Source organism: Escherichia sp. TC-EC600-tetX4 (genome assembly GCF_019356055.1).
In the GTDB taxonomy this organism is placed as follows: domain Bacteria; phylum Pseudomonadota; class Gammaproteobacteria; order Enterobacterales; family Enterobacteriaceae.
Map to the genome: position 1 here is coordinate 288358 of NZ_CP079924.1, position 57671 is coordinate 346028.

Annotated in this window: 47 protein-coding genes and 1 pseudogene (2 of these 48 only partly in view); 29 read left to right on the top strand and 19 right to left on the bottom strand. The window is 52.2% G+C overall.

Annotated features, from left to right (window positions below; all coding sequences use genetic code 11):
* From livM to ugpQ, 8 genes are all read left to right on the top strand, one after another.
* Positions 1-1171 carry the 3' portion of a branched chain amino acid ABC transporter permease LivM gene (gene livM / locus KXD89_RS01315; RefSeq protein ID WP_000803813.1) on the top strand. 107 nt of this gene lie to the left of the window's left edge, so the window shows 1171 of its 1278 coding nt (coding positions 108-1278); the start codon falls outside the window, past its left edge; it ends in the stop codon at positions 1169-1171.
* Positions 1168-1935: a high-affinity branched-chain amino acid ABC transporter ATP-binding protein LivG gene (gene livG, locus KXD89_RS01320; protein WP_000082101.1), complete on the top strand. Its 768-nt coding sequence runs from the start codon at positions 1168-1170 to the stop codon at positions 1933-1935. Before livM ends, livG begins: the two co-directional genes overlap by 4 nt.
* A gap of 1 nt (position 1936) precedes the next feature.
* Positions 1937-2650 carry a high-affinity branched-chain amino acid ABC transporter ATP-binding protein LivF gene (gene livF, locus KXD89_RS01325; protein ID WP_000416891.1) on the top strand — a complete coding sequence of 238 codons (714 nt, stop codon included), beginning with the start codon at positions 1937-1939 and terminating at the stop codon, positions 2648-2650.
* A 398-nt stretch (positions 2651-3048) separates the two neighbouring features.
* Entirely contained in the window at positions 3049-4365 is a 1317-nt protein-coding gene (gene ugpB / locus KXD89_RS01330) for a sn-glycerol-3-phosphate ABC transporter substrate-binding protein UgpB (protein ID WP_000803190.1), read from the top strand.
* 97 nt (positions 4366-4462) lie between these two features.
* The gene (ugpA, locus tag KXD89_RS01335) at positions 4463-5350 is read left to right on the top strand and encodes a sn-glycerol-3-phosphate ABC transporter permease UgpA (RefSeq protein ID WP_000099289.1); all 888 of its coding nucleotides are present in this window, start codon (positions 4463-4465) and stop codon (positions 5348-5350) included.
* Positions 5347-6192: a sn-glycerol-3-phosphate ABC transporter permease UgpE gene (ugpE, locus tag KXD89_RS01340; protein WP_000572177.1), complete on the top strand. Its 846-nt coding sequence runs from the start codon at positions 5347-5349 to the stop codon at positions 6190-6192. Before ugpA ends, ugpE begins: the two co-directional genes overlap by 4 nt.
* 1 nt (position 6193) lies before the next feature.
* Positions 6194-7264 carry a sn-glycerol 3-phosphate ABC transporter ATP binding protein UgpC gene (gene ugpC, locus KXD89_RS01345; RefSeq protein ID WP_000907792.1) on the top strand — a complete coding sequence of 357 codons (1071 nt, stop codon included), beginning with the start codon at positions 6194-6196 and terminating at the stop codon, positions 7262-7264.
* Complete coding sequence (ugpQ, locus tag KXD89_RS01350) at positions 7261-8004, top strand: glycerophosphodiester phosphodiesterase (protein ID WP_000073623.1); 744 nt, start codon at positions 7261-7263, stop codon at positions 8002-8004. The genes ugpC and ugpQ overlap by 4 nt, the downstream gene beginning before the upstream one ends.
* Here ugpQ and KXD89_RS01355 read toward each other — a convergent pair.
* A complete protein-coding gene (locus KXD89_RS01355) occupies positions 7991-8431 on the bottom strand; it encodes a DUF2756 family protein (protein ID WP_000825996.1) in 441 nt (146 codons plus the stop codon). The genes ugpQ and KXD89_RS01355 overlap by 14 nt on opposite strands.
* Before the next feature lie 119 nt (positions 8432-8550).
* On the opposite strand from KXD89_RS01355, the gene ggt reads away from it, so the two are divergent.
* Positions 8551-10293, top strand: coding sequence for a gamma-glutamyltransferase (ggt, locus tag KXD89_RS01360; protein ID WP_000595082.1), 1743 nt, complete (start codon positions 8551-8553; stop codon positions 10291-10293).
* 37 nt (positions 10294-10330) lie between these two features.
* Here the strand turns inward: ggt and KXD89_RS01365 are convergent, their stop codons facing one another.
* The 6 genes from KXD89_RS01365 to yhhY all read right to left on the bottom strand — a co-directional run bounded on the left by KXD89_RS01365 (position 10331) and on the right by yhhY (position 14236).
* Positions 10331-10615, bottom strand: coding sequence for a YrhB family protein (locus tag KXD89_RS01365; protein ID WP_000634159.1), 285 nt, complete (start codon positions 10613-10615; stop codon positions 10331-10333).
* Positions 10616-10814: 199 nt separating this feature from the next.
* Positions 10815-10970 carry a protein YrhD gene (gene yrhD / locus KXD89_RS01370; RefSeq protein ID WP_001307436.1) on the bottom strand — a complete coding sequence of 52 codons (156 nt, stop codon included), beginning with the start codon at positions 10968-10970 and terminating at the stop codon, positions 10815-10817.
* A 223-nt stretch (positions 10971-11193) separates the two neighbouring features.
* Positions 11194-11891, bottom strand: a protein-coding gene (locus tag KXD89_RS01375) for an IS1-like element IS1A family transposase (protein WP_094096600.1) whose coding sequence is annotated in 2 segments (ribosomal slippage) — positions 11194-11642 and positions 11642-11891 — 699 coding nt in all. Because the reading frame shifts where the segments join, the coding sequence is not laid out codon by codon here.
* Positions 11892-11919: 28 nt separating this feature from the next.
* Positions 11920-12336, bottom strand: coding sequence for a YrhA family protein (locus KXD89_RS01380; protein ID WP_000988497.1), 417 nt, complete (start codon positions 12334-12336; stop codon positions 11920-11922).
* Entirely contained in the window at positions 12333-13511 is a 1179-nt protein-coding gene (gene tssD / locus KXD89_RS01385; protein WP_000065894.1) for an Hcp1 family type VI secretion system effector, read from the bottom strand. Before tssD ends, KXD89_RS01380 begins: the two co-directional genes overlap by 4 nt.
* A 236-nt stretch (positions 13512-13747) precedes the next feature.
* Positions 13748-14236 (bottom strand): N-acetyltransferase, encoded by a 489-nt coding sequence (gene yhhY / locus KXD89_RS01390; RefSeq protein ID WP_001295206.1) that lies wholly within the window; start codon positions 14234-14236, stop codon positions 13748-13750.
* 332 nt (positions 14237-14568) lie between these two features.
* Between yhhY and KXD89_RS01395 the strand changes: the two genes are divergently transcribed.
* From KXD89_RS01395 to gntU, 5 genes are all read left to right on the top strand, one after another.
* Positions 14569-15606 carry an oxidoreductase gene (locus KXD89_RS01395; protein WP_000236293.1) on the top strand — a complete coding sequence of 346 codons (1038 nt, stop codon included), beginning with the start codon at positions 14569-14571 and terminating at the stop codon, positions 15604-15606.
* Positions 15607-15728: 122 nt separating this feature from the next.
* Positions 15729-16424, top strand: coding sequence for a quercetin 2,3-dioxygenase (gene yhhW, locus KXD89_RS01400; protein ID WP_000639811.1), 696 nt, complete (start codon positions 15729-15731; stop codon positions 16422-16424).
* Between the two features lie 223 nt (positions 16425-16647).
* Complete coding sequence (gene gntR / locus KXD89_RS01405; RefSeq protein WP_000730252.1) at positions 16648-17643, top strand: gluconate operon transcriptional repressor GntR; 996 nt, start codon at positions 16648-16650, stop codon at positions 17641-17643.
* Positions 17644-17781: 138 nt separating this feature from the next.
* Entirely contained in the window at positions 17782-18309 is a 528-nt protein-coding gene (gntK, locus tag KXD89_RS01410; protein ID WP_000108330.1) for a gluconokinase, read from the top strand.
* A gap of 3 nt (positions 18310-18312) precedes the next feature.
* A complete protein-coding gene (gntU, locus tag KXD89_RS01415; protein ID WP_000210111.1) occupies positions 18313-19653 on the top strand; it encodes a gluconate transporter in 1341 nt (446 codons plus the stop codon).
* 56 nt (positions 19654-19709) lie between these two features.
* Here the strand turns inward: gntU and yhgN are convergent, their stop codons facing one another.
* Complete coding sequence (gene yhgN, locus KXD89_RS01420; protein WP_001002544.1) at positions 19710-20303, bottom strand: NAAT family transporter YhgN; 594 nt, start codon at positions 20301-20303, stop codon at positions 19710-19712.
* Positions 20304-20495: 192 nt separating this feature from the next.
* Between yhgN and asd the strand changes: the two genes are divergently transcribed.
* The 7 genes and pseudogenes from asd to yzgL all read left to right on the top strand — a co-directional run.
* Entirely contained in the window at positions 20496-21599 is a 1104-nt protein-coding gene (asd, locus tag KXD89_RS01425) for an aspartate-semialdehyde dehydrogenase (RefSeq protein ID WP_000799956.1), read from the top strand.
* A gap of 272 nt (positions 21600-21871) precedes the next feature.
* A complete protein-coding gene (gene glgB, locus KXD89_RS01435) occupies positions 21872-24058 on the top strand; it encodes a 1,4-alpha-glucan branching enzyme (protein ID WP_001283723.1) in 2187 nt (728 codons plus the stop codon).
* The gene (gene glgX / locus KXD89_RS01440) at positions 24055-26028 is read left to right on the top strand and encodes a glycogen debranching protein GlgX (RefSeq protein WP_000192523.1); all 1974 of its coding nucleotides are present in this window, start codon (positions 24055-24057) and stop codon (positions 26026-26028) included. Before glgB ends, glgX begins: the two co-directional genes overlap by 4 nt.
* A gap of 17 nt (positions 26029-26045) precedes the next feature.
* A complete protein-coding gene (gene glgC, locus KXD89_RS01445) occupies positions 26046-27341 on the top strand; it encodes a glucose-1-phosphate adenylyltransferase (RefSeq protein WP_000253975.1) in 1296 nt (431 codons plus the stop codon).
* Positions 27341-28774 carry a glycogen synthase GlgA gene (gene glgA / locus KXD89_RS01450; RefSeq protein WP_001197646.1) on the top strand — a complete coding sequence of 478 codons (1434 nt, stop codon included), beginning with the start codon at positions 27341-27343 and terminating at the stop codon, positions 28772-28774. The genes glgC and glgA overlap by 1 nt, the downstream gene beginning before the upstream one ends.
* A gap of 18 nt (positions 28775-28792) precedes the next feature.
* The gene (glgP, locus tag KXD89_RS01455) at positions 28793-31240 is read left to right on the top strand and encodes a glycogen phosphorylase (RefSeq protein ID WP_000993449.1); all 2448 of its coding nucleotides are present in this window, start codon (positions 28793-28795) and stop codon (positions 31238-31240) included.
* 125 nt (positions 31241-31365) lie between these two features.
* A pseudogene (gene yzgL, locus KXD89_RS01460) lies at positions 31366-31587 on the top strand (protein YzgL); the annotation flags it as partial.
* Between the two features lie 268 nt (positions 31588-31855).
* On the opposite strand, the gene glpD reads toward yzgL, so the two are convergent.
* Positions 31856-33361 (bottom strand): glycerol-3-phosphate dehydrogenase, encoded by a 1506-nt coding sequence (gene glpD, locus KXD89_RS01465; RefSeq protein WP_000448136.1) that lies wholly within the window; start codon positions 33359-33361, stop codon positions 31856-31858.
* 189 nt (positions 33362-33550) lie between these two features.
* Between glpD and glpE the strand changes: the two genes are divergently transcribed.
* The 3 genes from glpE to KXD89_RS01480 are packed head-to-tail and all read left to right on the top strand — an operon-like array spanning position 33551 to position 35527.
* Positions 33551-33877 carry a thiosulfate sulfurtransferase GlpE gene (glpE, locus tag KXD89_RS01470; RefSeq protein WP_000371928.1) on the top strand — a complete coding sequence of 109 codons (327 nt, stop codon included), beginning with the start codon at positions 33551-33553 and terminating at the stop codon, positions 33875-33877.
* Between the two features lie 44 nt (positions 33878-33921).
* Positions 33922-34752 (top strand): rhomboid family intramembrane serine protease GlpG, encoded by an 831-nt coding sequence (gene glpG / locus KXD89_RS01475; protein ID WP_000928723.1) that lies wholly within the window; start codon positions 33922-33924, stop codon positions 34750-34752.
* Between the two features lie 16 nt (positions 34753-34768).
* Entirely contained in the window at positions 34769-35527 is a 759-nt protein-coding gene (locus tag KXD89_RS01480; RefSeq protein ID WP_045152757.1) for a DeoR/GlpR family transcriptional regulator, read from the top strand.
* On the opposite strand, the gene rtcR is transcribed toward KXD89_RS01480, so the two are convergent.
* Positions 35509-37107: a DNA-binding transcriptional regulator RtcR gene (rtcR, locus tag KXD89_RS01485; protein ID WP_001232948.1), complete on the bottom strand. Its 1599-nt coding sequence runs from the start codon at positions 37105-37107 to the stop codon at positions 35509-35511. The genes KXD89_RS01480 and rtcR overlap by 19 nt on opposite strands.
* A 188-nt stretch (positions 37108-37295) precedes the next feature.
* Here rtcR and rtcB point away from each other — a divergent pair, with 188 nt between their 5' ends.
* Both rtcB and rtcA read left to right on the top strand, forming a co-directional pair.
* The gene (gene rtcB / locus KXD89_RS01490) at positions 37296-38522 is read left to right on the top strand and encodes an RNA-splicing ligase RtcB (protein WP_001105504.1); all 1227 of its coding nucleotides are present in this window, start codon (positions 37296-37298) and stop codon (positions 38520-38522) included.
* A gap of 3 nt (positions 38523-38525) precedes the next feature.
* Entirely contained in the window at positions 38526-39542 is a 1017-nt protein-coding gene (rtcA, locus tag KXD89_RS01495) for an RNA 3'-terminal phosphate cyclase (protein ID WP_001335950.1), read from the top strand.
* A gap of 42 nt (positions 39543-39584) precedes the next feature.
* Here the strand turns inward: rtcA and malT are convergent, their stop codons facing one another.
* Positions 39585-42290, bottom strand: a complete 2706-nt coding sequence (gene malT, locus KXD89_RS01500) for an HTH-type transcriptional regulator MalT (protein ID WP_000906961.1) — start codon at positions 42288-42290, stop codon at positions 39585-39587.
* A gap of 611 nt (positions 42291-42901) precedes the next feature.
* Here malT and malP point away from each other — a divergent pair.
* Both malP and malQ read left to right on the top strand, forming a co-directional pair.
* Positions 42902-45295 (top strand): maltodextrin phosphorylase, encoded by a 2394-nt coding sequence (gene malP / locus KXD89_RS01505; protein WP_000081909.1) that lies wholly within the window; start codon positions 42902-42904, stop codon positions 45293-45295.
* A gap of 9 nt (positions 45296-45304) precedes the next feature.
* Positions 45305-47389, top strand: a complete 2085-nt coding sequence (gene malQ, locus KXD89_RS01510; protein ID WP_000444342.1) for a 4-alpha-glucanotransferase — start codon at positions 45305-45307, stop codon at positions 47387-47389.
* 110 nt (positions 47390-47499) lie between these two features.
* On the opposite strand, the gene gntT is transcribed toward malQ, so the two are convergent.
* The 3 genes from gntT to gntX form a co-directional block, all read right to left on the bottom strand.
* The gene (gene gntT, locus KXD89_RS01515) at positions 47500-48816 is read right to left on the bottom strand and encodes a gluconate transporter (protein WP_001131758.1); all 1317 of its coding nucleotides are present in this window, start codon (positions 48814-48816) and stop codon (positions 47500-47502) included.
* Positions 48817-49175: 359 nt separating this feature from the next.
* On the bottom strand, positions 49176-49751 hold the full coding sequence (nfuA, locus tag KXD89_RS01520) for a Fe-S biogenesis protein NfuA (protein WP_000619389.1): 576 nt from the start codon (positions 49749-49751) through the stop codon (positions 49176-49178).
* A gap of 58 nt (positions 49752-49809) precedes the next feature.
* A complete protein-coding gene (gene gntX, locus KXD89_RS01525) occupies positions 49810-50493 on the bottom strand; it encodes a DNA utilization protein GntX (RefSeq protein WP_001333371.1) in 684 nt (227 codons plus the stop codon).
* A 37-nt stretch (positions 50494-50530) separates the two neighbouring features.
* On the opposite strand from gntX, the gene bioH reads away from it, so the two are divergent.
* Positions 50531-51301, top strand: a complete 771-nt coding sequence (gene bioH / locus KXD89_RS01530) for a pimeloyl-ACP methyl ester esterase BioH (protein ID WP_001060070.1) — start codon at positions 50531-50533, stop codon at positions 51299-51301.
* A gap of 28 nt (positions 51302-51329) precedes the next feature.
* On the opposite strand, the gene rpnA is transcribed toward bioH, so the two are convergent.
* The 5 genes from rpnA to KXD89_RS01555 all read right to left on the bottom strand — a co-directional run.
* Positions 51330-52208, bottom strand: coding sequence for a recombination-promoting nuclease RpnA (gene rpnA, locus KXD89_RS01535; protein ID WP_000039062.1), 879 nt, complete (start codon positions 52206-52208; stop codon positions 51330-51332).
* 202 nt (positions 52209-52410) lie between these two features.
* On the bottom strand, positions 52411-52647 hold the full coding sequence (feoC, locus tag KXD89_RS01540) for a [Fe-S]-dependent transcriptional repressor FeoC (RefSeq protein WP_000157586.1): 237 nt from the start codon (positions 52645-52647) through the stop codon (positions 52411-52413).
* Complete coding sequence (gene feoB / locus KXD89_RS01545) at positions 52647-54968, bottom strand: Fe(2+) transporter permease subunit FeoB (protein ID WP_000737039.1); 2322 nt, start codon at positions 54966-54968, stop codon at positions 52647-52649. The genes feoC and feoB overlap by 1 nt, the downstream gene beginning before the upstream one ends.
* A 16-nt stretch (positions 54969-54984) precedes the next feature.
* A complete protein-coding gene (feoA, locus tag KXD89_RS01550; RefSeq protein WP_001200455.1) occupies positions 54985-55212 on the bottom strand; it encodes a ferrous iron transporter A in 228 nt (75 codons plus the stop codon).
* 456 nt (positions 55213-55668) lie between these two features.
* Positions 55669-57671, bottom strand: partial view of a Tex family protein gene (locus tag KXD89_RS01555; protein ID WP_000980727.1) — the 3' portion only. Its footprint extends 319 nt past the window's final position; the window shows 2003 of its 2322 coding nt (coding positions 320-2322); its start codon lies beyond the right edge, outside the window; the stop codon is at positions 55669-55671.

The window sequence follows — 57671 nt, forward strand, 5'->3', positions numbered from 1 at the left end:
GGTCGACACGGCTTCGGATGTCCGTTGGCAGTGGGTGTTTATCGGCACGGCGGTGGTCTTTTTCTTCCAGCTTTTGCGACCGGCTTTCCAGAAAGGGTTGAAAAGCGTTTCCGGACCGAAGTTTATTCTGCCCGCCATTGATGGCTCCACGGTGAAGCAGAAACTGTTCCTCGTGGCGCTGTTGGTGCTTGCGGTGGCGTGGCCGTTTATGGTTTCACGCGGGACGGTGGATATTGCCACCCTGACCATGATCTACATTATCCTCGGTCTCGGGCTGAACGTGGTTGTTGGTCTTTCTGGTCTGCTGGTGCTGGGGTACGGCGGTTTTTACGCCATCGGCGCTTACACTTTTGCGCTGCTCAATCACTATTACGGCTTGGGCTTCTGGACCTGCCTGCCGATTGCTGGATTAATGGCAGCGGCGGCGGGCTTCCTGCTCGGTTTTCCGGTGCTGCGTTTGCGCGGTGACTATCTGGCGATCGTTACCCTCGGTTTCGGCGAAATTGTGCGCATATTGCTGCTCAATAACACCGAAATTACCGGCGGCCCGAACGGAATCAGTCAGATCCCGAAACCGACACTCTTCGGACTCGAGTTCAGCCGTACCGCTCGTGAAGGCGGCTGGGACACGTTCAGTAATTTCTTTGGCCTGAAATACGATCCCTCCGATCGTGTCATCTTCCTCTACCTGGTGGCGTTGCTGCTGGTGGTGCTAAGCCTGTTTGTCATTAACCGCCTGCTGCGGATGCCGCTGGGGCGTGCGTGGGAAGCGTTGCGTGAAGATGAAATCGCCTGCCGTTCGCTGGGCTTAAGCCCGCGTCGTATCAAGCTGACTGCCTTTACCATAAGTGCCGCGTTTGCCGGTTTTGCCGGAACGCTGTTTGCGGCGCGTCAGGGCTTTGTCAGCCCGGAATCCTTCACCTTTGCCGAATCGGCGTTTGTGCTGGCGATAGTGGTGCTCGGCGGTATGGGCTCGCAATTTGCGGTGATTCTGGCGGCAATTTTGCTGGTGGTGTCGCGCGAGTTGATGCGTGATTTCAACGAATACAGCATGTTAATGCTCGGTGGTTTGATGGTGCTGATGATGATCTGGCGTCCGCAGGGCTTGCTGCCCATGACGCGCCCGCAACTGAAGCTGAAAAACGGCGCAGCGAAAGGAGAGCAGGCATGAGTCAGCCATTATTATCTGTTAACGGCCTGATGATGCGCTTCGGCGGCCTGCTGGCGGTGAACAACGTCAATCTTGAACTGTACCCGCAGGAGATCGTCTCGTTAATCGGCCCTAACGGTGCCGGAAAAACCACGGTTTTTAACTGTCTGACCGGATTCTACAAACCCACCGGCGGCACCATTTTACTGCGCGATCAGCACCTGGAAGGTTTACCGGGGCAGCAAATTGCCCGCATGGGCGTGGTGCGCACCTTCCAGCATGTGCGTCTGTTCCGTGAAATGACGGTAATTGAAAACCTGCTGGTGGCGCAGCATCAGCAACTGAAAACCGGGCTGTTCTCTGGCCTGTTGAAAACGCCATCCTTCCGTCGCGCCCAGAGCGAAGCGCTCGACCGCGCCGCGACCTGGCTTGAGCGCATTGGTTTGCTGGAACACGCCAACCGTCAGGCGAGTAACCTGGCCTATGGTGACCAGCGCCGTCTTGAGATTGCCCGCTGCATGGTGACGCAGCCGGAGATTTTAATGCTCGACGAACCTGCGGCAGGTCTTAACCCGAAAGAGACGAAAGAGCTGGATGAGCTGATTGCCGAACTGCGCAATCATCACAACACCACTATCTTGTTGATTGAACACGATATGAAGCTGGTGATGGGAATTTCGGACCGAATTTACGTGGTCAATCAGGGGACGCCGCTGGCAAACGGTACGCCGGAGCAGATCCGTAATAACCCGGACGTGATCCGTGCCTATTTAGGTGAGGCATAAGATGGAAAAAGTCATGTTGTCCTTTGACAAAGTCAGCGCCCACTACGGCAAAATCCAGGCGCTGCATGAGGTGAGCCTGCATATCAATCAGGGCGAGATTGTCACGCTGATTGGCGCGAACGGGGCGGGGAAAACCACCTTGCTCGGCACGTTATGCGGCGATCCGCGTGCCACCAGCGGGCGAATTGTGTTTGATGATAAAGACATTACCGACTGGCAGACAGCGAAAATCATGCGCGAAGCGGTGGCGATTGTCCCGGAAGGGCGTCGCGTCTTCTCGCGGATGACGGTGGAAGAGAACCTGGCGATGGGCGGTTTTTTTGCTGAACGCGACCAGTTCCAGGAGCGCATAAAGTGGGTGTATGAGCTGTTTCCACGTCTGCATGAGCGCCGTATTCAGCGGGCGGGCACCATGTCCGGCGGTGAACAGCAGATGCTGGCGATTGGTCGTGCGCTGATGAGCAACCCGCGTTTGCTACTGCTTGATGAGCCATCGCTCGGTCTTGCGCCGATTATCATCCAGCAAATTTTCGACACCATCGAGCAGCTGCGCGAGCAGGGGATGACTATCTTTCTCGTCGAGCAGAACGCCAACCAGGCGCTAAAGCTGGCGGATCGCGGCTACGTGCTGGAAAACGGCCATGTAGTGCTTTCCGATACTGGTGATGCGCTGCTGGCGAATGAAGCGGTGAGAAGTGCGTATTTAGGCGGGTAATAACACGTTGATTGATAGGGAGTCAAAAGACTCCTTTGAGACAGGTGACAAATGTAAAATTGCCTGATGCGCTGCGCTTATCAGGCCTACTGGGTGAGTGGCAATATGTTGAATTTGCACGATCTTGTAGGCCTGATAAGGCGTTTACGCCGCATCCGGCATGAAACGATGAGCAATCTGTAGAGTTTGATTCAGACCTTCTATATTTTCCCGCTTATCCGTGCCCCATCTCCCATTTTCCCTCACCCACGCCGTCACCGCCTTGTCATCTTTCTGACACCTTACTATCTTACAAATGTAACAAAAAAGTTATTTTTCTGTAATTCGAGCATGTCATGTTACCCCGCGAGCATAAAACGCGTGAATTCGCGCATTCGGTACAACAAGAGAGATAAACGATGAAACCGTTACATTATACAGCTTCAGCACTGGCGCTCGGACTGGCGTTAATGGGGAATGCACAGGCAGTGACGACCATTCCGTTCTGGCATTCTATGGAAGGGGAACTGGGTAAAGAGGTGGATTCTCTGGCCCAACGTTTTAACGCCGAAAACCCGGATTACAAAATTGTACCGACCTATAAAGGCAACTACGAACAGAATTTAAGCGCGGGGATTGCCGCATTTCGTACCGGCAACGCGCCGGCTATTTTGCAGGTTTATGAAGTTGGCACCGCCACCATGATGGCGTCGAAAGCCATTAAACCGGTGTATGACGTGTTTAAAGAGGCAGGGATTCAGTTCGATGAGTCGCAGTTTGTGCCGACGGTTTCAGGTTACTACTCCGACAGCAAAACGGGCCACTTACTCTCCCAGCCATTCAACAGCTCGACCCCCGTTCTCTATTACAACAAAGACGCCTTCAAGAAAGCAGGATTAGACCCGGAACAGCCGCCGAAAACCTGGCAGGATCTGGCGGACTATGCCGCGAAACTGAAAGCCTCCGGCATGAAGTGCGGCTACGCCAGCGGCTGGCAGGGCTGGATCCAACTGGAAAACTTTAGCGCCTGGAACGGTCTGCCGTTTGCCAGCAAAAACAACGGCTTTGACGGCACGGACGCGGTGCTGGAGTTCAATAAGCCGGAGCAGGTGAAACACATCGCCATGCTCGAGGAGATGAACAAGAAGGGCGACTTCAGCTACGTCGGTCGTAAGGATGAATCCACCGAGAAGTTCTATAACGGTGATTGCGCGATGACCACCGCCTCTTCCGGTTCTCTTGCCAACATTCGCGAGTACGCCAAATTTAACTACGGCGTAGGCATGATGCCTTACGACGCCGATGCGAAAGATGCGCCACAAAACGCCATTATCGGCGGAGCCAGCCTGTGGGTGATGCAGGGTAAAGATAAAGAAACGTATACCGGTGTGGCGAAGTTCCTCGATTTCCTCGCGAAGCCAGAAAACGCTGCCGAGTGGCATCAGAAAACCGGTTATCTGCCAATCACCAAAGCAGCGTATGACCTGACCCGTGAGCAGGGCTTTTATGAGAAAAACCCAGGGGCGGATACCGCGACGCGTCAGATGCTGAATAAGCCGCCGTTGCCGTTCACCAAAGGGCTGCGTCTGGGCAACATGCCGCAGATCCGCGTGATTGTGGATGAAGAGCTGGAGAGCGTGTGGACCGGTAAGAAGACACCACAGCAGGCACTGGATACCGCCGTTGAGCGTGGAAATCAGTTGCTGCGCCGCTTTGAGAAATCGACGAAGTCTTAATCAGTGTAATGTCGGATGCGTTTCGCTTATCTGACCTGGCATCGCGTGTAGGCCGGATAAGCGAAGCGCATCCGGCACAGTTCAGGAATTAACCGTAATGTCATCATCCCGTCCGGTGTTCCGCTCGCGCTGGCTGCCTTATCTGCTGGTCGCGCCGCAGCTCATCATCACCGTTATCTTTTTTATCTGGCCTGCGGGCGAAGCGTTGTGGTACTCGCTACAAAGCGTCGATCCGTTTGGTTTCTCCAGCCAGTTTGTCGGCCTGGATAACTTCGTCACGCTGTTCCATGACAGCTACTATCTCGACTCCTTCTGGACGACGATAAAATTCAGCACCTTTGTCACCGTCAGCGGTTTGCTGGTATCGCTGTTCTTTGCGGCGCTGGTGGAGTACATCGTGCGCGGCAGCCGTTTCTATCAAACCTTAATGTTGCTGCCTTACGCCGTGGCTCCCGCCGTTGCCGCCGTATTGTGGATCTTCCTGTTTAACCCCGGTCGCGGGCTGATCACCCATTTTCTCGCGGAGTTCGGCTACGACTGGAACCACGCGCAAAACAGCGGTCAGGCAATGTTTCTGGTGGTGTTTGCCTCAGTATGGAAGCAAATCAGCTACAACTTCCTGTTCTTCTATGCCGCGCTGCAATCCATTCCCCGTTCGTTGATCGAAGCCGCAGCCATCGACGGTGCAGGGCCGATTCGCCGCTTCTTTAAGATTGCGCTGCCGCTTATCGCCCCGGTGAGTTTCTTCCTGCTGGTAGTGAACCTGGTGTATGCCTTCTTCGACACCTTCCCGGTGATCGACGCCGCCACGTCCGGCGGGCCGGTTCAGGCCACCACGACGCTGATTTATAAGATCTACCGCGAAGGTTTTACCGGACTGGATCTGGCTTCGTCTGCCGCACAGTCGGTGGTGTTGATGTTCCTCGTCATCGTGCTGACGGTGGTGCAGTTCCGCTATGTTGAAAGCAAGGTGCGTTACCAATGATTGAGAACCGTCCGTGGCTGACGATATTCAGCCATACCATGCTGATCCTCGGGATCGCGGTGATCCTCTTCCCGCTGTACGTGGCGTTTGTCGCGGCGACGCTGGATAAACAGGCCGTCTATGCCGCGCCGATGACGCTCATCCCCGGCACACATCTGCTGGAAAACATCCACAACATCTGGGTGAACGGGGTAGGCACGAATAGCGCGCCGTTCTGGCGGATGTTGCTTAACAGCTTTGTGATGGCGTTCAGCATTACGCTCGGCAAAATTACCGTCTCGATGCTCTCGGCATTTGCCATTGTCTGGTTTCGTTTTCCGCTACGTAACCTCTTCTTCTGGATGATTTTTATCACCCTGATGCTGCCGGTTGAAGTACGTATCTTCCCGACGGTGGAAGTCATCGCCAACCTGCAGATGCTCGACAGCTACGCCGGTTTAACGCTGCCGCTGATGGCCTCGGCGACCGCTACTTTCCTGTTCCGCCAGTTCTTTATGACGCTGCCGGATGAGCTGGTGGAAGCCGCGCGGATCGACGGCGCATCGCCAATGCGCTTCTTTTGCGACATCGTTTTTCCGCTCTCCAAAACTAATCTGGCGGCGCTGTTTGTGATCACCTTTATCTACGGCTGGAATCAGTATTTGTGGCCGTTGTTGATTATTACCGATGTGGATCTCGGCACCACCGTGGCAGGGATCAAAGGGATGATCGCTACAGGCGAAGGCACCACGGAATGGAACTCAGTGATGGTGGCGATGTTGTTAACGCTTATCCCTCCGGTGGTGATTGTTTTAGTGATGCAGCGTGCCTTCGTGCGCGGCCTGGTCGATAGTGAGAAATAAGATGGCAGGACTGAAATTACAGGCAGTAACCAAAAGCTGGGATGGTAAAACCCAGGTCATTAAACCGCTGACCCTTGATGTGGCGGATGGCGAATTTATCGTGATGGTCGGGCCGTCTGGCTGCGGGAAATCGACGCTGCTGCGCATGGTTGCCGGGCTGGAGCGGGTGACAGAAGGCGATATCTGGATCAACGACCAGCGCGTGACTGAAATGGAGCCAAAAGATCGCGGGATTGCGATGGTGTTCCAGAACTACGCGCTTTATCCGCATATGAGTGTCGAAGAAAACATGGCGTGGGGGCTGAAAATTCGCGGCATGGGCAAGCAGCAAATTGCCGAGCGCGTTAAAGAAGCGGCGCGCATTCTGGAGCTGGACGGTCTGCTCAAACGTCGCCCGCGCGAGCTTTCCGGCGGTCAGCGCCAGCGTGTGGCGATGGGCCGCGCGATTGTGCGCGATCCGGCGGTGTTCCTGTTTGATGAGCCGCTCTCTAACCTCGATGCCAAGCTGCGCGTGCAGATGCGTCTTGAACTGCAACAGTTGCACCGTCGCCTGAAAACGACTTCACTCTACGTTACTCACGATCAGGTTGAAGCGATGACGCTCGCCCAGCGAGTAATGGTGATGAACGGCGGTGTTGCCGAACAGATTGGCACACCAGTTGAAGTCTACGAAAAGCCCGCCAGCCTGTTTGTAGCGAGTTTTATCGGCAGTCCGGCGATGAACCTGCTGACAGGCCGCGTGAATAACGAAGGCACGCATTTCGAACTGGACGGCGGTATTGAGCTGCCGCTAAACGGTGGCTACCGTCAGTATGCCGGGCGTAAAATGACTCTCGGCATTCGCCCGGAACATATTGCGCTAAGCTCGCAGGCAGAAGGCGGCGTACCGATGGTGATGGACACGCTGGAGATCCTCGGCGCAGATAACCTGGCGCACGGACGCTGGGGCGAGCAGAAGCTGGTGGTGCGACTGGCGCATCAGGAGCGCCCGACGGCAGGCAGCACGCTGTGGCTGCATCTGGCGGAAAATCAGCTGCATCTTTTTGATGGTGAAACAGGACAACGAGTATGAGTAACTGGCCTTATCCCCGCATCGTCGCTCATCGTGGCGGCGGTAAGCTGGCCCCGGAAAACACCCTGGCGTCAATCGACGTCGGGGCAAAATACGGTCATAAGATGATCGAATTTGACGCGAAGTTATCGAAAGATGGCGAGATCTTCCTGCTCCATGACGACAATCTCGAACGTACCAGCAACGGCTGGGGCGTCGCGGGTGAACTGAACTGGCAGGATTTACTGCGCGTGGATGCGGGCAGTTGGTACAGCAAAATGTTTAAAGGTGAGCCGCTACCGTTGCTTTCGCAGGTGGCGGAACGTTGCCGCGAACACGGGATGATGGCGAATATCGAAATCAAACCCACCACCGGCACCGGGCCATTAACGGGCAAAATGGTGGCGCTGGCGGCACGCGAGCTGTGGGCCGGTATGACGCCGCCGCTGCTGTCATCGTTTGAGATTGATGCTTTAGAAGCTGCACAACAGGCGGCACCGGAACTGCCGCGCGGTTTGTTGCTGGATGAGTGGCGCGACGACTGGCGCGAACTGACCGCGCGGCTGGGCTGCGTCTCTATTCATCTCAATCATAAGTTACTCAATAAAGCGCGAGTGATGCAGTTGAAAGACGCCGGACTGCGGATTCTGGTTTATACCGTCAATAAACCCCAGCGCGCAGCAGAGTTGCTGCGCTGGGGTGTGGATTGCATCTGTACCGATGCGATTGACGTGATTGGTCCGAACTTTACGGCCCAATAGTTTTCAACGGAATGTCAGGCTGCGGCGTGCTGGGCTGATTCAGCATGTCGCCGTTTCTCCTCTCCGGCAGCATATGCTGCTGATTCAACGAACTATCCGGATTACGGTTGCTGTTTAACATCCCGCCGTTGGTGTTGGGCAGCATTTGCTGCCGGGCGGGATTTCGCTCCCCCGGCTGTGACTGCAACACCCGCTGAGAATTATTGTTTATCTGGTTTTCTAAATGCTGCTGTTGCAACTGAGTTTGCGTTTTCAGTTGCTGATTCAGCATCCCTTTTTGCTGGATTTGCTGAGTCTGCATCTGGGTTTGCATCCGCTGCTGGCTGGGTATCTGATACCCCGGCTGGTTAGGGTTGTTCAGAGTATTAATGGGCTGTGCAAAGCCGACAAACGGCAGGAGTGCCGTAAGAATCAGAAGTCGTTTCATCGCGTATCCTCCTCTGAAGATATCCTTTAAGTTTACTCGCTTCCCGACAAAACGATGATTAATTCAGAGTTATATACCAGGCTTAGCTGGGGTTGCCCCTTAATCTCTGGAGAATAACGATGATAAAACCGACGTTTTTACGCCGGGTGGCCATTGCTGCTCTGCTCTCAGGAAGTTGTTTTAGCGCCGCCGCCGCGCCTCCTGCGCCGCCCGTCTCGTATGGTGTGGAGGAAGATGTCTTCCACCCGGTACGCGCGAAACAGGGAATGGTAGCGTCTGTGGACGCCACTGCCACTCAGGTGGGGGTGGATATTCTCAAGGAGGGCGGGAATGCCGTTGATGCCGCCGTGGCGGTGGGCTACGCGCTGGCGGTAACGCATCCGCAGGCAGGGAATCTGGGCGGTGGTGGTTTTATGTTAATCCGCTCGAAAAATGGCAATACCACGGCTATCGATTTCCGCGAAATGGCACCCGCCAAAGCGACCCGCGATATGTTCCTCGATGATCAGGGCAACCCGGACAGCAAAAAATCACTCACTTCGCATCTGGCTTCCGGCACACCGGGTACGGTAGCAGGTTTCTCGCTGGCGCTGGATAAATACGGCACCATGCCGCTGAACAAAGTCGTGCAGCCCGCGTTTAAACTGGCACGCGATGGTTTTATCGTTAACGACGCGCTGGCTGACGATCTCAAAACCTACGGTAGCGAAGTGTTGCCGAATCACGAAAACAGTAAAGCTATCTTCTGGAAAGAGGGCGAGCCGCTGAAAAAGGGCGACACGCTGGTGCAGGCGAACCTGGCAAAGAGCCTGGAGATGATTGCTGAAAACGGCCCGGACGAATTCTATAAAGGCACGATTGCGGAACAGATCGCCCAGGAGATGCAGAAAAACGGTGGCTTGATCACTAAAGAAGATTTAGCAGCCTATAAAGCGGTCGAACGCACTCCGATAAGCGGCGATTATCGCGGGTATCAGGTTTACTCCATGCCACCGCCATCCTCCGGCGGGATCCATATCGTACAAATCCTCAATATTCTGGAAAACTTCGATATGAAGAAATACGGCTTTGGCAGCGCCGATGCGATGCAAATCATGGCAGAAGCGGAGAAATACGCCTACGCCGACCGCTCGGAATATCTTGGCGACCCGGATTTTGTCAAAGTACCGTGGCAGGCGCTGACCAATAAAGCCTATGCCAAATCTATTGCCGATCAAATTGATATCAATAAAGCGAAGCCATCCAGCGAAATTCGCCCCGGCAAGCTTGCGCCTTATGAGAGTAATCAAACTACCCATTACTCAGTGGTGGATAAAGATGGTAACGCGGTGGCGGTGACCTATACGCTGAACACCACCTTCGGTACGGGCATTGTCGCGGGCGAGAGCGGTATTCTGCTTAATAACCAGATGGATGATTTCTCCGCCAAACCGGGCGTACCGAACGTTTACGGGCTGGTGGGCGGTGATGCCAACGCCGTCGGGCCGAACAAACGCCCGCTGTCGTCGATGTCGCCGACCATTGTGGTGAAAGACGGTAAAACCTGGCTGGTTACCGGTAGCCCAGGCGGTAGCCGGATCATCACTACAGTGCTGCAAATGGTGGTGAATAGCATCGATTATGGCTTGAACGTCGCCGAAGCGACCAATGCGCCGCGTTTCCACCATCAGTGGTTGCCGGACGAGCTGCGTGTCGAAAAAGGGTTTAGCCCGGATACGCTCAAGCTGCTGGAAGCAAAAGGTCAGAAAGTGGCGCTGAAAGAGGCGATGGGCAGTACACAAAGCATTATGGTTGGGCCGGACGGTGAGTTGTACGGCGCATCCGACCCGCGCTCGGTGGATGATTTAACGGCGGGGTACTAAGGTTAGCGGCCCTCTTCGTGGGAAGAGGGCTATTTTGTCAGGGCAAGCCGAAGGTAGCCTTTTTTATTTCGTAATCCTGTAGATATTCTTCCAGCGGTTTTGCCGTTCCCAGAGAATGAATTTCACCACTGTCTTTATCAATAATAAAAGGTGCGTTACCAGCTAAGCGCGCGGCCTCATCTCCAGTTTCGAGAAATTCTCGTGCTTCGAAACAGAAATACCAGCCCTGGCTAAAGCGTCCATGTAGAGTAATGACGACCGGGAGATCTGCATCATCAAGGTAATGGTTCGCTTTCGCGAATGCGTCGTGATAAGTAATCATAATTATAATAAATATTATTGTTGAGTGTTATATTATTATTCCTGTGTGATACATTGAGCAAAGACGCGTTCATCTTCGTCAAAGATATTATTAAATGCTGGTTTTGAAAAAAGTTCATCGGATAAGATATAGTCACGAAATAAGTATCTGCTAATATTTTATGATTTCTTTTTCAGAACGTCGAACGGGATTTTCTTATTTAAGATATCAGAATCTTATGATTCGGGTAAAATTCTAAATAAATCAACATGTCATTAAAATCATCATAGCCATTAGCTATTTCGGCTAAAATAGAGACTACATGTCTTCGGTCCATCTCACTTAAGGAGTGTAGTTCCGTTGTAAGTTTTTCCATAGCTTGCACTGCTAAATTTCGAACAAGGAATTTTCTGCTGGTAATCTCTAAAAAGATGGCATGGTTTACAATGATTTTTGTTTCCTTTTGATTATTATGAACAACTGTCCATGATTTCGTTTAAGAATGAAGAGAAATCACTAAACGAACTGAATATATTTTCTGTGCCAATATTATCTCTAATTTCAAAAAAGTTACTTTTAATGTCGGTAATGACTCCAACTTATTGATAGTGTTTTATGTTCAGATAATGCCCGATGACTTTGTCATGCAGCTCCACCGATTTTGAGAACGACAGCGACTTCCGTCCCAGCCGTGCCAGGTGCTGCCTCAGATTCAGGTTATGCCGCTCAATTCGCTGCGTATATCGCTTGCTGATTACGTGCAGCTTTCCCTTCAGGCGGGATTCATACAGCGGCCAGCCATCCGTCATCCATATCACCACGTCAAAGGGTGACAGCAGGCTCATAAGACGCCCCAGCGTCGCCATAGTGCGTTCACCGAATACGTGCGCAACAACCGTCTTCCGGAGACTGTCATACGCGTAAAACAGCCAGCGCTGGCGCGATTTAGCCCCGACATAGCCCCACTGTTCGTCCATTTCCGCGCAGACGATGACGTCACTGCCCGGCTGTATGCGCGAGGTTACCGACTGCGGCCTGAGTTTTTTAAGTGACGTAAAATCGTGTTGAGGCCAACGCCCATAATGCGGGCTGTTGCCCGGCATCCAACGCCATTCATGGCCATATCAATGATTTTCTGGTGCGTACCGGGTTGAGAAGCGGTGTAAGTGAACTGCAGTTGCCATGTTTTACGGCAGTGAGAGCAGAGATAGCGCTGATGTCCGGCGGTGCTTTTGCCGTTACGCACCACCCCGTCAGTAGCTGAACAGGAGGGACAGCTGATAGAAACAGAAGCCACTGGAGCACCTCAAAAACACCATCATACACTAAATCAGTAAGTTGGCAGCATCACCTTTAATGTCATAAGTAAATATTGAAATGCTATAATCCCCGATCACTAACCGTTCTTGTAGATCAGGGTTTATGAAATCATCATTATTTCTATAAAATTCATTTACGGCAAAAAGGTTTTTAACTGAAGGTTCTGGAATCGAGAGGCTAAATAATCGTAATCCATTAACTTCGAATCCATCCATTGCTCTTAAAAAAGTAAGATAATCAGGTTGATTCTTAAAAAGAATACTAACTTCATTACATAACTTCTCCAGGCAATTAGTTGAATTAGAATTAAATTCTATTTGGATTATACTTTCAATAAATGATTCCTTGAGCGGTGCTTCAAATGGATAGTCTAAATCATTCATCATTTTTATTAATTTATTTATTTGGGTTTTAGTCATCATTTTGTGTGGTCCATAATATTTTTCATGGGAGGATAAATTGAGCCAGATGGAATGGCCCAGGGAGTGATTTTGCTTTCACCTACTAATATTCCCTTAGCTATTCGTGATTGCATGTTAGTAAAAACTTTATGATATGGTTCGTTTTCGATTAATACTAAATTTTCGAAATCATTAGTACCACCATCATCTAGAGATAGTTTATGGTGAACATTATAATTTAGAGGAACATTGCCCTTTCTCATTCTTAAAAGGTCTTCGGCGTTGAATCTTCCAGATGCTTCGGAGGTTTTTGCAAGTTTGATAAGAAAATTTTTTCTTACAGTTTTATTAAACTCCTTTCGTAAGTTAGCTAAGTCTTTTGAAGGTCTCTTAATGTATATTATTTCTATTATGTCTATACCATCAAGAAGTTTTTGTTGACCTCTAAGTTTGCCTAAGTAACTATTTATTTCTGTATATGTATCAACATTAGAACGCTTTGTTAAAAGAATAGATGCTGTTGCTATCGCTATGCCCGCTGTTTTTTCATTTAGTATTTGATCATAGCCTTTTATTGCATCTCCACCCAGTTTTTCCGCAGTATCTCTGAATCCTTCAATGTTCCCATTGTATACGCCACCAGCAGCAAGTAGCCTGCCAATAGCTTTGCTGTTTAACGTTTTGAAACGATTATTTGTTTGGTTTTTTGAATTTGGTAAAAACAAACGGTTATAATTTTCAGGGAGTGCCAAATAGCTGAACTCGGTATTTGCGATAAGATGTTGACAGAGGATAAATTCATAACTAATAGTTATTGTTTCTGTATCCAGTTGGTTTTCAATGATCTGGTGATGAATAGCCGATAAAAAAGCGCCTCTTAGTTGTATATAATAATACTTTTCCAATCTACCAAATCTATTTATTCGATAGAAGTCAAATCCCATAAATAATTGTTCATTATTGTTAATGGAATTAATAAATAATGGAGTGCTTTTATCAATTAATTTACAAAATGTTATACCATGGAACTGTGAACCAAGCCCCGTATTATTAATATTATTTAAGAGTGAGAATGTAAATATTTCATCCTCATGCCCGCTCTGCCAACGATTACCTGTAGACTCAGAAGTCCCACAACCTGCGGAGATGCTTCCTTGTTGTTCTCCCGTTACTGTCAGGTAAACAATATTACTCATCCCTGAAAAGTCCTTTTATGGCATGCTATTTTATCAATGGCAATATTATGCTTGTTAATTGTTATTTATTTACTCCAGGAAATTGTAGGCGTATATATTAAAAAATAAAATATTACACTTTAGGAAGTAATTATGAGTTAAATCTCAATATATGTATTGGGCAAATAAATACCTTAAAGGAAGGTATGTCGATTTTGAATGACACCCTTTTTCCATCTCAGAAAAAGGGCACTATCTTACTTCACCCGCGCCATATAATATGCATCGACATATTCACCATTACGCAATGCGTACTTCTTACCAGTCCCTTCAATTTCAAAGCCGTATTTTTTATAGACCTTAATTGCCGGGGCGTTATCGACAAACACGGTTAGTTCAATGCGATCTACCCGCAACCAGTTGTCGCACATTTCAATCATCTCTCGCATCAGGGCGCTGGCGACGCCGCGGTTCTTCCAACGAGAGTCGACACAGATACCAAAATCGGCAACATGACTGCGGCGTGGGCGCTGTTGCACGTCAATGGTGAGATGGCCCACGACGTCTCCATCAATACAGGCGACGAGTTGCTTGATGCCGGGACGATCGGCGAGTCGCTCCTGCCACATATGATCGGAAGGATGAGGCACCTGTAGTGTGTTGCAATACACCTCCGGCTGGGCGTGAATCTGCCTGATGGCCTCGTAATCCCGTGTTTCTGCGTGGCGTATTACTATCTCACTCATTCCTTTGTCCTCTTTGGGGTAAATGTCCCTTTCAACATCATTGACTTTCAAATGCGAGTCAAATGCATTTTTTTGCAAAAAGTGTTGGACAAGTGCGAATGAGAATGATTATTATTGTCTCGCGATCAGGAAGACCCTCGCGGAGAACCTGAAAGCACGACATTGCTCACATTGCTTCCAGTATTACTTAGCCAGCCGGGTGCTGGCTTTTTTTTTGATCTTTCGTTCTCAATTTATCCACGGGAGTGCTTGTGTTCGTTATGCGCACTCCAGTAGGAACCACGTCCGCTTTGCGCTAAGGTGTAAATAACCACCTTAAAAAGGACGAAATCATGGTCATCAACTGCGCCTTTATTGGCTTCGGCAAAAGCACCACCCGTTACCATCTGCCGTATGTACTTAACCGCAAGGATAGCTGGCATGTCGCGCATATTTTTCGTCGCCATGCGAAGCCGGAAGAACAGGCTCCCATTTATTCCCATATCCATTTCACCAGCGATCTCGACGAAGTACTAAACGATCCCGATGTTAAGCTGGTTGTTGTCTGCACCCACGCGGACAGCCATTTCGAGTACGCGAAACGCGCGCTGGAAGCCGGGAAAAATGTGCTGGTCGAAAAACCGTTCACTCCGACACTTGCGCAGGCGAAAGAGCTGTTTGCGTTGGCGAAAAGCAAAGGGCTGACCGTCACGCCGTATCAGAATCGTCGCTTTGACTCCTGCTTCCTGACAGCGAAAAAAGCGATTGAAAGTGGCAAGTTGGGAGAGATTGTTGAAGTGGAAAGCCATTTTGACTATTACCGCCCGGTGGCAGAAACCAAACCTGGGCTGCCGCAGGATGGCGCGTTTTATGGCCTTGGTGTGCATACGATGGACCAGATTATTTCTCTGTTCGGTCGCCCGGATCACGTCGCTTATGACATCCGCAGCCTGCGTAATAAAGCCAATCCTGACGACACCTTTGAAGCGCAACTGTTTTATGGCGACCTGAAAGCCATCGTCAAAACCAGCCATCTGGTGAAAATCGATTATCCGAAATTTATCGTTCACGGTAAGAAAGGTTCGTTTATTAAATACGGTATCGACCAGCAGGAAACCAGCCTGAAGGCTAATATTATGCCGGGCGAACCGGGATTCGCAGCGGATGATTCGGTCGGTGTGCTGGAGTATGTCAATGACGAGGGCGTGACGGTCAGAGAAGAGATGAAGCCGGAGATGGGCGATTACGGGCGCGTTTATGATGCGTTGTATCAAACCATCACCCACGGTGCGCCAAATTACGTCAAGGAATCTGAAGTTCTTACCAATCTGGAAATCCTTGAACGCGGATTTGAGCAAGCCTCTCCCTCCACAGTAACTCTCGCTAAGTAAGTTTGATGGCCCCTCGAATAGTTCAATTTTTTTGAACAGAGGGGTCAATTTTCACCCTCTATCATCCCAGGCAGATCGGGTCCACACTAAGCCCATCGAAATCATTCAGGGGGCGAATACAAATGATCTACTTACGCAAAGCAAATGAACGTGGTCATGCAAATCATGGCTGGCTGGACTCCTGGCATACTTTCTCTTTTGCCAACTATTACGATCCGAACTTTATGGGCTTCTCCGCGCTGCGCGTGATTAACGACGACGTGATTGAAGCAGGGCAGGGCTTCGGCACTCACCCGCATAAAGATATGGAAATTTTGACCTACGTGCTGGAAGGTACTGTTGAGCATCAGGACAGCATGGGCAATAAAGAGCAGGTTCCGGCGGGTGAGTTCCAGATTATGAGTGCTGGTACGGGTATTCGTCACTCAGAGTACAACCCAAGCAGCACCGAGCGTCTGCATCTGTATCAGATCTGGATCATGCCTGAAGAAAACGGTATTACGCCGCGTTATGAACAGCGTCGCTTCGATGCCGTACAGGGCAAACAGCTGGTGCTCTCGCCGGATGCGCGAGATGGTTCATTGAAAGTGCATCAGGATATGGAACTGTACCGCTGGGCGTTGCTGAAAGATGAGCAGTCGGTGCATCAGATTGCCGCTGAACGCCGCGTCTGGATCCAGGTGGTGAAAGGCAATGTCACCATTAACGGCGTGAAAGCCTCGACCAGCGATGGTCTGGCAATCTGGGATGAGCAGGCAATCTCCATCCATGCGGATAGCGACAGCGAAGTGTTACTGTTCGATCTGCCGCCGGTTTAAAACTCAACGGCATCTTTGAAGCCTGCCTTTTTGCAGGCTTCCTCGCTCGCTCCGGTCGCGTGCTGATGTACGCTTCCGGGGTTTTGCCGCGTCGTTAGCACAATGCGATGCAATTGATTTAGTGTATATCTAATAATTGTAAACAAGCACTGTTTTCCCCGGGAAGGTTCTGATGTGTCCGTGTTAAACTAAGAGAATCTATCTCTTTTGTACCTTCAGGACGATGAAAAAGAAAAGACCCGTACTTCAGGATGTGGCTGACCGTGTAGGCGTGACCAAAATGACGGTCAGCCGTTTTTTACGCAACCCGGAGCAGGTTTCCGTCGCTCTACGCGGCAAGATTGCCGCGGCTCTTGATGAACTGGGCTATATTCCCAATCGTGCGCCCGATATCCTCTCTAACGCCACCAGCCGGGCGATTGGCGTCCTGTTACCTTCTCTCACCAACCAGGTTTTCGCGGAAGTATTACGCGGAATCGAAAGCGTCACCGACGCGCACGGTTATCAGACCATGCTGGCGCACTACGGTTATAAACCGGAAATGGAGCAAGAACGCCTCGAATCCATGCTCTCCTGGAATATCGACGGCCTGATCCTCACCGAACGTACCCACACGCCGCGCACCTTAAAGATGATTGAAGTGGCGGGTATTCCCGTGGTGGAACTGATGGACAGCAAGTCGCCATGCCTTGATATCGCCGTCGGTTTTGATAACTTTGAAGCAGCACGCCAGATGACCACTGCCATTATTGCTCGCGGGCATCGCCACATTGCCTATCTCGGCGCACGTCTCGACGAACGTACTATCATCAAACAGAAGGGATACGAACAGGCGATGCTGGATGCAGGCCTGGTGCCATATAGCGTGATGGTTGAGCAATCTTCTTCTTACTCTTCCGGTATTGAACTGATTCGCCAGGCGCGGCGGGAATATCCGCAGCTGGATGGCGTGTTCTGTACGAATGATGACCTGGCGGTCGGCGCGGCGTTTGAATGTCAGCGTCTGGGGTTAAAAGTTCCTGACGATATGGCGATTGCCGGTTTCCACGGTCATGACATTGGTCAGGTGATGGAGCCACGACTTGCGAGCGTGCTGACGCCGCGTGAGCGGATGGGCAGTATTGGCGCTGAACGCCTGCTGGCGCGTATTCGTGGCGAATCTGTGACACCGAAAATGTTAGATTTAGGTTTCACCTTGTCACCGGGCGGATCTATTTAAGCCCACAAATTTGAAGTAGCTCACACTTATACACTTAAGGCATGGATGGATATTGCTTCTGATATTGTCCGGCTGGACAATGTTACCGATAACAGTTACCCGTAACATTTTTAATTCTTGTATTGTGGGGGCACCACTTTGAGCACGACTAACCATGATCACCACATTTACGTCTTGATGGGCGTATCGGGCAGCGGCAAATCTGCGGTCGCCAGTGAAGTGGCGCATCAACTTCATGCCGCGTTTCTTGATGGCGATTTCCTCCATCCACGGCGCAATATCGAAAAAATGGCGTCTGGCGAACCACTGAATGACGACGATCGCAAACCGTGGTTGCAGGCGCTGAACGACGCCGCGTTTGCTATGCAGCGCACTAATAAAGTGTCGCTGATCGTCTGTTCTGCATTGAAAAAACACTATCGCGACTTGCTGCGTGAAGGTAATCCGAATCTCTCTTTCATCTATTTGAAAGGCGATTTTGATGTGATTGAAAGCCGCCTGAAAGCGCGCAAAGGCCATTTCTTTAAAACCCAAATGTTGGTGACGCAGTTTGAAACGCTGCAGGAGCCGGGTGCGGACGAAACCGATGTACTGGTGGTGGATATCGATCAACCGCTGGAAGGTGTTGTGGCAAGCACCATTGAGGTTATTAAAAAAGGCAAATAAGTAGTGACTACATTAACGCTTGTTTTAACAGCAGTAGGGTCTGTTTTACTGCTGCTGTTTTTAGTCATGAAGGCGCGTATGCACGCTTTCCTGGCTTTAATGGTGGTGTCCATGGGGGCTGGCCTTTTTTCTGGTATGCCGCTCGATAAAATCGCAGCGACGATGGAAAAAGGGATGGGAGGCACCCTCGGCTTCCTGGCGGTGGTTGTCGCCCTGGGAGCTATGTTTGGCAAGATCTTACATGAAACCGGCGCAGTCGATCAGATTGCCGTCAAAATGCTCAAATCCTTCGGTCACAGCCGCGCGCATTATGCCATCGGCCTTGCGGGGCTGGTCTGTGCGCTACCGCTGTTCTTTGAAGTGGCGATAGTTCTGCTGATTAGCGTTGCTTTCTCAATGGCGCGCCACACCGGTACGAACCTGGTGAAGCTGGTAATCCCATTATTTGCAGGCGTGGCGGCAGCGGCGGCATTTCTGGTGCCTGGACCAGCGCCGATGCTGCTGGCATCGCAGATGAATGCCGACTTTGGCTGGATGATCCTGATTGGCCTGTGTGCGGCAATTCCGGGAATGATTATTGCCGGGCCGCTGTGGGGTAACTTCATCAGCCGTTACGTTGAGCTGCATATTCCTGACGACATCAGCGAACCGCATCTCGGCGAAGGCAAAATGCCATCTTTCGGATTCAGCCTGTCGCTGATCCTGCTGCCGCTGGTGCTGGTAGGGCTGAAAACCATTGCCGCGCGTTTTGTGCCGGAAGGATCAACTGCTTACGAATGGTTTGAGTTTATCGGTCATCCGTTTACCGCGATTCTGGTTGCTTGTCTGGTGGCGATTTACGGTCTGGCAATGCGTCAGGGCATGCCAAAAGACAAAGTGATGGAGATTTGCGGTCACGCGCTGCAACCGGCGGGGATCATTCTGCTGGTGATTGGTGCGGGCGGCGTGTTCAAACAGGTGCTGGTTGACTCTGGCGTAGGTCCGGCACTGGGCGAAGCGTTAACCGGCATGGGCCTGCCGATTGCTATCACCTGCTTCGTGCTGGCAGCTGCAGTGCGCATCATTCAGGGTTCTGCCACCGTAGCCTGTTTAACGGCGGTAGGACTGGTGATGCCGGTTATTGAACAACTGAACTACTCCGGTGCGCAAATGGCGGCGCTGTCGATTTGTATCGCTGGTGGTTCGATTGTTGTCAGCCACGTTAACGACGCCGGTTTCTGGTTGTTCGGTAAATTTACCGGCGCGACCGAAGCCGAAACGCTGAAAACCTGGACCATGATGGAAACCATCCTCGGCACTGTCGGTGCCATCGTTGGGATGATTGCGTTCCAGCTGTTGAGTTAAGTTTGTTCGCCCGGTAGTTGTGACGCTACCGGGTTCTTTTCGAAAAACTCTCCTCGTTACCCCTTCATCCACATTCGAATGCCGTCGAGGAACATCTGGGTTGCCATCATCACCAGAATCAATCCCATCAGGCGTTCAAGTGCGTTCACCCCTTTCTCGCCCAGCAGACGTAAAAATAGCGAAGACTGTAGCAGGATGACAAAGGTGCCGCCCCAGGCCAGCAGCAGAGCAATCACCAGATGCCCCATCTGATTCGGGTACTGATGAGACAACAACATCAGCGTGGCGAGAATAGTCGGCCCGGCGACTAACGGAATTGCCAACGGCACGATAAATGGCTCTTCACCTGCCGGAAGCCCGCTGCTATTTCCTGAAGCGCTGGGGAAAATCATTTTAATGGCGATCAGAAACAGAATGATGCCGCCAGAAATGGAGACGGTTTCTGCTCGTAGGCTAAGAAATGCCAGAATTTTCTCACCCGCAAACAGGAACACCAGCATCACCAGGAGAGCAATAAGCAACTCTCGCACCATGATTGCCCGCCGTCTTTTCGGTTCAGTATGTTTCAGTACGGACATGAAAATAGGTAGGTTTCCGAGCGGATCCATAATCAGGATCAATAAAACTGCTGCAGAAATGATTTCATTCATAACTCAAATTCCCTGATAATTGCCGCGGACTTTCTGCGTGCTAACAAAGCAGGATAAGTCGCATTACTGATGGCTTCGCTATCATTGATTAATTTCACTTGCGACTTTGGCTGCTTTTTGTATGGTGAAAGATGTGCCAAGAGGAGACCGGCACATTTATACAGCACACATCTTTGCAGGAAAAAAACGCTTATGAAAAATGTTGGTTTTATCGGCTGGCGCGGTATGGTCGGCTCCGTTCTCATGCAACGCATGGTTGAAGAGCGCGACTTCGACGCCATTCGCCCTGTCTTCTTTTCTACTTCTCAGCTTGGCCAGGCTGCGCCGTCTTTTGGCGGAACCACTGGCACACTTCAGGATGCCTTTGATCTGGAGGCGCTAAAGGCCCTCGATATCATTGTGACCTGTCAGGGCGGCGATTATACCAACGAAATCTATCCAAAGCTTCGTGAAAGCGGATGGCAAGGTTACTGGATTGACGCAGCATCGTCTCTGCGCATGAAAGATGACGCCATCATCATTCTTGACCCCGTCAATCAGGACGTCATTACCGACGGATTAAATAATGGCATCAGGACTTTTGTTGGCGGTAACTGTACCGTAAGCCTGATGTTGATGTCGTTGGGTGGTTTATTCGCCAATGATCTTGTTGATTGGGTGTCCGTTGCAACCTACCAGGCCGCTTCCGGCGGTGGTGCGCGACATATGCGTGAGTTATTAACCCAGATGGGCCATCTGTATGGCCATGTGGCAGATGAACTCGCGACCCCGTCCTCTGCTATTCTCGATATCGAACGCAAAGTCACAACCTTAACCCGTAGCGGTGAGCTGCCGGTGGATAACTTTGGCGTGCCGCTGGCGGGTAGCCTGATTCCGTGGATCGACAAACAGCTCGATAACGGTCAGAGCCGCGAAGAGTGGAAAGGGCAGGCGGAAACCAACAAGATCCTCAACACATCTTCCGTAATTCCGGTAGATGGTTTATGTGTGCGTGTCGGGGCATTGCGCTGCCACAGCCAGGCATTCACTATTAAATTGAAAAAAGATGTGTCTATTCCGACCGTGGAAGAACTGCTGGCTGCGCACAATCCGTGGGCGAAAGTCGTTCCGAACGATCGGGAAATCACTATGCGTGAGCTAACCCCAGCTGCCGTTACCGGCACGCTGACCACGCCGGTAGGCCGCCTGCGTAAGCTGAATATGGGACCAGAGTTCCTGTCAGCCTTTACCGTGGGCGACCAGCTGCTGTGGGGGGCCGCGGAGCCGCTGCGTCGGATGCTTCGTCAACTGGCGTAATCTTTATTCATTAAATCTGGGGCGCGATGCCGCCCCTGTTAGTGCGTAATACAGGAGTAAGCGCAGATGTTTCATGATTTACCGGGAGTTAAATAGAGCATTGGCTATTCTTTAAGGGTGGCTGAATACATGAGTATTCACAGCCTTACCTGAAGTGAGGACGACGCAGAGAGGATGCACAGAGTGCTGCGCCGTTCAGGTCAAAAAAATGTCACAACCAGAAGTCAAAAATCCAATTGGATGGGGTGACACAATAAAACAGGAAGACAAGCATGTCCGATCGTATCGATAGAGACGTGATTAACGCGCTAATTGCAGGCCATTTTGCGGATCCTTTTTCCGTACTGGGAATGCATAAAACCACCGCGGGACTGGAAGTCCGTGCCCTTTTACCCGACGCTACCGATGTGTGGGTGATTGAACCGAAAACCGGGCGCAAACTCGCAAAACTGGAGTGTCTCGACTCACGGGGATTCTTTAGCGGCGTCATTCCGCGACGTAAGAATTTTTTCCGCTATCAGTTGGCTGTTGTCTGGCATGGTCAGCAAAACCTGATTGATGATCCTTACCGTTTTGGTCCGCTAATCCAGGAAATGGATGCCTGGCTATTATCTGAAGGTACTCACCTGCGCCCGTATGAAACCTTAGGCGCGCATGCAGATACTATGGATGGCGTCACAGGTACGCGTTTCTCTGTCTGGGCTCCAAACGCCCGTCGGGTCTCGGTGGTTGGGCAATTCAACTACTGGGACGGTCGCCGTCACCCGATGCGCCTGCGTAAAGAGAGCGGCATCTGGGAACTGTTTATCCCTGGGGCGCATAACGGTCAGCTCTATAAATACGAGATGATTGATGCCAATGGCAACTTGCGTCTGAAGTCCGACCCTTATGCCTTTGAAGCGCAAATGCGCCCGGAAACCGCGTCTCTTATTTGCGGGCTGCCGGAAAAGGTTGTACAGACTGAAGAGCGCAAAAAAGCGAATCAGTTTGATGCGCCAATCTCTATTTATGAAGTTCACCTGGGTTCCTGGCGTCGCCACACCGACAACAATTTCTGGTTGAGCTACCGCGAGCTGGCCGATCAACTGGTGCCTTATGCTAAATGGATGGGCTTTACCCACCTCGAACTACTGCCCATTAACGAGCATCCCTTCGATGGCAGTTGGGGTTATCAGCCAACCGGCCTGTATGCGCCAACCCGCCGTTTTGGTACTCGCGACGACTTCCGTTATTTCATTGATGCCGCACACGCAGCTGGTCTGAACGTGATTCTCGACTGGGTGCCAGGCCACTTCCCGACTGATGACTTTGCGCTTGCCGAATTTGATGGCACGAACTTGTATGAACACAGCGATCCGCGTGAAGGCTATCATCAGGACTGGAACACGCTGATCTACAACTATGGTCGCCGTGAAGTCAGTAACTTCCTCGTCGGTAACGCGCTTTACTGGATTGAACGTTTTGGTATTGATGCGCTGCGCGTCGATGCGGTGGCGTCAATGATTTATCGCGACTACAGCCGTAAAGAGGGGGAGTGGATCCCGAACGAATTTGGCGGGCGCGAGAATCTTGAAGCGATTGAATTCTTGCGTAATACCAACCGTATTCTTGGTGAGCAGGTTTCCGGTGCGGTGACAATGGCTGAGGAGTCTACCGATTTCCCTGGCGTTTCTCGTCCGCAGGATATGGGCGGTCTGGGCTTCTGGTACAAGTGGAACCTCGGCTGGATGCATGACACCCTGGACTACATGAAGCTCGACCCGGTTTATCGTCAGTATCATCACGATAAACTGACCTTCGGGATTCTCTACAACTACACTGAAAACTTCGTCCTGCCGTTGTCGCATGATGAAGTGGTCCACGGTAAAAAATCGATTCTCGACCGCATGCCGGGCGACGCATGGCAGAAATTCGCGAACCTGCGCGCCTACTATGGCTGGATGTGGGCATTCCCGGGCAAGAAACTACTGTTCATGGGTAACGAATTTGCCCAGGGCCGCGAGTGGAACCATGACGCCAGCCTCGACTGGCATCTGTTGGAAGGCGGCGATAACTGGCACCACGGTGTCCAGCGTCTGGTGCGCGATCTGAACCTCACCTACCGCCACCATAAAGCAATGCATGAACTGGATTTTGACCCGTACGGCTTTGAATGGCTGGTGGTGGATGACAAAGAACGCTCGGTGCTGATCTTTGTGCGTCGCGATAAAGAGGGTAACGAAATCATCGTTGCCAGTAACTTTACGCCGGTACCGCGTCATGATTATCGCTTCGGCATAAACCAGCCGGGCAAATGGCGTGAAATCCTCAATACCGATTCCATGCACTATCACGGCAGTAATGCAGGCAATGGCGGCACGGTACACAGCGATGAGATTGCCAGCCACGGTCGTCAGCATTCACTAAGCCTGACGCTACCACCGCTGGCCACTATCTGGCTGGTTCGGGAGGCAGAATGACACAACTCGCCATTGGCAAACCCGCTCCCCTCGGCGCGCATTACGACGGTCAGGGCGTCAACTTCACACTTTTCTCCGCTCATGCCGAGCGGGTAGAACTGTGTGTCTTTGACGCCAATGGCCAGGAACATCGCTATGACTTGCCAGGGCACAGTGGCGACATTTGGCACGGTTATCTGCCGGATGCGCGCCCGGGTTTGCGTTATGGTTATCGCGTTCATGGCCCCTGGCAACCCGCCGAGGGGCATCGCTTTAACCCGGCGAAGTTGTTGATTGATCCTTGCGCGCGGCAAATTGACGGGGAGTTTAAAGATAACCCGCTGCTGCACGCCGGTCATAATGAACCTGACTATCGCGACAACGCCGCCATTGCGCCGAAATGCGTAGTGGTGGTTGATCACTATGACTGGGAAGATGATGCCCCGCCGCGCACGCCGTGGGGCAGCACCATCATTTATGAAGCCCATGTCAAAGGATTAACGTACTTGCACCCGGAGATCCCGGTCGAGATCCGTGGCACTTATAAAGCCCTCGGGCATCCGGTGATGATCAACTATTTGAAACAATTGGGCATTACCGCGCTGGAACTGCTGCCAGTGGCGCAGTTTGCCAGTGAACCACGTCTGCAACGCATGGGGCTAAGTAACTACTGGGGTTACAACCCGGTGGCGATGTTTGCGCTGCATCCGGCGTATGCCTGCTCGCCAGAAACGGCGCTGGATGAGTTTCGCGATGCAATCAAAGCACTGCATAAAGCGGGTATCGAAGTCATTCTTGATATCGTGCTCAACCATAGTGCGGAACTGGACCTCGACGGCCCGTTATTCTCGCTGCGTGGGATCGATAACCGTAGCTATTATTGGATAAGAGAAGACGGCGATTATCACAACTGGACCGGTTGCGGCAACACGCTCAATTTGAGTCATCCGGCGGTGGTGGATTATGCCAGCGCCTGCCTGCGTTATTGGGTAGAAACCTGCCACGTCGATGGTTTCCGCTTTGATCTGGCGGCAGTCATGGGCCGTACGCCAGAGTTCCGTCAGGATGCGCCGTTGTTTACCGCTATCCAGAACTGCCCGGTGCTCTCGCAGGTGAAGTTAATTGCTGAACCGTGGGATATCGCTCCTGGTGGTTATCAGGTGGGAAATTTCCCGCCGCTGTTTGCCGAGTGGAACGATCATTTCCGCGATGCTGCCCGTCGTTTCTGGCTACATTATGATTTGCCTCTGGGGGCGTTTGCCGGGCGTTTTGCTGCCTCCAGCGATGTTTTTAAACGTAATGGTCGTCTGCCGAGTGCCGCGATTAATCTCGTCACCGCGCATGACGGTTTTACGCTTCGCGACTGCGTTTGCTTCAACCATAAACACAATGAAGCAAACGGAGAAGAAAATCGCGACGGGACCAACAACAATTACAGTAACAATCATGGTAAAGAAGGGTTAGGCGGTTCTCTTGACCTGGTTGAACGGCGGCGCGACAGCATTCACGCCCTGTTAACAACGTTGTTGCTCTCCCAGGGTACGCCGATGTTACTGGCCGGTGACGAACATGGTCACAGCCAGCATGGCAATAACAATGCCTACTGTCAGGATAACCAATTAACCTGGTTGGACTGGTCGCAGGCAAGCAGTGGTTTAACCGCATTTACCGCCGCGTTAATCCATCTGCGCAAGCGCATTCCCGCTTTGGTGGAGAATCGCTGGTGGGAAGAAGGCGACGGCAATGTCCGTTGGCTAAATCGATATGCTCAACCTTTAAGCACGGATGAGTGGCAAAACGGGCCGAAACAGCTGCAAATTCTGCTCTCGGATCGCTTTTTGATCGCAATTAACGCCACGCTTGAGGTAACAGAGATTGTTTTACCTGCTGGGGAGTGGCACGCCATTCCCCCATTCGCTGGAGAGGATAACCCAGTGATTACGGCTGTCTGGCAGGGACCTGCACACGGATTGTGTGTGTTCCAGAGATGATAAAAAAGGAGTTAGTCATGGTTAGTTTAGAGAAGAACGATCACTTAATGTTGGCGCGCCAGCTGCCATTGAAATCTGTTGCCCTGATACTGGCGGGAGGACGTGGTACCCGCCTGAAGGATTTAACCAATAAGCGAGCAAAACCGGCCGTACACTTCGGCGGTAAGTTCCGCATTATCGACTTTGCGCTGTCTAACTGCATCAACTCCGGGATCCGTCGTATGGGCGTGATCACCCAGTACCAGTCCCACACTCTGGTGCAGCACATTCAGCGCGGCTGGTCATTCTTCAATGAAGAAATGAACGAGTTTGTCGATCTGCTGCCAGCACAGCAGAGAATGAAAGGGGAAAACTGGTATCGCGGCACCGCAGATGCGGTCACCCAAAACCTCGACATTATCCGCCGTTATAAAGCGGAATACGTGGTGATCCTGGCGGGCGACCATATCTACAAGCAAGACTACTCGCGTATGCTTATCGATCACGTCGAAAAAGGCGCACGTTGCACCGTTGCTTGTATGCCAGTACCGATTGAAGAAGCCTCCGCATTTGGCGTTATGGCGGTTGATGAGAACGATAAAATTATCGAATTCGTTGAAAAACCTGCTAACCCGCCGTCAATGCCGAACGATCCGAGCAAATCTCTGGCGAGTATGGGTATCTACGTCTTTGACGCCGACTATCTGTATGAACTGCTGGAAGAAGACGATCGCGATGAGAACTCCAGCCACGACTTTGGCAAAGATTTGATTCCCAAGATCACCGAAGCCGGTCTGGCCTATGCGCACCCGTTCCCGCTCTCTTGCGTACAATCCGACCCGGATGCCGAGCCGTACTGGCGCGATGTGGGTACGCTGGAAGCTTACTGGAAAGCGAACCTCGATCTGGCCTCTGTGGTGCCGGAACTGGATATGTACGATCGCAATTGGCCAATTCGCACCTACAATGAATCATTACCGCCAGCGAAATTCGTGCAGGATCGCTCCGGTAGCCACGGGATGACCCTTAACTCACTGGTTTCCGGCGGTTGTGTGATCTCCGGTTCGGTGGTGGTGCAGTCCGTTCTGTTCTCGCGCGTTCGCGTGAATTCATTCTGCAACATTGATTCCGCCGTATTGTTACCGGAAGTATGGGTAGGTCGCTCGTGCCGTCTGCGCCGCTGCGTCATCGATCGTGCTTGTGTTATTCCGGAAGGCATGGTGATTGGTGAAAACGCAGAGGAAGATGCACGTCGTTTCTATCGTTCAGAAGAAGGCATCGTGCTGGTAACGCGCGAAATGCTACGGAAGTTAGGGCATAAACAGGAGCGATAATGCAGGTTTTACATGTATGTTCAGAGATGTTCCCGCTGCTTAAAACCGGCGGTCTGGCTGATGTTATTGGGGCATTACCCGCAGCACAAATCGCAGACGGCGTTGACGCTCGCGTACTGTTGCCTGCATTTCCCGATATTCGCCGTGGCGTGACCGATGCGCAGGTAGTATCCCGTCGTGATACCTTCGCCGGACATATCACGCTGTTGTTCGGTCATTACAACGGGGTTGGCATTTACCTGATTGACGCGCCGCATCTCTATGATCGTCCGGGAAGCCCGTATCACGATACCAACTTATTTGCCTATACCGACAACGTATTGCGTTTTGCGCTGCTGGGGTGGGTTGGGGCAGAAATGGCCAGCGGGCTTGACCCATTCTGGCGTCCTGATGTGGTGCATGCGCACGACTGGCATGCAGGCCTTGCGCCTGCGTATCTGGCGGCGCGCGGGCGTCCGGCGAAGTCGGTGTTTACTGTGCACAACCTGGCCTATCAAGGCATGTTTTATGCACATCACATGAATGACATCCAATTGCCATGGTCATTCTTTAATATTCATGGGCTGGAATTCAACGGACAAATCTCTTTCCTGAAGGCCGGTCTGTACTATGCCGATCACATTACGGCGGTCAGTCCAACCTACGCTCGCGAGATCACCGAACCGCAGTTTGCCTACGGTATGGAAGGTCTGTTGCAACAGCGTCACCGTGAAGGGCGTCTTTCCGGCGTACTGAACGGCGTGGACGAGAAAATCTGGAGTCCAGAGACGGACTTACTGTTGGCCTCGCGTTACACCCGCGATACGTTGGAAGATAAAGCGGAAAATAAGCGCCAGTTACAAATCGCAATGGGGCTTAAGGTTGACGATAAAGTGCCGCTTTTTGCAGTGGTGAGCCGTCTGACCAGCCAGAAAGGTCTCGACCTGGTGCTGGAAGCCTTACCGGGTCTTCTGGAGCAGGGCGGGCAGCTGGCGCTACTCGGCGCGGGCGATCCGGTGCTGCAGGAAGGTTTCCTTGCGGCGGCAGCGGAATACCCCGGTCAGGTGGGCGTTCAGATTGGCTATCACGAAGCATTTTCGCATCGCATTATGGGCGGCGCGGACGTCATTCTGGTGCCCAGCCGTTTTGAACCGTGCGGCTTAACGCAACTTTATGGATTGAAGTACGGTACGCTGCCGTTAGTGCGGCGCACCGGTGGGCTTGCTGATACGGTTTCTGACTGTTCTCTTGAGAACCTTGCAGATGGCGTCGCCAGTGGGTTTGTCTTTGAAGATAGTAATGCCTGGTCGCTGTTACGGGCTATTCGACGTGCTTTTGTACTGTGGTCCCGTCCTTCACTGTGGCGGTTTGTGCAACGTCAGGCTATGGCAATGGATTTTAGCTGGCAGGTCGCGGCGAAGTCGTACCGTGAGCTTTACTATCGCTTGAAATAGTTTTCAGGAAACGCCTATATGAATGCTCCGTTTACATATTCATCGCCCACGCTTAGCGTAGAAGCTCTTAAGCACTCTATCGCTTACAAGCTGATGTTTACGATTGGAAAGGACCCGGTCGTCGCCAATAAACATGAATGGCTGAACGCAACGTTATTTGCTGTGCGCGATCGTCTCGTGGAGCGCTGGTTACGTTCAAACCGTGCCCAGTTGTCGCAAGAAACTCGTCAGGTTTACTACCTGTCGATGGAGTTTTTGATTGGCCGTACGCTCTCCAACGCCATGTTGTCGCTAGGAATTTACGAAGATGTACAGGGCGCACTGGAAGCGATGGGGTTAAATCTCGAAGAGCTGATTGATGAAGAAAATGACCCAGGCCTCGGTAACGGTGGCCTGGGACGTCTGGCGGCTTGCTTCCTTGATTCTCTGGCGACGTTAGGGTTGCCGGGGCGCGGTTACGGCATCCGCTATGACTACGGTATGTTCAAGCAGAACATCGTTAACGGTAGCCAGAAAGAGTCGCCAGACTACTGGCTGGAATACGGTAACCCGTGGGAATTCAAACGCCACAACACGCGCTATAAAGTCCGTTTTGGCGGTCGCATTCAGCAGGAAGGTAAAAAAACGCGCTGGATTGAAACCGAAGAGATTCTGGGAGTCGCTTACGATCAGATAATCCCTGGTTACGACACCGACGCGACCAACACGCTGCGTTTGTGGAGTGCGCAAGCCAGTAGCGAAATTAACCTCGGTAAATTCAACCAGGGTGACTACTTCGCGGCAGTGGAAGATAAAAACCACTCCGAGAACGTATCTCGCGTACTGTATCCGGATGACTCCACCTACTCCGGGCGTGAGCTGCGCCTGCGTCAGGAATACTTCCTGGTTTCCTCGACCATTCAGGACATTTTAAGCCGCCATTATCAGTTGCATAAAACCTACGATAACCTGGCGGATAAAATCGCGATTCATCTCAATGATACCCATCCGGTACTGTCGATTCCTGAGATGATGCGTCTGCTGATCGATGAGCACCAATTTAGCTGGGACGACGCGTTTGAGGTGTGTTGTCAGGTCTTCTCCTACACTAACCACACGCTGATGAGCGAGGCGCTGGAAACCTGGCCGGTTGATATGCTGGGTAAAATTCTGCCGCGTCACCTGCAGATCATCTTTGAAATCAACGACTATTTCCTGAAAACCTTGCAGGAACAGTATCCGAACGATACCGATCTGCTGGGACGGGCGTCGATCATTGATGAATCCAACGGTCGTCGTGTGCGTATGGCCTGGCTGGCGGTTGTTGTGAGCCACAAAGTTAACGGTGTATCGGAACTGCACTCTAATCTGATGGTGCAATCGTTGTTTGCCGACTTTGCGAAAATCTTCCCGGGTCGTTTCACCAACGTCACCAACGGTGTGACGCCGCGTCGCTGGCTGGCGGTAGCGAACCCATCGCTTTCAGCCGTGCTGGACGAACACCTGGGCCGTAACTGGCGCACCGACCTTAGCCTGCTTAATGAGCTGCAACAACACTGTGATTTCCCAATGGTTAATCACGCTGTGCATCAGGCGAAGCTGGAGAACAAAAAGCGTCTGGCAGAGTATATCGCCCAGCAGCTGAATGTGGTGGTGAATCCAAAGGCGTTGTTCGATGTACAAATCAAACGTATTCACGAATACAAACGTCAATTGATGAATGTGTTGCATGTGATTACCCGCTATAACCGCATCAAGGCCGACCCGGATGCGAAGTGGGTACCGCGCGTGAATATTTTTGGCGGTAAGGCGGCTTCGGCCTATTACATGGCGAAGCACATTATTCATTTGATCAATGACGTAGCGAAAGTGATCAACAACGATCCGCAGATTGGCGATAAGCTGAAAGTCGTGTTCATCCCGAACTACAGCGTTAGCCTGGCGCAGTTGATCATTCCGGCGGCAGATCTGTCTGAACAGATTTCGCTGGCAGGGACGGAAGCTTCCGGCACCAGTAACATGAAGTTTGCGCTTAACGGTGCGCTGACTATCGGTACGTTGGACGGTGCGAATGTCGAGATGCTGGATCATGTCGGTGCTGACAATATCTTTATTTTTGGTAACACAGCGGAAGAAGTGGAAGAACTGCGTCGTCAGGGCTACAAACCGCGTGAATACTACGAGAAAGATGAGGAGCTGCATCAGGTGCTGACGCAAATCGGCAGCGGTGTATTCAGTCCGGAAGATCCGGGTCGCTATCGCGATCTGGTTGATTCGCTGATCAACTTCGGCGATCACTACCAGGTACTGGCGGATTATCGCAGCTATGTCGATTGTCAGGATAAAGTCGATGAACTCTACGAGCTTCAGGAAGAGTGGACCGCAAAAGCGATGCTGAACATTGCCAATATGGGCTACTTCTCTTCTGACCGTACTATCAAAGAGTACGCCGATCATATCTGGCATATCGATCCGGTGAGATTGTAAGTTCACCAATAAATAGAACGGGGCCAAAGGGTCCCGTTTTTTTCCGCCATCATTTCGGAAAAGTGTCCAGAAGGGGCAAGGGGACTCGGGGAGTATAATTTCACCATTCAAAAAGAATGGAAAGAATAATGCAAAACAGAAAATGGATTTTGACCTCGCTGGTAATGACTTTTTTCGGCATCCCCATACTGGCGCAATTTTTGGCGGTGGTTATTGCCATGCTGGGTGTCGGACTTGCCGGTATTATTGAAGTTTGTAATATCCTTATCACGCCAACAATTTACCTTCTGCTCAAAATTTTTATGCTGGCGCTGGGCGCATTAATGCTATTTTTCTCGGGGCGAGTGGGGAACGTGCCTGAGTTTTGTTACGTTGGGTATGATGGCGTGGGCTTTGCGGTAATTCCCTGAATTAAAAAGTAGGTTAGATTTTTGACAAAGTGCGCTTTGTTCATGCCGGATGCGACGTGAACGTCTTATCTGGCCTACAAGACCATGCAAATTCAATATATTGCATAAACCACGTAGGCCTGATAAGCGTAGCGCATCAGGCAGTTTTGTGTTTGTCATCAGTCTCAGGCCAGATTGAAATCTGACCTGATCACCTTACGTTAATTTACGACGCCAGCGATAACCTCTGCTGCGTATACTCCACCAGCCACTGACTCACACGAGATTGTTGATCCGCATTTAGCCACATGCCTTGTTTTGTGCGACGCCACAGGGCGTCGTCGGCGCGGCGGACCCATTCGTGATCCACCAGGTATTTCAGCTCCGCTTCGTAGAACTCATGACCGAAATCTTCCCCGAGATCGCTTACCGTTCCCGCATTGCCGAGCAGCAGCTCGCTGTTGCTGCCGTAAGTGCGAGCGTAATGACGCGCCAGCGATTCAGTCAGGAACGGATAGCGGCGGCGCAGGCGAGCGGCATAATCGTCGCGGTCGCCTTCAATGGCGCCACCCGGTAGCACACTCTCTTTCGTCCATGCCGGGCCAATACCCTGATAATACGGCGTTAGTTTTTCCAGCGCATGTTCCGCCAGTTTTCGGTAGGTGGTCAGCTTACCGCCGAATACCGACAGCAGCGGTGCTTTGCCATTTTCATCATGAATATCAAGGGTGTAATCACGGGTAATAGCCTGCGGCGAGTCGGACTCATCATCACACAGCGGACGCACACCGGAGTAGGTCCAGACGATATCGTCACGGCTTAACTGCTTTTTAAAGTGCGTGTTATACACATTCAGCAGGTAATTGATTTCACTCTCTTCAATCTTCACCGCTTTCGGATCGCCTTTGTACTCGACATCGGTAGTGCCGATGATGGAAAACTCGTCCATCCACGGGATCACGAACACAATACGTTTATCTTCGTTTTGCAGAATGTAGGCTTGCTTCTGGGTATGCACGCGCGGCACCACAATATGGCTGCCTTTGATCAGGCGAATGCCATAAGGCGAAGGCAGATGCATCCCGTCGTCGAAGAACTGTTTCACCCACGGGCCGGTGGCGTTAACCAAGCCGCGCGCTTGCCAGCTATATTTTTTGCCGGTATCGATATCTTCCGCTTCCACAATCCACAGGCCGTTTTCGCGGCGAGCAGAGGTGGCGCGAGTCCGAGTAAGCACTTCGCCGCCTTTACGCACCACCATCTGGGCGTTGGCGAGTACCAGACGGGCGTCGTCTACCCAACAGTCAGAATATTCGAATCCGCGCTTAATTTCCGGTTTTAACACTGAATTTGCGCCAAAACGCAAACCAGTTGATCCCGGCAAGCTGGTGCGTTTACCCAGATGATCGTACATAAACAGACCAATGCGAATCATCCACGCCGGGCGCAGATGCGGACGATGTGGCAGGCGAAAACGCATCGGGAAGGCGATATGCGGGGCCATTTTCAGCAGCACTTCACGTTCAGCCAGCGCCTCGCTGACCAGGCGGAATTCATAGTGCTCAAGGTAGCGCAGGCCACCGTGAATGAGTTTTGAACTGGCGGAAGAGGTCGCGCAAGCGAGATCCTGCGCCTCCAGCATCAGCACGGATAAACCGCGTCCAGCGGCGTCTGCCGCGATACCAGCACCATTGATGCCGCCCCCTATCACAATCAGATCTTTGGTTTCCATGCTGCCCTCATTCACTTTCGTTAAAGCTCATAAATGTTCGTTATCGAACATATTAGCAAAGAATCGCGCTTTAGGTAACATTGAAAAAACATTTTAGAGTGATATGTATAACATTATGGCGTTTATCTGCCGCTTCGACGTAAACTGTGCGGTAAATTTGCCCACTTGTTTGTAAAGAAAGAGAGACGCATGGATCAGTTCGAATGTATTAACGTTGCCGACGCGCACCAGAAGTTGCAGGAAAAAGAGGCGGTGCTGGTCGATATTCGCGATCCACAGAGTTTCGCAATGGGACATGCGGTGCAGGCTTTCCATTTAACCAACGACACGCTGGGCGCTTTTATGCGTGATAACGACTTTGACACTCCGGTGATGGTGATGTGTTATCACGGCAATAGCAGCAAAGGCGCGGCGCAGTATCTGCTGCAACAGGGCTACGATGTGGTCTATAGCATTGACGGCGGCTTTGAAGCCTGGCAACGTCAGTTTCCCGCAGAGGTGGCGTACGGCGCGTAACGCTTTATACTGTCCCCTTTTGTGTGGAATAAGCGACAGCAACGATGTTGATGATTACCTCTTTTGCTAACCCCCGCGTGGCGCAGGCGTTTGTTGATTACATGGCGACGCAGGGTGTTATCCTCACGATTCAACAACATAACCAAAGCGATGTCTGGCTGGCGGATGAGTCCCAGGCCGAGCGCGTACGGGCGGAGCTGGCGCGTTTTCTCGAAAACCCGGCAGATCCGCGTTATCTGGCGGCGAGCTGGCAGGCAGGCCATACCGGCAGTGGCCTGCATTATCGCCGTTATCCTTTCTTTGCCGCCTTGCGTGAACGCGCAGGTCCGGTAACCTGGGTGATGATGATCGCCTGCGTGGTGGTGTTTATTGCCATGCAAATTCTCGGCGATCAGGAAGTGATGTTATGGCTGGCCTGGCCATTCGATCCAACACTGAAATTTGAGTTCTGGCGTTACTTCACCCACGCGTTAATGCACTTCTCGCTGATGCATATCCTCTTTAACCTGCTCTGGTGGTGGTATCTCGGCGGTGCGGTGGAAAAACGCCTCGGTAGCGGTAAGCTAATTGTCATTACGCTTATCAGCGCCCTGTTAAGCGGCTATGTGCAGCAAAAATTCAGCGGGCCGTGGTTTGGCGGGCTTTCTGGCGTGGTGTATGCGCTGATGGGCTACGTCTGGCTACGTGGCGAACGCGATCCGCAAAGTGGCATTTACCTGCAACGTGGGTTAATTATCTTTGCGCTGATCTGGATTGTCGCCGGATGGTTTGATTTGTTTGGGATGTCGATGGCGAACGGAGCACACATCGCCGGGTTAGCCGTGGGTTTAGCGATGGCTTTTGTTGATTCGCTCAATGCGCGAAAACGAAAATAATTCCAGGGATTTATAAATGAAACAAACACAACGTCACAACGGTATTATCGAACTGGTTAAACAGCAGGGTTATGTCAGTACCGAAGAGCTGGTAGAGCATTTCTCCGTCAGCCCGCAGACTATTCGCCGCGACCTCAATGAGCTGGCGGAGCAAAACCTGATCCTGCGCCATCATGGCGCTGCGGCGCTGCCTTCCAGTTCGGTTAACACGCCGTGGCACGATCGCAAGGCCACCCAGACCGAAGAAAAAGAGCGCATCGCCCGCAAAGTGGCGGAGCAAATCCCCAATGGCTCGACGCTGTTTATCGATATCGGCACCACGCCGGAAGCGGTAGCGCACGCACTGCTCAATCACAGCAATTTGCGCATTGTCACCAACAATCTCAACGTTGCTAACACGTTGATGGTAAAAGAAGATTTTCGCATCATTCTCGCCGGTGGCGAATTACGCAGCCGCGATGGCGGGATCATTGGCGAAGCGACGCTCGATTTTATCTCCCAGTTCCGCCTTGATTTCGGCATTCTGGGGATAAGCGGCATCGATAGCGACGGCTCGCTGCTGGAGTTCGATTACCACGAAGTTCGCACCAAACGCGCCATTATTGAGAACTCGCGCCACGTTATGCTGGTTGTCGATCACTCGAAATTTGGCCGTAACGCGATGGTCAATATGGGCAGCATCAGCATGGTAGATGCCGTCTACACCGACGCCCCGCCGCCAGTAAGCGTGATGCAGGTGCTGACGGACCACCATATTCAACTGGAGCTGTGCTGATCCTGCACGGCTTCCCACGTCAGACCAAAACGCGCCAGGTATTTGCGTAGCCGATCCGCGTCATTGACGCTGGCTTTGCCCTGGCGCGAAACGTCAAAAAGCTGGCGTCCGGCTGCGGAAAGCGACTTTGCCTGGCGGCAGATAGCGATAACGTGTTCCAGTTGCATACGGTCGAAGAGATCGATGTTTTCTGCCTCTGCGCCCAGCAACGCCGTAAGCGCGGAGGGGCGGCTCTCCTGCCAGTTATAGCGCAGACGGTTTATCTCATCTTCAACCACGTCCAGAGTGATGCGTCCGCTAGTGGCAAAGGTGGCCATCCGCGTGACGCTGGCAGAAAGTTCGCGAAAGTTACCGCGCCATGTTGCCTGGGGAGAGGTCGCAAAAGCCAACCAGGCGCGCCGCGCTTCGGTGTTAAAACGCACGCTGTCGCCAGTGAGTGAGGCGTGGCGCTCCACTTCATAATCCAGGTTCGGTTCAATATCTTCCTGGCGCTGGCGTAGACCCGGCAGGGTGAAGGTCCAGAGATTGATCCGCGCGTACAGATCTTCGCGAAATTTGCCTTCGGCAACCAGCTGGCGCAAATCGCGCACCGTTCCGGCGATAAGCTGAAAATCACTGCTCACCTGGCGATCGCTGCCAAACGGGTAAAAGGTTTTCTCTTCAATGGCTTTCAGCAGCATTGCCTGTTCGTCTGCGCCCAGTTCGCCAATCTCATCAAGAAACAACATTCCGCCGTTGGCGCTGCGTAATAAACCTTCACGAGATTCCCGCGCCCCGGTAAACGCGCCTTTTACATGACCAAACAGCGTCGACATGGCGGTATCGCCGCGCAGGGTGGCGCAGTTCACTTCCACAAACGCGCCGCTAAACTGATGCCGCGCCTGTTTTAACTCTAAGATGCGTCGCGCCAGAAATGACTTGCCCGCGCCGGTTGGACCGTTAAGCAGAATCGGCGCGCGGGATTTGATCGCCACTTTTTCGATCTGCTCAATCATGCGGTTGAAGTGGGGGTTACGCGTGGCAATGCCGGACTTAAGAAAATCAAGCGTTTGCTGGCGTTCCTCGGCAAAGCGGCTGGCGATGGCGTTATAACGGCTTAAATCGAGATCGATAATCGTTACTTCACCTGGGCCGCGCGGCTGTTCTTTTTTGCGCGGAGGTGAAGATTGTATCAGCCGGGCGGGCAGGTAACGCGCTTCTGCCAGCAGAAACCAGCAAATCTGCGCGACGTGGGTACCGGTGGTGATGTGAATTAAATAGTCTTCTTTTTCTGGCTGAAACTCGTAACCACGGGCGAAATCATGCAGGCAGGCGTAGACCTCTTCGAAATCCCACGGGTTATGCAGTTCAATCTCAACGCTCACCACTTCTGTTTCTGGCGAAACGCTGGCGATATCGCGTTTAAGCGTTTCAAATAGCGAGCGCGAGCGGGCGTCGTGCAACAATTCCAGTCGATCGATGACCAACGATTCTTGCTGGCATAAACAGAGTGTCGGACGCCATTTTGACCAGCGCTGACTGCCGCGCCCGGCATAATCCAGTACGGTACCGACAAAGCCAAAAGCCACTGTTTTACGCATCTTAGATATCCTTATAAAAGACGATATTTCATTATCGGTAAATTGGCTTTGCGGGAAATCTCCGGTTACGGACGTAAAGATATAATCTTTTTTAAAACAATGAATTAAAAAATTAAGCTGCTTATTTAATTTTCTGGCACGACGGTTGCAATTATCAGGACAGCAAACAACGAAAAGAGAAAAACAAAATGAATTACGAATTACTGACCACTGAAAATGCCCCGGTAAAAATGTGGACCAAAGGCGTGCCGGTAGAGGCCGATGCGCGTCAGCAACTTATTAATACGGCGAAGATGCCGTTTATTTTCAAACATATTGCGGTAATGCCTGATGTACACCTGGGTAAAGGTTCCACCATTGGTAGCGTGATCCCGACCAAAGGGGCGATTATTCCGGCGGCGGTGGGCGTGGATATTGGCTGTGGAATGAACGCGCTGCGTACCGCGTTAACGGCGGAAGACCTGCCTGAAAACCTGGCAGAGCTGCGTCAGGCGATTGAAACGGCCGTGCCGCACGGGCGTACCACTGGCCGTTGTAAACGTGATAAAGGTGCCTGGGAAAATCCACCTGTTAACGTCGATGCTAAATGGGCTGAGCTTGAAGCCGGTTATCAGTGGTTAACGCAAAAATATCCCCGTTTCCTGAATACCAATAACTATAAACACCTGGGAACGCTGGGAACCGGTAACCACTTTATTGAAATCTGCCTTGATGAGTCGGACCAGGTGTGGATTATGCTGCACTCCGGTTCACGCGGAATTGGTAACGCCATCGGGACTTACTTTATCGATCTGGCACAAAAAGAGATGCAGGAAACGCTTGAGACGTTGCCGTCGCGTGATCTGGCGTACTTTATGGAAGGTACGGAATACTTTGATGATTACCTGAAAGCCGTGGCCTGGGCGCAGCTTTTTGCCAGCCTTAACCGCGATGCGATGATGGAAAACGTGGTAACGGCATTGCAGAGCATTACGCAGAAAACGGTCAGACAGCCACAAACGCTGGCGATGGAAGAGATCAACTGTCACCACAACTATGTGCAAAAAGAACAGCACTTTGGTGAAGAGATCTACGTGACGCGTAAAGGCGCGGTGTCTGCGCGTGCTGGTCAATATGGAATTATTCCCGGTTCGATGGGAGCAAAAAGCTTTATCGTCCGTGGGCTGGGAAATGAAGAGTCGTTCTGTTCGTGCAGCCACGGTGCCGGGCGGGTAATGAGCCGAACTAAAGCGAAAAAACTGTTCAGCGTGGAAGATCAAATTCGTGCCACCGCGCATGTGGAATGCCGTAAAGATGCCGAAGTGATCGACGAAATCCCGATGGCGTATAAAGATATTGATGCGGTGATGGCGGCACAAAGCGATCTGGTGGAAGTTATCTATACCCTGCGTCAGGTGGTGTGCGTAAAAGGATAAATGATGAAAAGGATGATTGCGCTGGATGGCGCACAGGGCGAAGGTGGCGGGCAGATCCTGCGCTCGGCGCTGAGCCTGTCGATGATAACCGGCCAGCCATTTACCATCACCAGCATTCGTGCCGGGCGGGCGAAACCGGGGCTGTTGCGCCAGCATCTGACCGCGGTAAAGGCGGCGACGGAAATTTGCGGAGCAACCGTGGAAGGCGCGGAGCTGGGGTCGCAGCGTCTGCTCTTCCGGCCCGGCACCGTGCGCGGCGGCGATTACCGCTTTGCTATCGGTAGCGCCGGAAGTTGTACGCTGGTGCTGCAAACGGTGCTGCCCGCGCTGTGGTTTGCCGATGGACCTTCGCGTGTTGAAGTGAGCGGCGGCACCGATAACCCGTCGGCGCCGCCTGCGGATTTTATCCGCCGGGTGCTGGAGCCGCTGCTGGCGAAAATAGGAATTCATCAGCAAACCACGCTGTTACGCCACGGTTTTTACCCTGCCGGAGGCGGTGTGGTGGCAACGGAAGTCTCGCCCGTGGCATCGTTTAACACCTTGCAACTTGGCGAGCGCGGGAACATTGTGCAGATGCGTGGAGAAGTTCTATTAGCTGGTGTGCCGCGCCATGTTGCTGAGCGTGAAATCGCTACACTGGCGGGGAGTTTTTCCCTGCATGAACAGAATATTCATAACCTGCCGCGCGACCAGGGGCCGGGTAATACCGTCTCGCTTGAAGTCGAAAGTGAAAATATCACCGAACGCTTTTTTGTCGTCGGTGAAAAGCGCGTCAGTGCCGAGGTGGTTGCGGCACAGTTGGTGAAAGAGGTGAAACGCTACCTGGCAAGCACGGCGGCGGTGGGGGAATATCTTGCTGACCAACTGGTGCTACCGATGGCGCTGGCGGGCGCGGGGGAATTTACGGTCGCCCATCCCTCATGCCATCTGCTGACCAATATCGCGGTGGTGGAGCGTTTCTTGCCGGTGCGGTTTAGTTTGATAGAAACAGATGGCGTAACGCGGGTGAGCATTGAATGATGCAGAGATGTAAGCCGGATCTGGCGCGTTATCCGGCTAAACTTACACGCCGTACCCCATCATCTTCAGCAATTGCTGGGCGTGTTGTACCGCATCCTGGCGATGGGCCACGCCGAGTTTCTGATACAGATTGCGGATATGCGTTTTGATGGTGGTTGCCGCGACTTCCAGTTCTCCGGCAATTTGCTCATTGCTGTAACCAGAGTAGATCAGCCCCAGTACCTGCCATTCACGTTGCGTCAGCGGGCTGGTGCGGATCAGTTCAGGTACTTCAGGATGATTTAGCAGACGTTCAACGAAATTCTCATCGAAATGGGCGAATTTATGCCGATGATGTTGATTGATTTCTCGCAGAATACGCTGCGCGCGATGCTGTTCCAGTTCCGGCAGCGTATTAAGCTGAATCAGCTGACGCAGTTGTTGCGCCATCGCTTCGCCTTCGATGACAAAATGGCTGATAAATCCGGTGCGATTCGCCAGTTTTAATGCGTCCAGCAACACGCGCTGGGCGTCACTTTTACGTCCGGCCTGCCAGTACAGTTGATTAAGCAGCAACAGGTTACGGTTGAGATCGCTCATCAACCGCAGACTCCGGGCATTTTCATTGAGTTCTTCGAGAACAATTTCTGCCGGTTCAAACTCGCCCAGCAAGATTTGTGCACGGGCAATGTTGCGCCATTGACCTTGCAGGAAGTGGTTGTTCGCAAACTCTGGTTTAGCCGTATGACGCAACCAGTTGGCAGCGGCGGCTTTATCGCCGGTCATTTGCCAGTAAATCACCCGGACTTTGTTGGCGTTAGAGATCCAGTCGCTGTGATATTTGCCATTCCCCAGCAGGTTTTCCAGACGGTTCAGCTGGCTACGGGCGTTATCTAAATCACCACGGGCCAGCGAGCATTGAATCAACATTGCCAGGCACTGAAGCTGTTGCTGTGGCTGATAAGACGACAAGACTTCAATCCCGCTACGCGCCGACGCTTCGGCTTCATCCAGCCGCGCCCAGGCCCATAACAGCTGCGCACGAATGCGCACCAGAAACTCATGCATTGGCAGCTGTTCCAGATGCTGCTCGTTGATCAGCTGGAATGCTTTTTCCTGCGTTTCCCACGCGGTTTGCAGGAACCCTTGGGCAAACAGAATTTCACTTTGCTGGATTAAACTCCACAAAGCGTAGTGCCAGACATCGTGCTGGCGTGCCATCTGTTCGGTTTGCTGCATTAGCGCCAGTGAGCGGGTCAATTCGCCTTTGCAGTGCAGCACTTCACCCAGCACCGAGGTTGCCACAATGCGGCTATAGAACCAGCCCGGCGGCAGCTCTTCCAGTGCCAGTTTTGCCAGCCGTTCCGCTTCATCCGGATTACCATCGTTAATCGCCACCTGGGCGCGCAGAGCGTTAAATTCTGCGTGCATGGTGTCTTCTCTGATGTCCTTGATTTCATGTTCAGCACGGGCTAGCAGGGTGTTAACTTCGCCGTAGCGATGTTGGCTTTGCATCAGCCACGCCTGCAATAACACCAACTGCGGATTTTCCAGCAAGCTGTCCCACGGCAGGGCCTTAAGCGACTCTTCCAGCAGCGACAGTTCGCTATGGTTGAACAGACTCCAGGCGTGATTAAGCAGAATATCGCGCAGCATCAGCGCATCGCCTGCCGCCAGCGCATGATGAATTGCTTCGCTGGGAAATCCCTGGGCCATCCAGCTTTCTGCGGCGGCACGGTGGATTTCCGGCAGCTCCGCCGCCAGTTCCCACTGGCAGCGCTGGCGCAGGAAGTTACCAAACAGCGGGTGATAGCAGAACCACTCGCCGGTATCATCCATCCGCTGTAAAAACAGCCCCTGACGCTCAATCTCTTCGAGGCGCATTTGCCCGTTTTCTTCGCCGGTCACACGGGTGATGAGGGCATCGTTCATTGAGCGCAAAATGGCGCTTTTCAACAGAAAATGGCGCGTTGCGAGATCGACGTTATCCAAAACCTCATCGACCAGATAATCCGAAAGATGGCTGGCATTGATTCCCGCCAGGCGGCGTGCCGACTTATGGGCTGAGTGGGTATTCTGCCGGGCGGAGAGGGCGATTAGCTGTAGTGCCGTCGCCCAACCGGAAACGTCATCGCAAATCCGACTGCTTTCTGCGGCTTCAATCGGCGATGACAGACGGCAATCAAAAAACTGCTTCGCTTCCTGATGGGTAAATGCCAGTTGCTGACTGCCAATTTCCAGCAGTTGATCACGAACACGCAGATTGGCAATGCCCAGTTGCGGAAGGTTGCGTGACAACACCACCAGGGTGAGATTTTCTGGTTGATGGCGAATAAAGAAGCGCATTGACTCGTGGATCACTGGATTAGTGATCAGATGATAGTCATCGATGACCAGATAAAGTGGGCTATGCCATTCCGCCAGCTCAATGAAAAGCTGGGCGAAGAGTGACGTCAGGCTGGCATATTGCCGTTTTTGCGCCATCGTCTCACATATCGCACAGTGACCGTTGGTTGCCTGCTGCACGGCGGCAATGAGATAGCTGGCGAAACGCTCTTGCTGGTTATCACCTTCATCCAGCGAGTACCAGCCGATATCGTTTTTGCCTGCCGCCCACTGGGAAATGAGGGTGGTCTTTCCGTAGCCCGCAGGACTCGTGATCAGCGCCAGCCGGAAGTTGTTCGCGCCGGAAAGTTTAGCCAGCAGGCGCTCACGAACCACGGTATGGTCGAGTCGAACCGGACGACTTAGTTTTGACGGAATCAGCATAGTTAATCACTTCACTGTGGAAAATGAGGAAATATTATTTTTTTTGCGCTTCGTAATTAATGGTTATAAGGTCGGCCAGAAACCTTTCTAATGCAAGCGATGACGTTTTTTTATGTGTCTGAATTTGCACTGTGTCACAATTCCAAATCTTTATTAACAACTCACCTAAAACGACGCTGATCCAGCGTGAATACTGGTTTCCCTTATGTTCATCAGATTCATTTAAGCAAGGGTTTCTTCTTCATTCCTGATGAAAGTGCCATCTAAAAAGATGATCTTAATAAATCTATTAAGAATGAGATGGAGCACACTGGATATTTTACTTATGAAACTGTTTCACTCCTTTACTTAATTTATAGAGTTACCTTCCGCTTTTTGAAAATACGCAACGGCCATTTTTTGCACTTAGATACAGATTTTCTGCGCTGTATTGCATTGATTTGATGCTAATCCTGTGGTTTGCACTAGCTTTAAGTGGTTGAGATCACATTTCCTTGCTCATCCCCGCAACTCCTCCCTGCCTAATCCCCCGCAGGATGAGGAAGGTCAACATCGAGCCTGGCAAACTAGCGATAACGTTGTGTTGAAAATCTAAGAAAAGTGGAACTCCTATGTCACAACCTATTTTTAACGATAAGCAATTTCAGGAAGCGCTTTCACGTCAGTGGCAGCGTTATGGCTTAAATTCTGCGGCTGAAATGACTCCTCGCCAGTGGTGGCTAGCAGTGAGTGAAGCACTGGCCGAAATGCTGCGTGCTCAGCCATTCGCCAAGCCGGTGGCGAATCAGCGACATGTTAACTACATCTCAATGGAGTTTTTGATTGGTCGCCTGACGGGCAACAACCTGTTGAATCTCGGCTGGTATCAGGATGTACAGGATTCGTTGAAGGCTTATGACATCAATCTGACGGACCTGCTGGAAGAAGAGATCGACCCGGCGCTGGGTAACGGTGGTCTGGGACGTCTGGCGGCGTGCTTCCTCGACTCAATGGCAACTGTCGGTCAGTCTGCGACGGGTTACGGTCTGAACTATCAATATGGTTTGTTCCGCCAGTCTTTTGTCGATGGCAAACAGGTTGAAGCGCCGGATGACTGGCATCGCAGTAACTACCCGTGGTTCCGCCACAACGAAGCACTGGATGTGCAGGTAGGGATTGGCGGTAAAGTGACGAAAGACGGACGCTGGGAGCCGGAGTTTACCATTACCGGTCAAGCGTGGGATCTCCCCGTTGTCGGCTATCGTAATGGCGTGGCGCAGCCGCTGCGTCTGTGGCAGGCGACGCACGCGCATCCGTTTGATCTGACTAAATTTAACGACGGTGATTTCTTGCGTGCCGAACAGCAGGGCATCAATGCGGAAAAACTGACCAAAGTTCTCTATCCAAACGACAACCATACTGCCGGTAAAAAGCTGCGCCTGATGCAGCAATACTTCCAGTGTGCCTGTTCGGTAGCGGATATTTTGCGTCGCCATCATCTGGCGGGGCGTAAACTGCACGAACTGGCGGATTACGAAGTTATTCAGCTGAACGATACCCACCCAACTATCGCGATTCCAGAACTGCTGCGCGTGCTGATCGATGAGCACCAGATGAGCTGGGATGACGCCTGGGCCATTACCAGCAAAACTTTCGCTTACACCAACCATACCCTGATGCCAGAAGCGCTGGAACGCTGGGATGTGAAACTGGTGAAAGGCTTACTGCCGCGCCACATGCAGATTATTAACGAAATTAATACTCGCTTTAAAACGCTGGTAGAGAAAACCTGGCCGGGCGATGAAAAAGTGTGGGCCAAACTGGCGGTGGTGCACGACAAACAAGTGCATATGGCGAACCTGTGTGTGGTTGGCGGTTTCGCGGTGAACGGTGTTGCGGCGCTGCACTCGGATCTGGTGGTGAAAGATCTGTTCCCGGAATATCACCAGCTATGGCCGAACAAATTCCATAACGTCACCAACGGTATTACCCCACGTCGCTGGATCAAACAGTGCAACCCGGCACTGGCGGCTCTGTTGGATAAATCACTGCAAAAAGAGTGGGCTAACGATCTCGATCAGCTGATCAATCTGGAAAAATTCGCTGATGATGCGAAATTCCGTCAGCAATATCGCGAGATCAAGCAGGCGAATAAAGTCCGTCTGGCGGAGTTTGTGAAAGTTCGTACCGGTATTGAGATCAATCCACAGGCGATTTTCGATATTCAGATCAAACGTTTGCATGAGTACAAACGCCAGCACCTGAATCTGCTGCATATTCTGGCGTTGTACAAAGAAATTCGTGAAAACCCGCAGGCTGATCGCGTACCGCGCGTCTTCCTCTTCGGCGCGAAAGCGGCACCGGGCTACTACCTGGCGAAGAATATTATCTTTGCGATCAACAAAGTGGCTGACGTGATCAACAACGATCCGCTGGTTGGCGATAAGTTGAAGGTGGTGTTCCTGCCGGATTATTGCGTTTCGGCGGCGGAAAAACTGATCCCGGCGGCGGATATCTCCGAACAAATTTCGACTGCAGGTAAAGAAGCTTCCGGTACCGGCAATATGAAACTGGCGCTCAATGGTGCGCTTACTGTCGGTACGCTGGATGGGGCGAACGTTGAAATCGCCGAGAAAGTCGGTGAAGAAAATATCTTTATTTTTGGTCATACCGTGGAACAAGTGAAGGCAATTCTGGCCAAAGGCTACGACCCGGTGAAATGGCGGAAGAAAGATAAGGTGCTGGACGCAGTATTGAAAGAGCTGGAAAGCGGTAAATACAGCGACGGCGATAAGCATGCCTTCGACCAGATGCTGCACAGTATCGGCAAACAGGGCGGCGATCCGTATCTGGTGATGGCGGATTTCGCAGCCTATGTAGAGGCACAAAAGCAGGTGGATGTGCTGTACCGCGACCAGGAGGCCTGGACTCGCGCGGCGATCCTCAATACCGCCCGCTGCGGTATGTTTAGCTCGGATCGCTCTATTCGCGATTATCAGGCTCGTATCTGGCAGGCAAAACGCTAAGGAAGCTCGATGGAAAGCAAACGTCTGGATAATGCCGCGCTGGCGGCGGGGATTAGCCCCAATTACATCAATGCCCACGGTAAACCGCAGTCGATTAGCGCCGAAACCAAACGGCGTTTGCTTGACGCGATGCATCAACGTACCGCCACGAAAGTGGCGGTAACGCCAGTCCCGAATGTCATGGTTTATACCAGCGGCAAAAAAATGCCGATGGTGGTGGAGGGCAGCGGCGAATATAGCTGGCTGCTGACCACCGAAGAAGGAACGCAGTACAAAGGCCATGTAACGGGGGGCAAAGCGTTCAATCTACCGACGAAGCTGCCGGAAGGTTATCACACGCTGACACTCACCCAGGACGACCAGCGCGCGCATTGCCGGGTGATTGTCGCCCCGAAACGCTGTTACGAACCGCAGGCGTTGCTGAATAAACAAAAGCTGTGGGGTGCCTGCGTTCAGCTTTATACGCTGCGATCGGAAAAAAACTGGGGTATTGGGGATTTTGGCGATCTCAAAGCGATGCTGGTGGATGTGGCAAAACGTGGCGGGTCGTTCATTGGCCTGAACCCGATTCATGCGCTCTATCCGGCAAATCCGGAGAGCGCCAGCCCATACAGCCCGTCTTCTCGCCGTTGGCTGAATGTGATTTATATCGACGTTAACGCCGTTGAAGATTTCCATCTTAGCGAAGAGGCTCAGGCCTGGTGGCAGTTGCCGACCACGCAACAGACGCTGCAACAGGCGCGCGATGCCGACTGGGTCGATTACTCCACGGTTACCGCCCTAAAAATGACAGCATTACGAATGGCGTGGAAAGGTTTCGCGCAACGTGATGATGAGCAGATGGCCGCGTTTCGCCAGTTTGTTGCAGAGCAGGGCGACAGCCTGTTCTGGCAGGCAGCCTTTGATGCGCTACATGCCCAGCAAGTGAAAGAGGACGAAATGCGCTGGGGCTGGCCTGCATGGCCAGAGATGTATCAGAACGTGGATTCACCAGAAGTGCGTCAGTTCTGCGAAGAACATCGTGATGACGTCGATTTTTATCTCTGGTTGCAGTGGCTGGCTTACAGCCAGTTTGCCGCCTGCTGGGAGATAAGCCAGGGCTATGAAATGCCGATTGGCTTGTATCGTGATCTGGCGGTTGGCGTAGCGGAAGGTGGGGCGGAAACCTGGTGTGACCGTGAACTATATTGCCTGAAAGCATCGGTTGGCGCGCCGCCGGATATCCTCGGCCCGTTGGGGCAGAACTGGGGATTACCGCCAATGGACCCGCATATCATCACCGCGCGTGCCTATGAACCGTTTATCGAGCTGTTGCGTGCCAATATGCAAAACTGCGGCGCATTACGAATTGACCATGTGATGTCGATGCTGCGTTTGTGGTGGATACCGTATGGCGAGACGGCAGATCAGGGCGCGTATGTTCACTATCCGGTGGATGATCTGCTCTCGATTCTGGCACTCGAAAGTAAACGTCATCGCTGTATGGTGATTGGTGAAGATCTCGGTACCGTACCGGTAGAGATTGTCGGTAAGCTGCGCAGCAGCGGTGTGTACTCTTACAAAGTGCTCTATTTCGAAAACGACCACGAGAAGACGTTCCGTGCACCGAAAGCGTATCCGGAGCAGTCGATGGCGGTTGCGGCGACACATGACCTGCCAACGCTGCGCGGTTACTGGGAGTGCGGGGATCTAACGCTGGGCAAAACCCTGGGGCTGTATCCGGATGAAGTGGTACTGCGCGGTCTGTATCAGGATCGCGAACTGGCGAAGCAAGGGCTGCTGGATGCACTGCATAAATATGGTTGTCTGCCGAAACGTGCCGGGCATAAGGCATCGTTGATGTCGATGACGCCGACGCTGAACCGTGGTTTGCAGCGCTACATTGCCGACAGTAACAGTGCTCTGTTAGGACTACAGCCGGAAGACTGGCTGGATATGGCCGAACCGGTGAATATTCCTGGCACCAGTTACCAGTATAAAAACTGGCGACGCAAGCTTTCCGCAACGCTTGAGTCGATGTTTGCCGATGATGGCGTGAACAAGTTGCTGAAGGATTTGGACAGACGGCGCAGAGCTGCAGCGAAGAAGAAGTAGAGTGCGGTTGATGCCGGATGCGATGCTTGACGCGTCTTATCCGGCCTACTAATTCATCCCGAATCGTAGGCCGGATAAGGCGGTCACGCCGCATCCGGCAGTCAGTGTTATCAAATCACCATATTCAGCAGCAGACAGCCTACCAGACCGCACACCGAGATAATGGTTTCCAGCATCGACCAGGATTTGATGGTCTCGCCGATAGTCAGGTTAAAGTACTCTTTGAACAGCCAGAAGCCCGGATCGTTCACATGAGAGAAAATCACACTACCGGAACCAACCGCAATAACCATCAGCTCCGGGCTAACACCCGTCGTTGCAATCAGCGGTGCCGCGATACCACCCGCAGTGATTGCCGCAACGGTTGCGGAACCCAGCGCGATACGCAGTACGGCAGCAATCGACCAGGCCATCAGCAGCGGAGAAATGTTGGTTTCGTGCATCATGGAAGCAATGTATTTGTCCACGCCGCTGTCTACCAGCACCTGCTTGAACGCACCGCCACCACCGATGATCAACAGCATCATCGCAATGATTTTGATGGAAGAAACCAGCGTGTCGTTAATCTGATCCATTGAACGACCACGGTTTAGACCAAAGGTGAACATCGCAATCAGCACGGCAATCAGCGTTGCCATTACCGGGTCACCGAGGAACTCCGCTACCGGCAGGAAAGCGTGACCTTTCGGCAGGATCATTTCGGCAATCGCACGCATCGCCATCAGTACTACCGGCACCAGAGAGGTCCAGACGCTGACGCCAAAGCTCGGCATCTCTTCTTCGCTGAAGGTTTTCGCGCTGTAGAGACCTTCCGGAATTGGCTTATCGATACCTTTCAACACGCGAGCGTAAACCGGACCGGCGAGAATCACGGTCGGGATTGCCAGAATAGTACCGTACAGCAGGGTTTTACCCATATCGGCATTGAAAATGGTGGCAATCGCAGTCGGACCCGGATGCGGTGGCAGGAAGCCGTGGGTCACAGACAGTGCAGCCGCCATTGGTACACCAACATACAGCAGTGGAATATTCGCAGAAGCCGCGATGGTAAACACCAGCGGCAGCATCAGCACAAAGCCCACTTCATAGAACAGGGCAAAACCAACGGTAAAACCGGTCAGTACCACCGCCCACTGGATGTGTTTTTTACCAAATTTGGCAATCAGCGTGGTGGCGATACGTTGTGCGCCACCGCAGTCTGCCAGCATTTTGCCCAGCATTGCGCCAAAACCCATGATCAGGGCAAGGCTACCGAGCGTCCCGCCGACACCGGCTTTGATGGAGCCAATAACTTTATCCAGCGGCATTCCTTGCATTAATCCAACAGCAAGCGCCACGAGGACGAGAGCGATGAAGCCGTTCATTTTGAAGCGGATCATCAGGAGCAACAACAAGATTACACCGATAGCAACAATGACTAATGGCATGATTTACCTGGCCTTTCATTTGTTATGGGTAACGTCAATTTTCTGACGACAAACTCTAATTATCCCAATCGGGAACAGAGATATTGCGGCACCACGACTGATACCCACTAAAACTAATTATTGTAGTCAGATGTCAGGAGTATGTTTGGTACCCATGTGAATGATACGGGTAACATCTGGCGTTTGAGAATCACCAGAGCGGGGTAAATTTAAATTATGAGAGGTTGGTCATATTATCGCGGGGAAACGAACCGAGGATTTGACAAAGCAATGCTGCGCCAACGTCTGGCACATGTTCAACGTAGGCCCGAAATGACGCTTTAGCGTCGCATCGGGCAATCTACAAAAGAGGGGATAACTTAGTAGTAGGAGTGTTCGCCGCGCTGGTGTTCGGTGAGATCGCGCACACCTTTCAGCTCCGGGAATTCGTTCAGCAGCTGCTTCTCGATCCCTTCTTTCAGCGTCACATCGACCATGGAACAACCGTTACAGCCGCCGCCAAATTGCAGAATGGCGTAACCGTCTTCGGTGATTTCCATCAGCGAAACGCGACCACCGTGACCAGCAAGCTGTGGGTTGATCTGCGACTGCAGCATATACTCCACGCGCTCCATCAGCGGTGCATCGTCTGCCACTTTACGCATTTTGGCGTTCGGGGCTTTCAGCGTTAACTGGGAACCCAACTGGTCGGTAACAAAATCGATCTCTGCATCTTCCAGGTATGGTGCGCTTAACTCATCAACATACGCGGTCAGCAGGTCAAATTTCAGGGCTGTGTCGGTGGCTTCCACAGCGTCCGGCGGACAATAAGAAACGCCACATTCAGCGTTAGGCGTGCCAGGGTTAATCACAAATACGCGGATTTGTGTCCCTTCTTCCTGATTTGCCAGCAGTTTGGCAAAGTGCGCTTGTGCAGCATCGGAAATACGGATCATAGTAATGGCCTAATAGTTGACTATTTTAGTTGGTTATAATACGCCCATCATCGAGGCTCTACAAGGTTCGACAAAGGCACCAGACCTGGACAGCCGCCGCACCATTGCGTAAAAGCAACTGCGCAATCTCTGCGACGGTACTTCCGGTGGTAACGACATCATCCACAATCACCATATGGCGACCTTGCACGGGCAATTCAAGACGAAAGGCATTTTTCAGGTTGCGCTTGCGCAGCCGGGCACTGAGAAAATGCTGGGTCGCAGTGGCCCGTGTACGTGTGACGGCTTCGCTATCCCATTGGCAGTGCAACCAGCGTGATAACGGCTGACACAGCAAATCGCTCTGATTAAATCCCCGACGCCAGTGACGCCGCTGCCATAACGGAACGCTGACGATGCGATCCGGCAATTGCAACCCGGTGGTGCGACGAGCGTGTAAGACTTCCAATAGTAACAGACGTGACAGGGCGCTGGCGATTTCACTGCGCCGGGAAAATTTAAGCTGGTGGATAAGCGGACTTAACGGCGGCGCATAGTCGGCAACCGTGACCAGTCTTTGCCAGGGCGGCGGTTTTTGCAGGCAGCGACCGCAGGGAAGATGGGAGTGTGTGGCGGGTAATCCACATTGTGGGCATAACGTTTTATCTGTGCGGGTGGCGCGTGAACAGACCGAACAAATCCCCCAATGACCTAACGCCAGTGGCATTCGGCATAGCCAGCATAATCCCGGTACTGTTAGCATATGTTCATCCTTGTAAGTCAAAAGAGAACAATAGCGGATGAATAACATCTGGTGGCAGACCAAAGGTCAGGGGAATGTTCATCTTGTGCTGCTGCACGGATGGGGACTGAATGCCGAAGTGTGGCGTTGCATTGACGAGGAACTTAGCTCGCATTTTACGCTGCACCTTGTTGACCTGCCCGGCTTCGGGCGTAGCCGGGGATTTGGTGCGCTGTCACTTGCTGATATGGCCGAAGCCGTGCTGCAACAGGCACCTGATAAAGCCATTTGGTTAGGCTGGAGTCTGGGCGGGCTGGTGGCAAGCCAGATTGCGTTAACCCATCCCGAGCGTGTTCAGGCGCTGGTCACCGTGGCGTCGTCACCTTGTTTTAGTGCTCGTGACGAGTGGCCGGGGATAAAACCGGACGTGCTGGCGGGATTTCAGCAGCAACTCAGTGATGATTTTCAGCGTACAGTGGAGCGGTTCCTGGCGTTACAAACCATGGGGACTGAAACGGCGCGCCAGGATGCGCGGGCGTTGAAGAAAACCGTTCTGGCGTTACCGATGCCGGAGGTTGACGTGCTTAATGGCGGGCTGGAAATCCTGAAAACGGTCGATCTCCGTCAGCCGCTGCAAAACGTGTCCATGCCGTTTTTGCGATTGTATGGCTATCTCGACGGTCTGGTGCCGCGCAAAGTGGTGCCGATGCTGGATAAACTTTGGCCTCACAGCGAATCATATATCTTCGCCAAAGCGGCCCATGCGCCATTTATTTCGCATCCGGCCGAGTTTTGTCACCTGCTGGTGGCGTTGAAGCAGAGGGTGTAGGTGGCTTTTGAAATGGCGAGACAGAACTTTACTGACTCGCCGCAGCCAACTCTTCTTCTGACAGCCCGGTAAAGCGCATGATGTCTGCAAGAGGAACTCCGGATTCAAGCATTATTTTGGCTATATGCAGGGCTTTGGATTGTTCCCCCTCCTGCCGCAATCTTTCCGCAATAGTCATTAAACTCTCCTTGTGTTTCGGTGAACGTTCGGCAACGCCGTCGATAAAATCGTTAAAACGTACAGCGTCGCCAGTTTGCAGTATGTAATTAAACAGCCCTTTGATTTGTCTGTCATTAGCGTATCCACTACTTAATAAGCAGGCCATTTGCTCTACCAGCCCCATCAGGTCGCGTTGACGAATATGTTTTTGAATTAACTCCAGCAGCGCCATACGTCGGTGCTGCATGATTTCATCATCAGGCATGACGGTGACATCAATCAGCGGAAATGCGGAGGCATAAAGCTGCCTTGCCAGTTTGGGATCGGCGAAACAATCCAGCCAACACAGCGAATAGGGATAGGGGCTTTCAATACCGTGGTAAAACAACAATGGCACCACCATCGGCAACGTTTTGTATCCAGCATCAAGGTGATTTTGCATTGCGGCAATAGCGTAACGCATCATGCGAAATGCGATCAGTTTGTTTGAGGTGCTTTGATGTTCAATCAGACAATAGATGTATCCTGGTCCTTGTTCCGTTTTCACCGACCACAGCACATCGGAATAGCTTTCACGCAGATCGTCATCAATAAAGCTGCTCGACTCCAGCTTGAGGGTTTTCATATCACAAAGCGCGTGAATGGGTGCCGGTAAATGAAACGCAAGAAAATCACGAGCCGTGTCCGGTTGGCGTAAAAAGAGTTTGAACAGCGCATCGTGTGGGGTGGAACTCTGCTTTTTGCTCATGGCGTTCCTTCACCTGTTGTTTGAATGCCGCGACTCTACGCGCCACTCCACACCTGTGTATTAGCGAGTTTTCATCCCTGCGAGATGCTTTCAAAGGAACTTACGCCGTGCTGCAAGAGTTGCATTTTTATGGAAAGCCGCACGCAAAAAAGCCCGGATGCAGACGCATACCGGGCTTTCCAAAACAGGCGATGGAGTAAGGTTAACGCAGCGCCCACCACTCGCGCAGACAGGCTTTTCCTTCCGGGCAGCTTTTACAACTGCCAGAGAGGCAGCCGTCAGGTTCTTCCTGAATCCGCACGGCTTTGCCCATACTTTCCAGTTGTTGCAGCATGGCGTTAATCATTGGCTGTGGAGTGTTCAATGTCTGGCTTATCTGGGCCGCTTCCATACGGCCCCGTAACGCCAGCAAATCGCGCACCTGAATAAGTGAAGCCATTAATGGCAATCACCGGTGGTGCTGGCTGCGCAGCAACTGCTTACCGACTTGCGGGTTGCCAGCAGTTCGATATCCACCCGGCTACGCGCGCGGCGCAGCAGACCGATAACCACGATGTTAAACAGGATAACCGCCAGAATGCACACCAGGCTGTAAGTTGGATGCTGACTGTAGCTGGCGACCTGATAGAACAATGTTGCCAGTGAGTAAGCGATATTCAGCCCCCACAGGATGGAGAAGCCCATCCAGCCACGGCTTGATTCACGGGCGATAGCCCCCATCACCGAGATACATGGTACATACAGCAGGACGAAAATCAGGTAGCTGTAAGCTGCTGCTGCGCTACCGAATTTCTGATCCATCACGCCCATCGCCCCGGTACCCATTTCGCCGTCGCCTTTGCTGGCTTCAATGGGGTTCATCAGTACGCTAAGGCTGAAGGTGTCTTTCAGGCTCTGCCAGGTTTCATCTATCGCACTGAACAGCTCTTCACCGAGGTTAAATTCTGCCGGATTGAACTCTTCGTCCTGAATATTTTCTGCGGTGTAGAGGGTGTTGAGCGTACCCACTACCACTTCTTTCGCCATGGCACCTGTAAACAGGCCAACCGTTGCCTGCCAGTTATCTTCATGCACGCCAATTGGCTTGAAGACCGGGGTGATCACCCGGCTGACGGACGCCAGCGCCGAGTCGTTGATGTTATCGACGATTTTCCCGCTCAGCGAGAAGCTGTTGAAAGCGCTCAGGAAAATGCTGACGATGATGATCACTTTACCAGCACGCAGAACGAAGCCTTTCAGACGCTGCCAGGTCTGGATAATCAGGCTTTTAACGTGTGGTACATGATAGACCGGCAACTCCATGACAAACGGCGTCGCTTCACCGCGCATGATGGTGTACTTGAGCATCAGGCCAGTCAGCACCGCCATCACAATACCCAGCATATACAGCGAGAAGACCGCCAGCGCACCGTTCTGCCCGAAGAAGGCAGCCGCGAATACTGCGAAGATAGCCAGACGCGCGCCGCAGGACATAAACGGTGCCATCATGATGGTCATCAGACGTTCACGCGGTGCATCAAGCGTACGTGCACCCATTACCGACGGTACGTTACAACCGAAACCGACGATCAGCGGCACAAAGGATTTCCCCGGCAAGCCCAGCGCCTGCATCAGACGGTCCATCACAAACGCCGCACGCGCCATATACCCGGAGTCCTCAAGGAAGGAGAGGAACAGGTACATCATGCCAATCTGCGGCACCAGTGGCAGCACGGTGTTAATGCCGCCACCCAGGCCCTGGGCGAGGAAGATAGTCAGCCAGTCCGGGAAGTGGAGCGTGTAGCCAATCCATTGAATACCATGCACAAATAGCGCCACGGAGCCGACGTCAAACAGCGGCTGTAACGCCCCGCCGATGTTGATAGCCAGCAGGAACATCAGGTACATCACAAAGAGGAAAATCGGCAGACCGAGGAAACGGTTGAGCACGATTTTATCTACCGCAGTGGTGAAACGGCTGGGTTCTGCCGTCAGGGTGTTGCTTACCACATCACAGATGGCAGCAATGCACTGGTAACGCGCATCGGCAATGTGCAGCGCCGGATCGTCCATCTCATTACGCAGACGGGCGAGGGCGGCATCCAGATGCTGCGACGCTTCACCGGCGTAGGCGCGGCTGTAGATATCGCCTTCCAGCATTTGCAGGCCCAGCCAGCGACGTTGTTTCAGCGGGATGTCGGAAGGCATCACTTTTGCCAGTGAATCTGCTTCGTTGAGCAGCGGCTGTGCGTAATGCACCAGTTCCACATTCTCGTTAGCTTTATAGCGATCAATCGCCAGCTTGAGCGCTTCAATACCGCGACCACGGGTTGAAACCAGCGGGATCACCGGACAGCCCAGACGCGCCGACAGAGCATCAATTTCAATACGAATATTTTGCTTCTCGGCAATGTCGAGCATGTTCAGTGCCACAATGCAGGGAATGCCGAGTTCCAGCAGTTGTAGCGTCAGGTACAGGTTACGCTCAAGGTTAGACGCATCCACCACGTTAATCAGCAGGTCGGCGTCGCCACTCAAAATGTAGTGACAGGCGATTTGCTCATCGAGCGAGGTCTGCGATGAGATGGTGGTCAGAGAATAGGTGCCGGGCAGGTCCACCAGCGTGACCTGATGATCGGTGGTGGAGAATTGCCCTTCTTTACGTTCGACGGTAACGCCAGCCCAGTTACCTACACGCTGACGTGAGCCAGTGAGCTGGTTAAATAACGTTGTCTTGCCAGAATTTGGATTACCAATTAAGCCAATGGTTAATTTTTTCATTGTTGTTATCACCGTATTAACAGGAAACCGCTTCCACTTCTAATAAGGCCAGATCTTTTTTGCGTAATACCAGGCTCACACGACGGGTTTCGATATGAATGGGGTCGCCGAGTGGAGCGACGCGCACCACATTAAAAGAGGAGCCAGGTAACATGCCAAGAGAAAGCAGTTTTTGGCGATATGCCGGGCTGATTTCACGGGAAAAGCCAGTGATTTTCCACGCAGTATCTGGAGTGTATTGCATAGGTGCCTACTTGTTTCTCATTAACTGGATAACTACCTCATGGGGCGTTTGACAGCGACATGAGACCAGATGATTTGCCAACAAAGGAGAGATTAAATAATCAACAACACAATGATAATGAGAATGGTTTCTATCAGCAATACTTAAAATGTGTGCGAATGTTGGTTTGAATAATAATCTGACTCAATGTTGATGTGGCTCAAGGTTATATCGCAGCGAAAATATAATTCGAATAGTGAATTACCCGGACTGGCTAATGTTTAATTAAGGTTTCAGTTGTTAATGAAATGATAAATATTGCCGGAATATATTATGAGTTTGGCTGTGGAATAAAAATGCCGGAGATATTCTCCGGCACTTTTATGTCAGGCAAGGCGTTCGTTGCCAGATGCGGCGTGAACGCCTTATCTGCCCTACGATTTCGTGCAAATTCGAACCGTAGGCCAGTACGGGCGTTTAACGTTTTTTGCCCATTGCCGCCGCCAGCGCATCCATCATCGCGCTATTACCGGCAGGCTGCGCTTCACGACCGCGTGGTTTGGCTGCCGGGCGGTTGTTTTGCGGGCGTTCATTACCGCCGCCGCGACGAGCGTTGGTTTCGCCAGGCTGCTCATCCAGGCGCATAGTCAGGGCGATACGTTTACGCTGAAGATCCACTTCCAGCACTTTCACCTTCACAATGTCGCCCGCTTTCACCACGGTATGCGGATCTTCCACAAACTTGTTCGACAATGAAGAGATGTGAACCAGGCCGTCCTGATGCACGCCAATATCGACAAACGCGCCAAAGTTGGTGACGTTGGTCACTGCGCCTTCGAGGATCATACCCGGTTGCAGGTCGTTCATTGTCTCGACGCCATCGGCAAACTGAGCGGTTTTAAATTCCGGACGCGGATCGCGACCCGGTTTTTCCAGCTCTTTGATGATGTCGGTTACCGTCGGCACACCGAATTTCTCATCAGTAAAGTCAGACGCTTTCAGGTTACGCAGTTCGCTGCTGTTACCCATCAGATCTTTCAGTGCCTGCTGTGTTGCTGCCAGAATGCGTTCCACCACCGGATAGGCTTCCGGGTGAACGGTAGACGCGTCCAGCGGGTTATCACCGTGGTTAATGCGCAAGAAGCCCGCGCACTGCTCGAAGGCTTTCGGCCCCAGACGGCTCACTTTTAACAGTTGCTGACGGTTCTGGAACTGACCGTTCTCATCGCGCCAGGCAACGATGTTTTGCGCCATCATGCGCGTCAGGCCCGCCACGCGGGTTAACAGCGGAACAGAAGCAGTGTTGAGATCGACGCCAACGGCGTTTACGCAGTCTTCTACTACTGCGTCCAGTTTGCGGGCCAGTTGCGTCTGGCTGACGTCATGCTGATACTGACCTACGCCGATAGATTTCGGATCGATTTTCACCAGCTCCGCCAGCGGATCCTGCAAACGGCGGGCGATAGACACCGCGCCACGCAGCGAAACGTCGAGATCCGGGAACTCCTGTGCAGCCAGCTCGGAAGCCGAGTAAACCGACGCGCCTGCTTCGCTGACGATTACTTTCTGCGCGGTCACTTTCGGGAACTGCTTCTGCACATCGAGATAGAAACGCTCAGTTTCGCGGGAAGCTGTACCGTTACCGATCGCTACCAGTTCAACGTTATGTTTTTCACACAGCGCAGCAACGGTCATCGCTGCTTTTGCGGCCTGTCCGGTGTGCGGGTAAATGGTGTCGGTCGCCACCAGTTTGCCAGTGGCATCGACCACCGCCACTTTTACCCCAGTACGCAGACCCGGATCGAGGCCCATCGTTGCACGCAGTCCGGCAGGGGCCGCCATCAGCAGATCGTGCAGGTTACGGGCAAAGACGTTGATTGCTTCATCTTCCGCACGTTCGCGCACGGTGCCCATCAGTTCGGTTTCCAGATGCATCAGCACCTTGATGCGCCACGTCCAGCTCACCACGCCTTTGCGCCAGCTATCCGCCGGGGCATTGTTCAGGCGCAGGCCAAGGTGATCCATGATGATTTGCTCGCAATAGCTCTCTTTGGGCGGCTCATCGAACTGTGGATCGGCATTCAGCGAAAGCTGAAGTACGCCTTCGTTACGCCCACGGAACATCGCCAGCGCGCGGTGAGAAGGCACCGTGGACAACGGTTCGTGATGATCGAAATAGTCGCGGAATTTCGCCCCTTCCTCTTCTTTACCGCTCACCACCGTAGAAACCAAATGCGCGTTCTTCCACAGATAATCACGCACTTTCGCCAGCAGCGCGGCATCTTCGGCAAACCGTTCCATCAGGATATAGCGCGCGCCATCCAGCGCGGCTTTGGTATCTGCCACGCCTTTATCGGCATAAACATATTGTGCAGCGGCGACTTCTGGCGTGTGTGACGGATCGCTCCACAGCAGGTCAGCCAACGGCTCAAGCCCTGCTTCAATGGCGATTTGCCCGCGGGTGCGGCGTTTAGGTTTGT

Coding starts and splice junctions, on each gene's coding strand:
- glgX (WP_000192523.1), top strand. CDS start 24,055: ATGACACAACTCGCCATTGGCAAACCCGCTCCCCTCGGCGCGCATTAC.
- rpnA (WP_000039062.1), bottom strand. CDS start 52,208: ATGAGCAAAAAGCAGAGTTCCACCCCACACGATGCGCTGTTCAAACTC.
- glgP (WP_000993449.1), top strand. CDS start 28,793: ATGAATGCTCCGTTTACATATTCATCGCCCACGCTTAGCGTAGAAGCT.
- feoA (WP_001200455.1), bottom strand. CDS start 55,212: ATGCAATACACTCCAGATACTGCGTGGAAAATCACTGGCTTTTCCCGT.
- nfuA (WP_000619389.1), bottom strand. CDS start 49,751: ATGATCCGTATTTCCGATGCTGCACAAGCGCACTTTGCCAAACTGCTG.
- ugpE (WP_000572177.1), top strand. CDS start 5,347: ATGATTGAGAACCGTCCGTGGCTGACGATATTCAGCCATACCATGCTG.
- KXD89_RS01395 (WP_000236293.1), top strand. CDS start 14,569: ATGGTCATCAACTGCGCCTTTATTGGCTTCGGCAAAAGCACCACCCGT.
- livG (WP_000082101.1), top strand. CDS start 1,168: ATGAGTCAGCCATTATTATCTGTTAACGGCCTGATGATGCGCTTCGGC.
- rtcA (WP_001335950.1), top strand. CDS start 38,526: ATGAAAAGGATGATTGCGCTGGATGGCGCACAGGGCGAAGGTGGCGGG.
- KXD89_RS01365 (WP_000634159.1), bottom strand. CDS start 10,615: ATGATTACTTATCACGACGCATTCGCGAAAGCGAACCATTACCTTGAT.
- livF (WP_000416891.1), top strand. CDS start 1,937: ATGGAAAAAGTCATGTTGTCCTTTGACAAAGTCAGCGCCCACTACGGC.
- tssD (WP_000065894.1), bottom strand. CDS start 13,511: ATGAGTAATATTGTTTACCTGACAGTAACGGGAGAACAACAAGGAAGC.
- KXD89_RS01480 (WP_045152757.1), top strand. CDS start 34,769: ATGAAACAAACACAACGTCACAACGGTATTATCGAACTGGTTAAACAG.
- gntX (WP_001333371.1), bottom strand. CDS start 50,493: ATGCTAACAGTACCGGGATTATGCTGGCTATGCCGAATGCCACTGGCG.
- gntR (WP_000730252.1), top strand. CDS start 16,648: ATGAAAAAGAAAAGACCCGTACTTCAGGATGTGGCTGACCGTGTAGGC.
- malQ (WP_000444342.1), top strand. CDS start 45,305: ATGGAAAGCAAACGTCTGGATAATGCCGCGCTGGCGGCGGGGATTAGC.
- yrhD (WP_001307436.1), bottom strand. CDS start 10,970: ATGGAAAAACTTACAACGGAACTACACTCCTTAAGTGAGATGGACCGA.
- glgB (WP_001283723.1), top strand. CDS start 21,872: ATGTCCGATCGTATCGATAGAGACGTGATTAACGCGCTAATTGCAGGC.
- malT (WP_000906961.1), bottom strand. CDS start 42,290: ATGCTGATTCCGTCAAAACTAAGTCGTCCGGTTCGACTCGACCATACC.
- ugpB (WP_000803190.1), top strand. CDS start 3,049: ATGAAACCGTTACATTATACAGCTTCAGCACTGGCGCTCGGACTGGCG.
- KXD89_RS01355 (WP_000825996.1), bottom strand. CDS start 8,431: ATGAAACGACTTCTGATTCTTACGGCACTCCTGCCGTTTGTCGGCTTT.
- rtcB (WP_001105504.1), top strand. CDS start 37,296: ATGAATTACGAATTACTGACCACTGAAAATGCCCCGGTAAAAATGTGG.
- glpE (WP_000371928.1), top strand. CDS start 33,551: ATGGATCAGTTCGAATGTATTAACGTTGCCGACGCGCACCAGAAGTTG.
- glgA (WP_001197646.1), top strand. CDS start 27,341: ATGCAGGTTTTACATGTATGTTCAGAGATGTTCCCGCTGCTTAAAACC.
- ggt (WP_000595082.1), top strand. CDS start 8,551: ATGATAAAACCGACGTTTTTACGCCGGGTGGCCATTGCTGCTCTGCTC.
- ugpC (WP_000907792.1), top strand. CDS start 6,194: ATGGCAGGACTGAAATTACAGGCAGTAACCAAAAGCTGGGATGGTAAA.
- feoB (WP_000737039.1), bottom strand. CDS start 54,968: ATGAAAAAATTAACCATTGGCTTAATTGGTAATCCAAATTCTGGCAAG.
- bioH (WP_001060070.1), top strand. CDS start 50,531: ATGAATAACATCTGGTGGCAGACCAAAGGTCAGGGGAATGTTCATCTT.
- yhhW (WP_000639811.1), top strand. CDS start 15,729: ATGATCTACTTACGCAAAGCAAATGAACGTGGTCATGCAAATCATGGC.
- glpD (WP_000448136.1), bottom strand. CDS start 33,361: ATGGAAACCAAAGATCTGATTGTGATAGGGGGCGGCATCAATGGTGCT.
- glgC (WP_000253975.1), top strand. CDS start 26,046: ATGGTTAGTTTAGAGAAGAACGATCACTTAATGTTGGCGCGCCAGCTG.
- rtcR (WP_001232948.1), bottom strand. CDS start 37,107: ATGCGTAAAACAGTGGCTTTTGGCTTTGTCGGTACCGTACTGGATTAT.
- malP (WP_000081909.1), top strand. CDS start 42,902: ATGTCACAACCTATTTTTAACGATAAGCAATTTCAGGAAGCGCTTTCA.
- asd (WP_000799956.1), top strand. CDS start 20,496: ATGAAAAATGTTGGTTTTATCGGCTGGCGCGGTATGGTCGGCTCCGTT.
- ugpA (WP_000099289.1), top strand. CDS start 4,463: ATGTCATCATCCCGTCCGGTGTTCCGCTCGCGCTGGCTGCCTTATCTG.
- ugpQ (WP_000073623.1), top strand. CDS start 7,261: ATGAGTAACTGGCCTTATCCCCGCATCGTCGCTCATCGTGGCGGCGGT.
- gntT (WP_001131758.1), bottom strand. CDS start 48,816: ATGCCATTAGTCATTGTTGCTATCGGTGTAATCTTGTTGTTGCTCCTG.
- yhhY (WP_001295206.1), bottom strand. CDS start 14,236: ATGAGTGAGATAGTAATACGCCACGCAGAAACACGGGATTACGAGGCC.
- feoC (WP_000157586.1), bottom strand. CDS start 52,647: ATGGCTTCACTTATTCAGGTGCGCGATTTGCTGGCGTTACGGGGCCGT.
- KXD89_RS01380 (WP_000988497.1), bottom strand. CDS start 12,336: ATGATGACTAAAACCCAAATAAATAAATTAATAAAAATGATGAATGAT.
- glpG (WP_000928723.1), top strand. CDS start 33,922: ATGTTGATGATTACCTCTTTTGCTAACCCCCGCGTGGCGCAGGCGTTT.
- yhgN (WP_001002544.1), bottom strand. CDS start 20,303: ATGAATGAAATCATTTCTGCAGCAGTTTTATTGATCCTGATTATGGAT.